The sequence below is a fragment of the Mesorhizobium sp. WSM3873 genome, from assembly GCF_001672445.1.
GTDB lineage: Bacteria > Pseudomonadota > Alphaproteobacteria > Rhizobiales > Rhizobiaceae > Mesorhizobium.
Map to the genome: position 1 here is coordinate 165,474 of NZ_LYTM01000002.1, position 56,830 is coordinate 222,303.

Sequence of the window (56,830 nt, forward strand, 5' to 3'; positions counted from 1 at the left end):
AAGTGCGGTTTGGAAAGCATATCACGATGCGTGCAGGCCCGAGCGTTATTGGGCTTGCGGTTTGCGGCACTATTTCTATTTTCGTTGGTTCTACAACTATCAGACGTTGATTACAGGTCTCTTGGCCCTAACGGGGGCATGGTGGGGAGTGCGCGCTATACATGCGCAGATGAGACAGGAGGTACTAGCTGAGGAATCCCGGCTTGAAAGTCGACGCGCCGCTGCGAGAGCGACCCTGCCGTTGTCACTCAGTCTGCTGTCGGAATACGCCGAAGAATGCACCGTGATCCTTAGAGGGCTGCTGAATAAATGCGTCGACGGCGCGCTTCCGCACTCGGTTAAGTTCAAAGGATTTCCGTCCCTGCCGTCTGAAGCGATACAGGCATTTAAGGAGATGACTGAGGTGTCACTTCCAGGCGATCGAGAGACACTAGCGACTATCCTGACTAAGATTCAGATTCAGAGGTCGAGGATAAGCGCAATTACAGCCGAAAGACGGCCCCCCGATATGATCGTTGCTGCCGCGAATTTGGAGGAATACATTCTCGATGCGGCGGAAATCTACGCGCGTTCGGCTGCATTGTACGAATACGCACGTCGAAAATCTCAGGCGATACCAAGCGCCACGATCTCGGTCGATGCGCAGATAGGTGCCCTAAGCAACTTAGGGGTGTTTGACGAGCTGCGCGACAAATTGGTTGCGACGCTGCGAAGGAGAAATCAGACGAACCGTACCGCCTAGCCTGCTGGACTCAGTGGTAGCCCTAAGCCAACTGAGACACAAAGCTCGGCTTCCCCAATGCGCCGTTTGCGAACGAGGCCGCGCAAAAGAAAATTGCAGCCGAGGGGATTAAAATCCCCACATGCTCCGTAAACAGGGCATGAAACGGTCGATGGCACGCTTTGATATCGTCGGGCAGTTGGGCTCGCTGCGGCGCTACGCACGCTCGCTGACGCGCGACAGCGCCGATGCCGAGGATCTGGTCCACGACGCGCTGGTGCGCGCCTATGAGCGGCGCGGCACCTTTCGTTCGGGCGGCAACCCGCGCGCCTGGCTGCTGGCGATCCTGCACAACATCTTCATCGACCGCATGCGCTCGCGGCGGTCCGAGGCAGCGCGCATCGAGCAGGCAGGCCGTCTCGCCGAGCAAAACATGCCGGCGTCCCAGGACCATTCGGTGCGCCTTTCGCAGGTGCGCGAAGCCTTCCTGTCGCTGCCGGAAGAGCAGCGCGCCGCGCTGCATCTCGTCGCCATCGAAGGGTTGAGCTACGCGGAAGCGGCCGAGGTCAGTGGCGTCCCGCTCGGAACCCTGATGTCGCGCATCGGCCGCGCTCGTGCGGCGCTGCGCGAGATGGAGGAGGGCGCTCCGGCGCGCGGCAAAAATCACCTGAGGATCGTGGGAGGTGAATCATGACCGCCATCGTCGATCCGGTGACCGATGCCGATCTCGACGCCTATGTCGACGATCAGCTCGACGTCGCCCGCCGCATCGAGGTCGAGGCGTTCCTGTCCGCTCGTCCCGAAGTGGCTGCGCGTGTGATGTCGGATCTCAGAACGCGCGACGAGTTGCGCGTGGCGCTGGCCGGGCCAGGCGCAATGGCGCGCCCGGCGACGACCGACGCGGCGCGTCGGCTGGAGAGGGTGCTTGCCAGGGACCGTGCCTTTTCCGTGCTGCAGCGCGCCGCGGCCGCCGCCGTGCTGGTGGCGGCGGGGTGGCTTGCGAACGGCGTCTTCGGGCCGATCGCTGTCAGCAAGGTGGTCGCGTCGACGCAGCCGCCCGCCTATGTCGAGGAAGCGGTGAGCGCGCACCGGACGACGCTGGTGCGTGAGACGATGCCGTCCCAGGCCGAAGCGCCAAATTACAATGCCGACGAGATCCGCGCCGCGACCGCGATCGTCATGCCGTCATTGCCCGACGGCTGGCGGATCCGCGATGTTCAGATCTATCCGTCGCGGTTCGGGCCGAGCGTCGAGATGGCACTCGAAACGAAGGACCTCGGGCTGGTGTCGCTGTTTGCGATCAGGCCAGGCACGTTCGACGTCGTGAAGCCCACCGTCGCGCCCTTGGGCGATATCTCGTCCGCCTATTTCCAGATCGGCGAGGTCGCTTACGCCGTCGTCGGACAAGGCGATGCCGGCGATCTCGACCGGGCCGCCGAAAAGCTCGCCCGCACTCTCTATTGAAACAGCCAATCGAACCGACCAAACCAAGGAGAAACGAAATGAACAGCCCTAATCTTGGATACCGAATGGGCACCGGCGTTCGGGCCGGTGCCGTCTATGACGAGGGCCTGCGCCGGCACATGCTGCGCGTCTACAACTATATGGGCCTCGGGCTCGTCGTGACCGGCCTCGTCGCCCTTGTTGTGGCCTCGACGCCGGCGCTCTACGTCCCGATCTTCTCCACGCCGCTGAAATGGGTGGTGATGCTGGCGCCGCTCGCCTTCGTCATGTTCTTCTCCTTCAAGATGCAGACAATGTCGGCGGCGAGCGCGCAGGCGATGTTCTGGGCCTTCTGCGCGGTCATGGGCCTGTCGCTGGCTTCCGTGTTCCTGGTCTTCACCGGCACCAGCATCGCGCGCACCTTCTTCATCGCCGCCACCATGTTCGGCGCCACCAGCCTCTACGGCTACACGACCAGGCGCGACCTGACGCAGTTCTCGTCCTTCCTGATCATGGGCCTGATCGGCGTGGTGATCGCGAGCCTCGTCAACCTGTTCCTCGGCTCGACCGCGCTGCAGTTCGCCATCTCCGTGATCGGCATCGCCGTCTTCATCGGCCTGACCGCCTGGGACACGCAGACGATCAAGGAGCAGTATGCCGAGAATTTCGACGCGGAATCGCAACAGAAGCTCGCCGTCTTCGGCGCCTTCTCGCTGTATCTCAACTTCATCAACATCTTCCAGCTGCTGCTGAATTTCACCGGCGAACGCGAATAGTCCGTCGCCAACACAGGCGACGAGGTGCTGCCGGCCTCGGTCGGTGCCCACCCGGCCTTCAACTGGCCTTTGCTGCCGGAATTGCCCAAGGAAGCCTACCGGCTGACCTTTGCCGACGATGAACCCGCTCCGATACGGCGCCCGCATCTGGTCCAAGCCCGGCGGCGCGCCGTTCCTCTGCATCGAGCCCTGGCATGGCGTTGCAAACCCGGTCGATTTCGACGGCGAATTCGCCGACAAGCCGGGCGTGATGCTGATCCCGCCAGGCGCCAAGCGCAAGTTGACCTACCGGATCACCATCAGCCGGGATGCGTGAGGCATGGCGTTCGCGATCAAGGCCGAGGTCAAGGATCCGCTGGCCGGGACATTCTCATTCGCGGCGCAGAAAACCATGTATGGCGGCAAGCATATCGCCGAAGGCGACACGATCTTCGTGTTCGCCAGCGAAAACGAAGGCGGGCAGGGGCTCATCGCGCGAGGTGTCGTCATGTCCTCGCAGGCAATTGCGAAACGACCCGATCTTGAACGGCAGACGCCCCGTGTTAGCGTTTCCATCCGTCGCGCCGCCCTGGCGACCAGGCGGTTGGGCCGCGACGAGCTCAAGCGCTTCAAGGATTGGAAGGACGGCCGGCCGGAGACGGAGCTCAATTTCAAATTCTATCGCCAGGCGACGAACAAGATCGTCGGCATCTCGCGTGAGACGGCGGCTTTTCTCGATGGGTTTTTCTAATCGCGGGACAGGCCCGGCGCGCTAGCCGAGCAAGAAACCTCAGCTAATTCAGTCGATTAGTTGTGTTCGCTTGCGGCGAACTTATAGCTTAGCCGTGCCATGACCACGTCGGCCCTGGCCTTGACCTTGTAAGTTTCGGGATTGGCCCCCAGCGAACCGTCGTCGAACACATTGGGGCCCGTGCTGGTCTTGGAGCCGAGATCAATATGAGTGTAGTCCACGCCAAGGCTCAGCTTGTCGGTGAGGGCGTAATCGATGCCGAGACCCAGCGCATAGCCGTTGTGCCAGTCGTTCTGCTCGTATGTGACTAGGGCGTCGTTGTCGCGCGCTTTGAAACCGACCTCGCCTCCGGCGTAGCCGCCCTTCGCATAGACCAAGACACGGTCGAACGCGTAGCCGATCCGGCCGACCACCGTCGCATAATGCTGGATCCTGCCGGTCTCGGTATCGCTATCGGGGAAGTATGGACTGACGATCGTCTTCCTGATCCCCGTTGCGGTCCATGAGGCTTCGCCGCCCAACACGAACTGGTTCCACTGGTACTGAGCGCTGACCTGCACGCCGCCAGCTATGTTGGTGTCGCGGAAATGGAACCCCTCGGTTCCGGCGGGGACCAGATCCGTGAAGAAGCCGCCGTTCGGCTGCGCGACGTCGATGGCTGTGATATCTCCATTGGCGACGCCGATATGCGCGCCGGCATAGAAGCCGCTCCAGTCGTAAGCCGAGCCGGCGACCGGACCGGTCATGTCCGCAGCCGAAGCCCCAGTCGCGCTGAGCCCAGCCAGCGCGGCGATTGCAAGAAAAGTTCTCACTGAATGTTCCTCCGACCCAAATCAGACCCCATTGAGAGCGCGATCATAGCAAGGTATCGCCGGCTAAGCTGTGACGATTATGTCGCACTGCGATAAAATCAAAGGTTGCAGAATGAGACTGTATCAACCTTGATGGCGGCGGCCGCCGAAGACATGCGGCGCCGACGGGCAGGGCGCCAGCCGAAAGGCTGGCGCAGCTTGCATCGACGGCGCAACACGCTTCGTTGTAAACATTCCGGCCACGTGATTTGAAGGAGACGCAACACATGGACCAATTCACCGGCGGCTGCCTGTGTCGCAATGTCCGACTTGTGGCGTCGGGCCGCCCATACAGGGTCTGCATCTGCCATTGTCTCGATTGCCGCAAACATCATGGCGCGCTCTTTTATGCTTCGGCGGTATTCCCTCAGGACGCGGTTACGATCGACGGTGAGACGCGCGACTATGCCGGGCGGTTTTTCTGTCCGCGCTGCGGTTCGTCCGTTTTCGCACGCACCGCGGACGAGATCGAAGTGCATCTCGGGACCCTGGACGCCCCAGACCAGCTAGCCCCGACCTACGAAAGCTGGATCATCCGTCGCGAGTCGTGGCTGCCGCCGTTTCCAGTCAGCAAGCGATACGAGCGCGATCGCGAGGCGACGAGCCGCTTCGAAGAATAGGTCGCGCCATTCCATTCTGGCCGTCAGTCCGGAAGCCCGGCCTTGCGGAACCCGTCAACGAAATGCTCGAGCATCGCGTCGTCGCGGAACGGCTCGGTCCAGACCCAGTGGCTGGTCGTGAAATGCGGGTTGGCGATAAGGAACATCTCGACCTCCGCGCGCGCCTCTTCGAACCGGCCGAGCTGCGCAAGGCTTGCCGCCAGGAAACGGCGTGAGCTGGTCCGATAGGTCTCGTCCCGGCGCAGCGTCTCGATGGCGGCTTCATAGGCGCGGGCCGCATATTGCGCGGCGCCGAGCGTGAGATAGTACCAACTCGGCGGAAACGGGTTCAGCCGGAACGCCTTGCGAATGTGCTCAAGGCCTTCCTCGATCCGCCCGGCTAGGACCTCGATATCGGACAATGTCGCCCAGGCGTCGGCCTCGTTCGGATCGAGCTCGAACGCTCTGGCGAATTCGGCATCCGCCTCGCCGAAGCGATGCTCATAGGCAAGCAGGTTGGCAAGCACCCAGCGGCAGCCGGCGTCGTTGGGGTCGATCGTCACGGCTTTGCGGGCCAGCTCCAAGGCAATGCTCCGGTTGGGGTCGACGGGCTCGCCCCAATGCACCCATCCCATCCAATGGTTCATGGCGAGCCAGCGATAGGCCTCGGCGTATTCCGGATCCAGCGAGACCGCGCGCGTCAGCATCAGATGCGCCTCCCGCGCCGTCTGAGGCGAGTCGTCGATCAGTTTTCGCGCCCGCACGCACAGATCGTAGGCCTCGAGATTCTTGGGCCGATTGCGCGGTGGCTGCGTGCGCAGCCGGCCGAGCAGCGCCTCCACGATCTTGGCCGTTACCTCGTCCTGGACGGCAAAAATATCTTCCAGGCTGCGATCGAAGCGTTCCGCCCACAGGTGTTCACCGCTCACCGCGTCGACAAGCTGCGCGTTGATGCGCACACGCCCCGCGGCGCGCCTTGCGCTCCCCTCAAGCAGGTAACGCACGCCAAGGTCCTCGGCGATCGCGCGCACATCCATCGGCTTTCCCTTGTAGACGAAGACCGAGTTGCGCGCGATGACGAACAGTCCCGCGTTCCTGGACAGGTCGGTGATCAGATCTTCGGTCAACCCGTCCGCGAAGGATTCCTGCTCGGGATCATTGCCGAAATTGACGAAGGGCAGAACGGCAATCGAAGGCTTGCCGGGCAGTGGCAAAGGTTTTCGTTTCGTCTCGCCAAGCTGTTCGATGACCCCCGTGAAGCGATAGCCGACGCGCGGCACCGTAGCGATCCATTCACCGCCGTCGGCGGCGGGGCCGAGCAGCTTTCTGAGCTGCGCGATCTGGACGGTGAGGTTGCCTTCCTCAACGGCCGTGCCCGGCCATGCCGCGTCCATCAGCTCGGCCTTGGCCAGGATTTCGCCGGGACGTTCCACGAGCGCGGCAAGCAGCTTCAGCCCCCGATAGCCGGCGGCCACGGGGACATCGTTCCGAAGCAACATTCCCGCAGCTGAATCAAGCACGTACGGGCCGAAGGCAAAGCGCGATCCCTGCATGCGGCGCATCTATAGAGCAATTCCAGGAAAAGTGTGAGACGGGTAGAGCAGTTCGTCATGTCCGATGAACCGCTCAGGCCGATTTGGAAGTTTTGAGAACTATTTGGATGCGCTTAATTACGGCGCAGCCCGCATCCTGCAGAATCCAACCTCATTCAGGTGGAAGGCCCCAACTCGAAAAGCATGGGGCCGCAAACCATAGGAGGTTGCCATGAACGACACGTTTGCATCGATCCCGCATCTGGCAACGCTGGCCGGGCAGGCATCGCGCCGGCGCTACGGCCTGAAGACCCTGCGAGGCATGATCGCAGCCCGGCGCGAGCAGATACGGTTTCGCTGGGATCTGAAGCGGATATCAGAGGCCAACCCGCATCTGATCGACGATATCGGACTGACGAAAGAGCAGGCCGAGGAAGAGATCGCCAAGCTGCCCTTCTGGCAAAGATAAACGCGGATGTGGCGTCAACGCTGATGCCGGCAGCGCAGTCCCACGGGGTAGGGAGGTCCTGCATGAGCTCGAAGCGACATCGGTCGGTCATAACGGGGAATCTCGTCGGGGCTTCAGGCATCTGAGTTAAACCTGCCGGACGACAGTGCCGATGACATTGACGAGAAGCCGGGCTGCAGTCAGCGCCGACAGGACGTCAAGGTCGGCAGGCGGATAGAATTCGACCAGATCAAATCCTGCGATCCTGGCCCGCTTGCCGAGGCCGGCGATCAGGTCGATCGCCTGGGCATAGGTGAGGCCGCCTGGCGTGCGCGCCGCCACACCCGGCATGATGCTGGGATCGAGGCCGTCGCAGTCGAAGGTCACGACGACGCGCGCGCCGTCCGGAATGTGCCTGAGAGCGGCGTCGACGCCCTGGGCATGAAGCTCGCGGGCAGTCACAAAGCGGCTGCCATAGCGTCGCGCCGCTTCGATTTCAGCCAGGCGTGCGCTGCCGACGCTGCGCAGGCCGACTTGCACGAGGCCGGCGATATGCGGCATCTCGCTCGCCCGGCGCATCGGGCTCGAATAGCCGTAGCGTTCGCCATCGACCTCGTCGCGCCAGTCGATATGCGCGTCGATCTGCAGGATCCAGACCGGCCCGTGACCGGCAAAGCCGGCGAGAAAGGGAATTACCACGGAATCGTCACCACCGAGCAGGATCGGCACGGCCGACGCGGCCAGGACCTCGCGCGTCTTCGCTTCGATCCGCGCCCGGTTTCCCTCATTGTCGTGCATGACCGTCGAGATGTTGCCGGCATCGACGCAGCAGACCGGCTTGCCGTCGAACAATGGACCGCCGAGATCTACATCCCAATGCTCGACCAGCGGCGCATCGTCCTGGCTCGCAGCGCGGATGGCGTCGGCGGCCAGAGCATGGCCGCTGCTGTCCTTTCGCGGATAGGTGCTGCCATGACCGGCACCGTAGATCACCATGCGAGGCACGCGGCCTCCGGCGAGGCAATCGGGAAAGCCAAGAAAGGAAGATGAAGAGGTCATTGTTCAATAGTCCGAATGTGAGCGCTCGCAGCGAGGGGCACGTCGATAGGATCGCTTTATCGCCTCTACGTGATCCATATCAGAAAGTCGCATAAGATAGATTATGGAACTGCCATATCCAGCACGAAGCTGGTTTTGCTACGGTTCTCCTGGGCTTCCCGTCCGCGCTTCAAAGGCGTCAACGCGGTCCTTGATGTGTTCGTGAATCCTTGTAGCCGCCTCCGCCGCGCTGATCGCTGTTACGTCGATCGTCAGGCTGTTCGGGTGCTTCGGGTCAAGGACAGCGACTGTTCGGCTGCGGTGGCGCGCGACTTCCGGATCGATCGACTTGAGACGGTCACGTCGCGTTGGCGACATCACGCGACGTACCAGTTCGGCCTCTTCGCAAAGCAAGCGCACAGGCACGAAGTGAGCGCCTCGTCGATCCGACGCATCTTTCATCTGCTGGTAGGACGCCAGGCTTCTCGCGTCTCCTTGGATGCCGGAGTTCGTGAAGATGAAGTTGGCGGCGGGAGGACAAAGTGTTGCGACGGTGTCCAAGACAGCCTGGCGGACCTTGGCGGTCTGCTCCCAGACGGCATCAGGCAAAGTGCGGCAACCGTCATCGGCAAGCAGTGCCAATATAGGATTGTTGATCCAGTGATTGTCGATGACCTGGCCGGAAAGTGCCGTGCCGAGTTCCCGTGCGATCGTCAGCTTGCCGACGCCAGGGAAACCGAGCAGCAGAACAAACACATTCTGAACCATCAATCAGTTTCCGAAGCACCAAAGAGAATCGGATTGGCGACTAAGCGCCAAAGTGAACAGGCGTCTCTATCGCTCTGATTCACAAGGAATTTCGATCGTCATGCCGTCATAGGCCGGCACCACGTGGTCCGGCGTCTCGGCCATCACGGCGGCATAATCCAGCGGCACATGCATATGCGTCAGCACCGCGTTTTTCGGCGAGAGCTTCTCGATCCAGCCAAGTGCCTCGGCAAGCGACAGATGGCTCGGATGGCTGTTATACTGCAGCGCGTCGATCACCAGCACGTCAAGGTCTTCAAGCCGTCCCGCGGTGGCAGCTGGAAAGTCGCTGATATCGGGGCAATAGGCGATCCCGCCAATGCGGAAACCGAGCGAAATGATGTCGCCATGGATCTGCGGCAGCGGCTCAAGGGTGAGGGGACCCCCCTCGCCTTCGATCACCACCGGCCTGGCATGGTCTATGAGATGCGGCCTGACGATCGGTGGATAGGAACTGCCCGGGGGCGTCTCGAAGCAGTAGCCGAACGCCTGGCGCAGCCGCAGCATGGTCGGCTGGTCGGCATGAATATCGATACGACGGCGTTGCTCGAGCACGAAGCCGCGCAGATCGTCGATGCCGTGAATGTGGTCGGCATGCGGATGGGTATAGACCACCGCGTCGATGTGTTTGACCGAAGCGAGCAGCATCTGGGCGCGGAAATCCGGTCCGGTGTCGATGACGACGGTGGTGCGGCCGCCATTCCCTGCGATCCGCTCGACAAGAGCAGCCGTGCGCATGCGGCGGTTCTTCGGATTGGCCGGATCGCAATTGCCCCAGTCGCCGGTGATGCGCGGCGTACCGGGCGACGAGCCGCAGCCGAGAATGGTGAGGCGCAGCTGGTCGCCCATGTCAGGCCGCCGTCACGTCCGGTCGCGGCATCTTGGTAAACAGCCGGAAGACATTCTCGGTGGTGATGTCGGCGATCTCCGCCTCGCTGACGCCGATGGTCTCGGCCAGCACCTTCGCCGTATTCGCGACATAGGCGGGCTCATTGCGTTTTCCCCGATGCGGGATTGGCGCAAGATAAGGCGCGTCGGTCTCGACCAGCAGCCGTTCGCGCGGCACATCTGCGGCAATCGCGCGCAACTCGGTCGAGTTCTTGAAGGTCAGGATGCCTGAGAAGGAGACATAGCCGCCCAGCGCCACGCCGACTTCCGCCAACCGACGCCCGGACGAAAAACAATGCAGGATGAAGGGGAAAGCGCCCTTCCCTGTCTCCTCCTCGAGAATCGCCGCCATGTCGCCGTCGGCGTCGCGCGAATGGATGACCAGCGGCAGGCCGGTCCGGCGCGCGGCGGCGATGTGAGTGCGGAAGCCTTGCGCCTGTGCCTCGCGCGGCGCGCGGTCGTAGAAATAGTCCAGGCCGGCTTCGCCGATCGCCACCACCTTGGGATGGTTGGAAAGCCGTACCAGCTCCTCTGCGGTCACATCGAGCTCTTCCGCCGCATTGTGCGGATGAGTACCAACTGAGCAATAGACCTCACTAAAAGCTTCAGCAATTTCAAGGATTTGATGAAAACGCTTCACGCGCGTTGAGATCGTCACCATGCGGCCGATCCCGGCTGCGAGAGCGCGGGCGACGATAGCCGCCCGCTCCTCGGCAAAATCCGGAAAATCGAGATGGCAGTGACTGTCGACAAGCATCAGGCTTTGGTGTCCTGCTCGACGTAGCGGGGAAACACGCCCTCAGGCACCGGCAGCGCCGTGCCGGGCACCAGCGCATGGTCTGCGTGGACATGCGCGAAATTGCGCTTGTCCGCCGGCACAGCCAGCAGGTCGAGCAGCCTCGCCGCCGATCCGGGAATGAAGGGCTGGCAAAGCACCGTCACGCGCCGGACAAGCTCGGCCGTCGTCCACAGCACCGTCTCCATGCGCTCCGGATCGGTTTTGCGCAGCGCCCAGGGCTCCTGCGACGCGAAGTAGCGGTCGGCGTCGGCCACCACGCCGAAGATCGCCGCCAGCGCCAGATGGATGCCCTGCTCCGCCATCGCTCTGCGTGCCACCGCAAGCGCCTCCACCGCCTGGTCGAGGATCGCCGCGTCGGCTTCGGTGAGCTCGCCGCGCTTCGGCACCGCGCCGCCGCAGTTCTTGGCAATCATCGACAGCGAGCGCTGCGCCAGATTGCCGAGGCCGTTGGCGAGATCGGCATTGGTGCGGTTGACGATCGCTTCGTGACTGTAGCTGCCGTCCTGCCCGAACGGCACCTCGCGCAGGAAGAAATAGCGTACCTGGTCGAGGCCGTAATGCTCGATCATGGCGAACGGATCGACGACATTGCCGACCGATTTGGACATCTTCTCGCCGCGGTTGAACAGGAAGCCGTGGGCGAAGACGCGCTTCGGCAATTCTATGCCGGCCGACATCAGGAAGGCCGGCCAGTAGACCGCGTGGAAGCGCACGATGTCCTTGCCGATGATATGCGTCGCCGGCCAGTAGTGCCATTGCTCGGATTTGGTGTCGGGATAGCCAGCGGCCGTGATGTAGTTGGTCAATGCGTCGACCCAGACATACATCACATGCTTGTCGTTGCCGGGTACAGGCACGCCCCATTTAAACGTGGTGCGCGAGATCGACAGATCCTTCAAGCCGGACTTGACGAAGCTGATCACTTCGTTGCGGCGCTCCGCTGGACCGATGAAGTCGGGCCGGCTCTCATAAAGTGCCAGCAATTTGTCCTGATAGGCGGAAAGCCGGAAGAAGTAGCTTTCCTCCTCGTTCCATTCAACCGGCGAGCCAAGCGGCTCGCGGCGCACGCCGTCGTCGCCGAGCGTGGTTTCGCTCTCGTCGAAATAGGCTTCCTGGCGGACCGAATACCAGCCGCTGTAGCGATCAAGATAGATGTCGCCATTGGCGGCCATCGCCTTCCAGATCGCTTGGCAGGATGCGTAGTGACGTTGTTCGGTCGTGCGGATGAATTCGTCGTTTGAGCCGCCGACTGTCTCGGTCATCAAGCGGAAGATTGCCGAATTGCGATCGGCGAGCGTTATCGGCGCGATGCCTTCCTTCTCGGCCGTCTGCTGCATCTTGAGGCCATGCTCGTCGGTGCCCGTGAGGAAGAACACATCCTTGCCGTCGAGACGCTGGAAGCGGGCCAGCGCGTCGCTGGCGATGACCGTATAGGCATGGCCGATATGTGGCTTGCCATTCGGATAGAAAATCGGCGTGGTCAGATAGGATTTTTCGCGTGACATGAATGAACCGTCATGAAGGTCTGAATGTGAGTTGTGGCGGTGGATAAACTATCGGCGTGGCGATTGCCATCCCGATGCATGCCGCCCAAAAGTGGTGCCCGGTTTTGGGGCAGCGGCATGCACTAAGAAAACCGTCACATTCGCATCACAGAATTCAGGCGGTCGATCATGATCAGGGCGTGCTGCTTCTTGTCGAGATTGTAGGTCTCTGCCTCAGATATCGTGTTCACGGCCTCGTGCCAAGCGTCGGACAGCGTTTTGGCCCTGGCGAGGTCGCCGGCTAATGCAGCTTCACTCGCGGCGGCCGACAGCAGATCGAGCGCGCGGCGGTTGAAGATATCGAATTGGATCGCCTGGTCGCGGCCGGCAACGGCTTCGGCAAGCCGATGGGCAGCGGCAATGTCCGGCTTTTGCGCCGCCACCAGCGCGTCGAGCGCGCCGGCGATTTCCAGCCCGCCATACTGGGTAAGCAGGATCGCGTTGCGCGCGCTGCCCCCTGCCCGCTCGGCCAAAGCCGCGCGCGCCGACGGGTCGACCGGCGGCGGCGGCTCGATGCCTTCCAGCACAGCCATCAATTCGTCCGGCGCAAGCGGCGTCAGCCGCACCATCTGACACCGCGACCGGATCGTCGGCAATAGGCTGCCCGGCGCATGAACGATGAGGATGAACAGGGTGCGCGCCGGAGGCTCTTCAAGATTCTTGAGCAAGGCATTGGCGGCATTGGTGTTCATGTCGTCGGCCGGATCGACGATGACGACGCGGTAGCTGCCGTCATGCGAGGTCATCGACAGGAAGCGGCTGACCTTGCGTATCTCGTCGACGGTTAGCACCGTCTTGAAGCTTTTGGTCTTGTCGTTGGCCGGACGGGTGAGATGCAGCACCGAAGGATGCGCGCCGGTAGCGATCTGGCGAAACAGCGACGAGGCCGGATCTGGAACGGCTAGCGCTTCGGGCGCAGCCGCAAAATCGGGATGTCTGAGAAGGTGGTGCGCCAGGTGGAAGGCAAGCGTGGCCTTGCCGATGCCGTGCGGCCCGGCGAGGATTAGCGCATGCGGCAGCTTGCCGGCGCGGTAAGCGGTGGCAAGCATGCCCGCCGTCTGCGCGTGGCCGATCAGTCGCGACGTTTCCGACGGCTCGGGAACGCCGTCAAGCGTGTCGTGCTGTTCGGGGGCGATGCGTTCGAAGATCATGCCGGCGCCGTCTGCTTCCTTTGCACCGGCATCCGCTTTTCCAGCACCGCGAACACGGCCGCGGTAACGACGTTTTCCACCGTTTCGGGATCGGCCGACGCATCGATCACAATGCAGCGGTCCGGCTCCGCCTCGGCGATCGCCAGGAAAGCCTCCCGCCGGCGCTGGTGGATGGCCAAAGTCTCCTTCTCGAAGCGATCGGCGCTGTCGCCGGCGCCGCGCCGTGCCGCCGCGCGCTTCAGACCTTCGGCCGGATCGATGTCGAAGATCAGCGTCATGTCGGGGACCATGCCGTTGATGGCGACCGCCTCCAGCGCTTCCATGAAATCCGGATCGAGCCCGCCGGTGACGCCCTGATAGACGCGCGAGGAATCGATGAAACGGTCGCAAAGCACGATCGTGCCGCGCTCGACCGCCGGCCGGATCACCTGCTCGACATGATCGGAGCGTGCGGCGGCGAAGAGGATCGCCTCCATCTTCGGGCCGAAAGGCTCGGCGGCGCCGGACAGAAGCACATGTCTCACCGCCTCGGCGCCCGGAGAGCCGCCTGGCTCGCGTGTCACCAGAACCTCGTATTTCTTGGCGCCCATGCGCCGTGCCAGCCGCTCGATCTGCGTCGACTTGCCGGCTCCTTCGCCGCCTTCGAAGGTGATGAAAAATCCGCTCGCCAATCGTGAATGCCTTCGCCCGTGCTGGCCGCTGTCATAGCTCCCGTCCGGCAAAAGGTCCACGAGCCTGCCCGATCACAAATGTTTCTGACGCAGCCAGCCGACGGCCAGTTCCTTGGCGGCGTCAAGCGCACGCTGCGGCAGCGTCCCGACCTTCACCGCCTCGGCGGCGAAAAGCGGCGTTCGCTGGCTGAGCGTGTCGCCTATCCAAACGCGCAGCTCCCCGACCGGTTGCCCCTGCTCCACCGGCGCCGCCACCGGGCCGTCATAGACAATCCTGGCGGTCAGCTTGTCGCGGTTGGTTATCGGCAGAAAGATGTCCACCGGGCCCTTGGCTTTCAAGGCCACGCCGGATTTGGCGCCGCCGAACACTTCGGCTTCGCCCACGACCTCGTCCTTGGCGAAGATCTCCGTCTTCTGGAAGGAGCGCGACCCCCAGTCTAGCAGCTTGCGCGCCTCCTCGGAGCGTTCCCGGTCGCTCGCCAGACCGCTCAGCGCCGCGATCACCCGAATGCCGTTGTGGCTGACCGTGCCGACAATGCCGAAGCCTGCGGACTCGCTCGCCCCGGCCACGAAGCCGTCGGCATCGATGCCCATGGCCAAAAGCGGATTGCGGTTCCGCTGGGAGATCTTGTTCCAGGTGAAGTCGGGCTGGCCGTAGTAGTGGAAGAACTCGGGATAGTCGCGCCAGATGTGCAGTGCCAGCATCGTGAGCTCCCGCACTGTCGTCTGCTGGCCATCTGCCGGCAGCCCGGTCGAATTGACGAAGGTCGATTTCGAGAGACCAAGCTCGCGGGCACGCTCCGTCATCTGCGCGGCGAAATTCGCCTCCGAGCCTGCCATGCCTTCGGCAAGCACGATGCAGCCGTCATTGGCGGCCTGCACGGTCACGCCCTGGATCAGATCCTCGACACGGACCGCCGATTTGAGCTTGGCAAACATCGTCGAGGTGCCCGACGGCGCGCCGCCGGTGCGCCAGGCGTTTTCGCTGACCACGAAAGTATCGTCGAGCGTGATCCGCTTCGATTTGATGGCGTTGAGGACCACCTCCATCGTCATCAGCTTGGCCATCGAAGCCGGCGGGATCGGCTTGTCGGCATCCTTGGCGAAAAGCACCGTGCCGGTGTCGGCGTCGATCATGAAGGCCTGGGCCGCCTTGGTCTCGAAAAGCTGCGCACCGGCCGGGGCTGCCCAAAGCAGTATCAGCGCCAGGCCTAGTAATCCGGCGAAAGGCTGAAAGATGCGGAACTGCATGAAAAATCGACCCACTTAGCCGTGCTGGCGTCGATAAGCTATCAGGGTTCTTTCCGCTGGATCAACGGCGGGCGCGAAATTGATCAGTTTCGCACAACCAATGCGTCCGGCGCGCCGTGCGACCAGGCCGCCTGCAGCAGGTCGTCGATGCTGCCATGGCCATCCGGATAGACGTTGACCGCGTACCAGTCGTTGCCGTCAAGCTCGGTGCGCTGGATTTCAGTCCTGCCGAACGGCTCGAGCGCCGCCGCCACGCGGTTTGCCTGCGCCGCATTGTCAAAGGAGCCGGCGGCCACATAATCGGAGGCCGGCGCCTGTTCCTGGCCGTTCGACTTCTTCCACGACTGGAGGATGTCGGCCGGCGACATGCCGCTGCCGTCGAGGACGGCAAAGACGTCGGCGTGATTGACGCGCTCACCCGCGTAGGACAGCGACGCCATGGCAAAGGGCGAGTTCGGCGGCAGCCTGAACTGCGGCCGCTCCGGCACGATCGGCCCGAAATCCGGCAGCACGACTTCGCTGGCGCCCTGCGCCTGCCCTGACATCGCCGGTTGCGCGGCAAGCTGCTCCGACAGACCGGACTGCGTGCCAAAAGCCTGCCCAGAACTGGTCAGCTGGCCGGGGAACGGCACGGCCGCTGGAGGTGCATCGCTCATCGACAGGCTGGGCGACGGGCCGTTCATGGCCACCATCACGCCCGTCGGCAGGCCGTCGGACGGATCGGGCCGCCTGCTGCCGGGACGGTAGGAAGCCATCAGATACTGGTCGTCATTGCCGTCGAGAGGCGCCCGGCCGACATATTCGACCTTCACCCTTGCCGTGCCGACCTTGCCATAGTCGAGCATTTGCGCGGCACGTTCCGAGACGTCGATGATGCGGCCCTCATGGTATGGGCCGCGGTCGTTGACGCGCACGATGATCGAACTGCCAGTCTCGAGATTGGTGACGCGGGCATAGCTCGGCAGCGGCATGGTCGGGTGCGCCGCCGTCAGTTGCATCGTGTCATAGACTTCGCCGTTGGCGGTCAGCCGGCCGTGGAAGGCATCGCCATACCAGGAAGCCAGGCCAACCTTGGCATATTTCTTATCCTCCTTGGGATAGTACCACTTGCCGCGCACCTGGTACGGCTTGCCGAGTTGGTCGCGGCCGCCGCCGCGCCGCATGAAGGCAACGCGCGGGCTCGCCTTCACGCCATATTCGGATTCGGCGAAATACTCCTTGGAACGCGGCCGCTTGTCGACCATGCCTTTCGGTTGCGGCGTCGACGTACAGCCGGCAAGCAGCACCGCCGAGAGGGCGCACAGCACGAAGGCAGGAGCGCGACGAAGACGCGGGCGCGCCGAAGTCTGCATGTTTTCGATTGTCCCCTACAGTCTCGCCGCCATCAATCGGAGCCAAGCGCCCCCGAATGCAGCAACACCTTGATCCCCAATATCTTTGTGCACAGGAAATGTTTATTACGATGTTAATCGATTACGGCCGGAACCGGGCGAGATTATGGCGGGGAAAAAACTGCCACCGAGGGTGAGCCTTGCGTGGATGAGCGCCGGATGGAGGGGCAGCTTTTTGGAGGGGGACTTCCATTTCCAACCGGCGCTCACAGCGCTGGAATTGCCCGCGCCAACCAGGAGTTTAGCATGGGCGTCCGCAAGGCCTGCCTAGATCGAAGGGATGAACTCGGTTCATCCATATGAGCAGTGGTTTCACGGATCAGTTGGGAGACGCTTTCGCGCCTAGCCGGAGGCGTTGCCGTCGGACTGGACAAGAAGACGCCCACCACGTTTTCCGTAGCGGGCGCTAGTTCGGGAGGAAGTGAGAGACGCTTGCGGTCTGGGTCGTCCCCTTGCCCGCTAAGGACGGTACGCCTCGTTTGGCTGGATAATAAGCGCGCTAAGGTTGAGCCGCCGCATATTCTGGTTGCGTGACATTTTCGCCACAGACATACATAAAAGTGCCCGGCCAACCGGGCAGCCGGGCAATGCATCGTCTGTCCCGACCGCAGGAAGGCACGTCGCGGTGGTTGACGCAGCCCTGACCGCCGCACTACAGCAATGAAGCGCGAGCCGGTCGCAAATGCCTCTGCGTCAATTTGGCGCCGACCATTGAAAATTGACCGATAGCGACGATCGTAAGTGGTTGAATGACTATGATGGAGGGATGGCCGAGCGGTTTAAGGCACCGGTCTTGAAAACCGGCGTGGGCGCAAGCTCACCGTGGGTTCGAATCCCACTCCCTCCGCCACAGTCCCAACCCCATCGGCATATCATCTCCTGCGCGGCGACCGTTTCGCTGTGGACGGCCATCTGCGCCAATCCTGCTTTGCGTTATTGGTCCGGCGAGCCTTGGGTGCGTCCCGTGCCCATCCGATTGTCCTGCAAGATCCTGCCGAAGGAACGAGATGCCTGTTTTCGCGTTGTGCGCCATGTCTCTCGAAGACCACATCAGTATGGCGCAGCGTCATGTTCGACATGGCGAGCGGCACATCGCGCGTCAGCACGAGCGGATTGCCCGCTTGAGAACGAACAGGCTGCCGACAGTAGATGCGTTGAGGTTCCTGAGCCTGTTGGAAGAGGTGCACGCTTTGCAGCGGGAGCACCTGTCCCGACTGCTGTCGAAATCGGCCGGATCCAAAGCAGTCTCGGAGCTTTCGGCGAAGACGCAGGTGGCAAAGGGCGAGAGAGACGCGATTTCCATTCCGGACCCCATCGTCCGGCTCGCGCTGGAACTGGAACAAGAGCTTAACAACGTCAAATTGAAGTGGCTGACCGCCAAGCCTCCGAAGGGCAAGCTTCACTAGTTGGCTACGGCAGGTTGGCGGCTCTGTGGTGTCCTTTGATGCGCTGAGGCCCCTCTAGGCTACTTTGGCATCATCTTCTTGATATGTACTGGCCATATCAGCATAAGCGTATATTTATCGGCAGCCGGTGCTGTGCCTCGCCCCCGAGTCCACCGGTCAGGCCCGGCGTTTGCTGGCCTACCCCGCCAGCCTGCCGGGCCGCCCGGCGTCAGGCACATGGCGTCGAAGGTTTCTTGTCCGGTGGAGAACACCAGAAGCCGCTCGAATCCAGGAGCGCACCAGACTCATGACCTCACGGTCGGCGGCTTGCGCCCCTCAGCCGCACGTTGCCGGGCGGAGGCGGACACACCGCTGGCGGACAGCCGACACAAAGCGGCGGTACGCCGGCAAAATTCTATTAGCTTTAACTAATTGTAGACCCGCGCTGTCCTATTCTGGGACAGCGCGGGTAGCGCCCACTCCCGCGCCGGCGGCTCCGGCAGGCCCAGCACCCCCCGCCCTCTGTCGGGGCCGCCACCTGACTTTGCTTTATACCAGCAATGGTTGAATCAACCGTTACCACACGTGCCTACCAACGAGCTTTCGTGATCATTAAATTTTGATGGACCGGAATTCACATCTCACCCGAACTGATCTAGTCTTGCAGGTCGAAGAAATCGCGGGTGGCAACCTATGGAAGCGATGTTCGATGACCTTGCGGCTGCTGTCAGGCAGCCCCGAGCAGATATTTATACGGCTGTGCGCGCGTTCGCCCTGGACTTCGCCAGCAAGGTCTTTTTAGGGGTCGCCGTGGGGGTTGGCATCGGTATCGGACTAGCTATCGCGCGCTAAGTCACAAGAAAAATGCCGGCGGCTGCTCAAAGTCCGCGTTGCTCGCCCTTGCTATCCGCTTGCTGTAGTATACCGCGATCGGTGTAGGGTCACCGACTATATTAGCAATAGCCTCCAATCTGACACGAACTTACCATTGGACGTTTTCGGGCGCCGTGGGGAGTTCCAATGCGCATGATTCTTGCTCTGGCCGCGCTCACGGCCTGTTTCTCCGTATGGGATCATCTTGCAAACCACGGAACCTATAGCGCTACCCTGCAGCGAAACATTTTTGGTAAAGTGCTTTCGGGCTAACGGCCTTCCCACGGGGGCCGGTTTCCATCGTCAGGCACGTCGACACAGTTTTTATGTTCGCTTGCTCAGTTAAATGCTCTGCGCCCTTTCGCGTTAATCCAAGCAGCAGTCGGCCCGACAATTCCGCCGGAAGGTCGAAAAATACATCCATAGACCATCCATTGGTCACACGGATCCGGTAAGCAGGTAAACCTCATCGCTGACGGTTCTTCGTTTTAGTATTCCCACGCAAATCTGTTCGGCGGCTGAGCCTGCGAAACCGGGCAGGATTGTGCTCCAGCACTTTGAAAGCACAATACTGCCGCCCGACGAGGAGAAAAAGAGGCTCTACAGTCCCTGCTCTATACGACCCAAGTCTGACAGGTTCTTGACAGTTCTTCGGCAGCGGAGATCGTTTCATCGCGGACCCCGGAACAATGGCAATAGCCCAGTCGCCGAAGCCCGAGATTGGCTTGTGCCGCATGGCTGGCCTGGCCGAGCCGGCACCCATGTCACAAGCGCGTGCGTTTGGTTGATTTCTCAGACAGAATATGCTGCTTGTCGCGCCCATGAAAAAGCTCTGCCTGATGGTTCTGGCGCCTCTGGCGCTGGCCTGGCCGGCCAAGGCGATGGACAACGCACTTCGTGCCGGCCTGCTGAAACTCGATCCGCAGACTCGTCTCGAACAGCGTTGCGACGCCGAGGTGCTCGACCGGATCAGCCACGACGATCGCAAATTCAAGGCCGACCGTGTGGTGGCCTATGCCTTCGCCACGCCCCAGATGAGCGCCGACGCGATCAGGAGCCCCGGCGCCGCCTTTCGCAGCAAGGGTCAATGGTTCCGGCTGAAGTTCAAGTGCCAGACCGCGCCCGACCATATGCAGGTGCTGCAGTTGCTCTACAAGATCGGTGACGAGATCCCGGAAACCGACTGGGCAAAATACAACCTTTACGATTGACCGACTGCCGCGGTCGGCTGCGCGCAAACCGGCCTTTCGAGTGCAAACTCATTTGAACCCAATGGAACCAGACGAGCGGCAACCGCTTGTTTCGTGAGTTCTCTTGACGTGCAGGAACCATGCACGTAGAGCAATTCCAGGAAAAGCGCGCAGCTGTTTTTCCCGCTGGAATTGCGTGAAAACAAAGACTTAGAACGCGATCGCATCTAACGGTGAATCGCTCCGGCGTTAGAACATTCGAAGATCGACATTCCGCAAACAGGAAGGCTCCAGACGATGGATATTTTCAGCGCCGCAAGCCTGACTGCCCTTGTCCAAGTCATCGCGATCGACCTGGTGCTTGCGGGCGACAATGCCATCGTCATTGGACTGGCGGCCGCCGGCCTGCCGACGGAGCAGCGCAAAAAAGCCATTCTGATCGGCGTGGTGGCAGCGACGGTGCTGCGCATCCTGTTCGCGGCGGTTACCGTCAAGCTGCTTGCCATCGTCGGACTGTTGCTCGCCGGTGGCATCCTGCTGTTATGGGTATGCTGGAAGATGTATCGCGAGCTTCGCACCTCCCATGCCGACGAGCACGAGGCGACGGAGGCGCTCGCCAATTCCGATCTCGACAGCGACAAGGCGGTTGCCGGCAAGGCGCCGCGCAAGACGCTTGGCCAGGCGGCGCTGCAGATCGTCGTCGCAGACGTGTCGATGTCGCTGGACAACGTGCTGGCCGTCGCCGGCGCCGCGCGTGATCATTTCTGGGTGCTGATCGTCGGCCTCGTGCTGTCGATCGGCTTGATGGGCCTTGCCGCCAGCTTCATTGCGCGGCTGCTGCACCGTTACCGCTGGATTGCCTATATCGGCCTGCTGATCATCCTCTATGTCGCGCTCGACATGGTCTACAGGGGCGCGATGGAAATCTGGCCGCACGTCAACAACGCGGTGAGCTGACTGCCGCCACCTGACGCGGGCTTTGGCCGGCCGGTGATCTGGCCTCGCATTGCGTTTTGCCGCAACAAGGACCAGCCCATACCAATGCCGCAATTAGTGTGGTATGGCGCCGCCGATCCCGAAAAACCTGGAAAAGCTTATGTCTGCCCCTCGTGTCAGTTTCGTCAGCCTTGGATGCCCGAAGGCGCTCGTCGATTCCGAGCGCATCATCACGCGGCTCCGCGCTGAAGGCTACGAGATCGCCCGCAAGCATGATGGCGCCGACCTCGTTGTCGTCAACACATGCGGCTTTCTCGACTCCGCGCGCGACGAGTCGCTCGACGCGATCGGCTCCGCCCTTTCCGAAAACGGTCGCGTCATCGTCACCGGCTGCCTCGGCGCCGAGCCGGAAGTCATTCGCGAGAAGCATCCCAATGTGCTGGCGATCACCGGCCCGCAGGCCTATGAGAGCGTGATGGCGGCGGTGCATGAGGCGGCTCCCCCCAGTCATGATCCCTACATCGATCTTCTGCCGCCCCAGGGCGTGAAGCTGACGCCGCGGCATTACGCCTATCTGAAGATTTCCGAAGGCTGCAACAATCGCTGCACCTTCTGCATCATCCCGGCGCTGCGCGGCGACCTCGTGTCGCGCCCGGCGGCCGACGTGTTGCGCGAGGCCGAAAAGCTCGCCAAGGCCGGCGTCAAGGAGATCCTCGTCATCTCGCAGGACACCAGCGCCTATGGCATCGACATCAAATACCAGACGAGCATGTTCGGCGACCGCGAGGTGCGAGCGAAGTTCCTCGACCTTGCAGAGGAGCTCGGCAAGCTCGGCATCTGGGTTCGCATGCACTATGTGTACCCCTACCCGCATGTTGCCGACGTCATTCCGCTGATGGCCGAGGGAAAGATCCTTCCCTATCTGGACATCCCCTTCCAGCACGCCTCGCCGCAGGTGCTGAAGAACATGCGCCGTCCCGCTCATGGCGAAAAGACGCTGGAGCGGATCCGCGGTTGGCGCGAGGTCTGCCCGGATCTCGCCATCCGCTCCACCTTCATCGTCGGTTTCCCCGGCGAGACGGAAGACGACTTCCAGATGCTGCTCGACTGGCTGGACGAGGCGAAGATCGATCGCGCCGGCTGCTTCAAATATGAGCCGGTCAAGGGCGCGCGCTCCAACGACCTCGGCCTGGAACAAGTGCCGCATGAGATCAAGGAAGCCCGCTGGCACCGCTTCATGCAGCGCCAGCAGAAGATCTCGGCGACGCAACTGGCCAGGAAGGTCGGCAAGCGGCTGCCGGTGCTGATCGACGAGGCGCATGGCACCTCGGCCAAGGGCCGCACCAAACATGACGCCCCCGAGATCGACGGCTCCGTGCATATCCAGTCGCGCCGGCCGCTGCGCGCCGGCGAGATCGTCACGGTCAAGGTCGAGCGCGCCGACGCCTACGATCTCTACGGCTCGGCCGTTTGACAAGCGGATTGACTGAAAATGAAAGGGCGCCGGTGGGGCGCCCTTTTTGTTTTGATGCCAGGCTGCTGTTTACTGCGGCAGCTTGTCGTCGATGCCCTTGACGTAGAAATTCATGCCGAGCAGCGTGGCGTCGTCGGCGACCTCGCCGTCCTTCAGCCAGGGCGAGCCGTCCTGCTTCGCCACCGGGCCGGTGAAGGGGTTCCAGCCATCGGCGATCTTCTTGGTGGTCGCCTCCGCCATTGCCTTCACGTCGTCAGGCATGTTGGTGAAGGGCGCGAGCTTGACGGCGCCATCCTTGATGCCAAGCCACACATTGTCCGGCTTCCATGTGCCGTCGAGGGCAGCCTGCACGCGGCTGATGTAATACGGGCCCCACTCGTCGGTGAGCGAGGTCAGCTGCGCGTTCGGCGCGAATTTGATCATGTCCGACGACTGGCCGAACCCATGCAGCTTCCGCTCCTCGGCGACCTGCAGGGGGGCGGTCGAGTCGGTGTGCTGGACGATGATGTCGGCGCCCTGGTCGAACAGCGCCTTGGCGGCGTCGGCTTCCTTGCCCGGATCGAACCAGGTATTGACCCACACGATCTTCACCTTGAAGTCCGGATTGATCGACTGCGCGCCGAGCATGAAGGAGTTGATGCCCATCACCACTTCCGGGATCGGGAAGGAGACGATATAGCCGGCAAGACCCTTCTTCGATTCCTTGGCGGCGATCTGGCCGAGCACATAGCGGCCTTCATAGAAGCGCGCGTTGTAAATGCCGAGATTGTCGCCGGTCTTGTAGCCGGTTGCGTGCTCGAACATCACCTTCGGGAACTTCTTGGCGACCTTAACCTCGGCGTCCATGAAGCCGAACGATGTGCCGAAGATGATCTTGCATTTCTCCCGCGCCAGGCGCTCAAAGGCGCGGTCGGCGTCCGGGCCTTCCGAGACGTTCTCGAGATAGGCGGTCTCGACCTTGTCGCCGAGCGCTTTCTCCACCTCGAGGCGACCCTGGTCGTGCTGATAGGAATAGCCGAAGTCGCCTATCGGCCCCGTGTAAACCCAGCAGGCCTTCAGCTTGTCGGCCGCCTCGGCGGTTGCCGCCAGCGACAGGGCCGCGGCCGTGGTCATCAGCGCAATAAGCAGTTTCTTCATCGTGTTACCTCTCTGAGTTAAGCCTTGGAGCTTCCCGTCTTTTTGTTGTCGTCAACGATCCGGAACAAATGGCTGCCCCAACGAAGCCGGCGTGTTCATCATCGTCAGCCGCTTGTTCCGCGAGATTAGAACGAGAACCACGATGGTTGCCAGATAGGGCAGCGAAGAAAGAAACTGCGAGGGCACAGGAATGCCGAAAGCCTGTGCATGAAGCTGGCCGATCCACACCGCGCCGAAGATGTAAGCGCCGGCCAGCACCCGCCAGGGGCGCCAGGACGCAAAGACCACCAGCGCCAGAGCGATCCAACCGCGTCCTGCGCTCATGTTCTCGACCCATTGCGGCGTGTAGACGAGCGACAGGTGGCCGCCGGCAAGCCCGGCGCAAGCGCCGCCGAAGATCACGGCGAGGTAACGGTAGCGGATCACCTTGATGCCAAGCGCATGCGCCGACGTATGGCTGTCGCCGATCGAGCGCAGCGTGAGGCCAGTGCGCGTCCTGAACAGAAACCACATCACGGCGGCGGTGAGCCCGATCGAGACGTAGAACAACGGGTCCTGGCCGAAGATCAGCTTGCCGACGACCGGTATCGAGGTCAGGCCGGGGATGTCGAGGTTCGGCAGCCTGACGCCAGGCTGGCCGACGAAGCTGGTGCCGATCATGCCGGAGAGGCCAAGCCCGAGCAGCGTAAGCGACAGGCCGGTCGCCACCTGGTTGGTCGCCAGCGAAAGCGTCATAACGGCGAAGAGCAGCGAAAACAGCGCGCCGACGACGATTGCGGCAAGCAGCCCGATCCAGGGAGATCCGGTGAGATAGCCCGCGCCAAAGCCGCCGACGGCGCCCATGATCATCATGCCCTCGACGCCGAGGTTGAGCACGCCGGAGCGTTCCACCACCAGCTCGCCGATCGCCGCGATCAAGAGCGGCGTCGCCGCGGTCGCGATGGTCAAAAGAATGTTGACTGTGATGTCCATCAGCGTGCCTCCTCCAGCTTGGGCGCGGCCTCGAGTCGTGGCGCGGCAAAGCCGATCAGACGAATGCGATAATGAATGAGCGTGTCGCAGCCGAGCACGAAGAACAAAAGCATGCCCTGGAACACGCGCGCCACCTTGTCGGAGATGCCGAGCGCGCTCTGCACCGCCTCTCCTCCGAGATAGGTCAGCGCCAGCACCAGGCCTGCCGCGACGATGCCGAGCGGATTGAGCCGCCCGAGGAAGGCGACGATGATTGCGGTGAAGCCGTAGCCGGGCGAGATCACCGGCTGTAGCTGGCCGATGGCGCCTGAGACTTCCGAGATACCGGCAAGGCCAGCTAATGCACCGGACAGCAGGAAAGTAAAGAAGACCATCTTGCTGAGGCCGAAGCCGGCGAAGCGCCCTGCCCTCGGGCTCGAGCCCAGCACGCGGACCTCGAAACCTTTCAGCATGCGGCTCATCATCAGCCAGACCGTGACAGCGGCGACCAGCGCGAAGACGAAGCCCCAATTGGCGCGGCCGGCATCCGGCATCAATTCCGGCAGGACGGCCGAGTCGCCGAACTGGATGGTCTGCGGGAAGCCGTGGCCCTGCGGGTCGCGCCACGGTCCGCGCACCAGCCAGTCGAGGAAAAGCTGCGCCACATAGACCAGCATCAGGCTGGTCAGGATCTCGTTGGTGCTGAAGCGGGTTTTCAGCAGCGCCGGGATGGCCGCATAAAGGGCGCCGCCGACCATGCCGAGCAAGAGCATCAGCGGCAGTACCAGCGGACCTTCGAATTCGGGGAACAGCACCGGGATGATCGAGCCGAAGATGCCGCCCAGAATGAACTGGCCTTCGGCGCCGATGTTCCAGATGTTGGCCTTGTAGCAAACCGACAGGCCGACGGCGATCAGGATCAGCGGCGCCGCCTTGATGGCCAGTTCATGCAGTTGCCAGACCTCGCTGATCGGCTGAACAAAGTAGACCTTGAACGCATTGAGCGGATTGACGCCGAGCAACGCGAACATGATGGCGCCGGCAATCATCGTCAGCGCGAAGGCGATGAAGGGCGAGAGCACCGAAAACAGCGCCGAGCGCTGCGGGCGTTTGACCAGTTCGAGGCGCATCATGCCGTCTCCATCCTGTGTTCGGCGTGGCCGGGCTCGGCCCCGCCCATCAACAGGCCAATCCTCTCGAAGGTGGCTTCGGCGATCGGCAGCGGCGCGGACAATTCGCCGTTGTGCATGACCGCGATCGCGTCCGATAGCTCGAACAATTCGTCGAGGTCCTGGCTGATGACCAGAACCGCCGAGCCGCTGCGGGCAAGCTCGATCAGCGCCTGGCGGATATGGGCGGCGGCACCGGCGTCGACGCCCCAGGTCGGCTGGTTGACGACCATCACGCTCGGCTTGCGGTCGAGCTCGCGGCCGACGATGAACTTCTGCAGATTGCCGCCGGACAGCGCCGCGGCCTCCGGATCGGGAGCGCTCTTGCGCACGTCCATCGCGGCAATGATGCGCTGGGCGGCACTGTAGACGGAACCGTTCCTGACCATGCCGCCGGAGCCGACGAAGGACTTGCCGTCGGTGGCATGGCGCGACAGCAAAAGGTTCTCCGAAAGCTTCATCCGCGGCGCCGCGCCGTGACCGAGCCGTTCCTCCGGCACAAAGGCGGCGCCCATCAGCCGCCGGCCGGTGATCGACACGCCGCCCGCATCCTTGCCGCGGATGCGCACGGAACCGGGATCCTGCTGCAGCACCTCGCCGGAGACGGATTCGAAAAACTCGCCCTGGCCGTTGCCTGCGACACCGGCGATGCCGATCACCTCGCCGGCGCGTACCGAAAGATTGATGTTCTTGAGCGGAATGGCGAACGGCGTCGCGGGCTTGCGGGTAAGCCCGCGGATCTCCAGCAATGCCGGCGCGGTCTCGATGCCCTTGGCCGGCGCGCGCACCACTGCCTTGACCTCATTGCCGACCATCATGCGGGCTAGCGACGCGGCCGTCTCCTGGCGCGGGTTGCAGTGGCCGACGACCTTGCCGTGGCGCAGCACCGTGGCGCGATCGCAGATGCGTTTGACCTCTTCCAGCCGGTGCGAGATGTAAAGGATCGACTTGCCTTCGGCGCGAAGCCGCTCCAGCGTTTCGAACAGCTTGTCGGCTTCCTGAGGCGTCAGCACCGAAGTCGGCTCGTCGAGGATGATGAGTTGGGGCGTCTGTAAGAGGCAACGGATGATCTCGATGCGCTGGCGCTCGCCGACGGAAAGATCGCCGACCAGCGATTCCGGATCGAGCGGCAGGCCGTAGCTGTAGGAGAGCGCCCGCGCCTTCGCGGCAATCGCGCTGATCGGCGAGCCGTCGTTCAGCGAAAGCGCGATGTTCTCGGCCGCCGTCAGCGCTTCGAACAGCGAGAAATGCTGGAAGACCATGCCGATGCCAAGCTTCTTGGCGAGGCCGGGGCTGGTGATCCTGACGGCTTGGCCGTTCCAGAAAATTTCACCCGAATTCGGTTCCAGCGAGCCGAACAGCATCTTCACCAGCGTCGACTTGCCGGCGCCGTTCTCGCCGAGCAGGGCGTGGATCTCGCCCTTCGCGATGTTGAGGTCGATATGGTTGCACGCCGTCAGCGTGCCGAAAATCTTCGTAAGGCCACGAACCTCCAGCAGGTTCGCCCTGTCATGATTTGCACTCACAGTGCCTCCCATCCAGTTACCCGGATATGTTCTGTGTTCCCGCTGGTATCGTATGCGCGGCCGGCTTCGGTCGGAAAGCGGCACGCAACTTGAAAGAGCTTCAAGAATTCCAGCGGAAACTCAAGGGGTAAGATAGGCCTGTTCAGGGCAAGAGGAAAACCAGTAAGCTTTTCGGGGAACCATTGCCTCGAGGCGCGGCAAGGCGCTGAAAAACAAGGCAGCCGGCTTAGGGGATGAGGATGGTGGTGCCCGTCGTCTTGCGGCCCTCGAGATCGGACTGCGCTTGTGCCGCGTCCTTCAGCGCGTAGCGCTGGTTGATCTTGATCTCGACGGCGCCGCTCAGCACTACCTCGAACAGCGCTTGCGCCGAGGCCACAAGGTGCTCGCGTTTGGCGTTGTAGACGAAGAGCGTCGGGCGGGTCGCATAGAGCGAGCCTTTCTGCGCCAGAAGCGACATCGGGAAAGGCGGGATCGGCCCGGACGACTGGCCGAAGCTGACAAACATGCCAAGCGGCCTCAGGCAGTCGAGCGAAGCGGGAAAAGTGTCGTTGCCGACGGAATCATAGACGACGTCGCACTTTTTGCCGCCGGTGATGGCGGCGACGCCGGCGACGAAATCCTGCTCCTTGTAATTGATGACATGGTCGAAGCCATGCGCCTTGGCGAGCTCGACCTTGTCTGCGGAGCTCGCCGTGCCGATCACCGTCGCGCCGAGATGCTTTGCCCATTGGCCCAGGATCAGGCCGACACCGCCGGCCGCGGCATGGTAGAGGATCGTGTCGCCCGCCTTCACCTTATAGGTGCGGCGCAGCAGATATTCGGCCGTCATGCCTTTCAGCATCATGGCCGCCGCCTGCTCGTCGCTGATGCCGTCCGGCACCTTGACCACGCGGTCGGCGGCGATCACGCGTTCTTCCGAATAGGCGCCGACATTGACGGCATAGGCGATGCGATCACCGGCCCTCAGCCAGTCGACGCCGACGCCAACGGCCAGCACCACACCCGCCGCTTCGCCGCCCGGAATCAGCGGAAACCCGCCCGGCGGCGGGTAGAGGCCCGAGCGATGGTAGACGTCGATGAAGTTGAGGCCGATCGCGGTATGCCTGATCAGAATCTGCCCGGCGCCCGGCTGGCCGGGATCCGAATCCTCATAGGTCAGGACCTCGGGGCCGCCATGGGCGTGAATGCGGATCGCTTTGGACATTGCTCAACTTTCTCGGAAAAGGACGGAAGCTGGATATCGAGTCAGGATTTCCTGGCGCCAAGATTGGGAAACATCTGCATGATGCCCCCGATGCAGGCGAGATAGAGCCCGGTAACCGTAATGCCGGCCTTGGTGAAGATGCTGACCTGCTCGCTCAGAACCCCGATCTTGTCATAGAACGAGGCAAGTGCGGCCTGTGCCAATGCAAGCGCGCCGAAGGCGCACCATAACAGCGTCATGCCGAGATTGATCGGCCTGAGCCGCACCACCCGTACCGGGTGGATGAAGTTGATCGGCAGGAAGGTGAGAATACCGGCGACCACGACCACGGCGAAGGAAACCCACTGCCCCGGCTCGATGACAAAGAGCGTGAACACCACCATGTTCCAGACGACCGGGAACCCCTTGAAGAAGTTCTCCTTCGTCTTCATGCCGGTGTCGGCGTAGTAGATCGCGCTGGAGACTACGATGATCGCCGCCGACAGGAACGACAGGTTCTCGCCCATCAAGCCGCGCTGGTAGAGCGCGAAGGCCGGAATAAGCACGTAGGTCACGTAGTCGATGATGTTGTCGAGCAGCTCGCCCGACCATGTCGGCAGGATCTCCTTGACTTCGAGTTTCCTGGCGATCGGGCCGTCGATGCCGTCGACGAAGAGCGCCAGCCCCAGCCACCAGAACATTGCCGTCCAGCGTCCCTCGCTCGCCGCCACCAGCGAGAGGAAGGCGAGGAACGAGCCGGACGCAGTCAGCAGGTGCACGGAGAACGCCCGCGCCTGCGGCCACGTCACTTTCTTCTTCGGCCGCGGAATCCGCTCCGCGATTTTCTTGGCCGCATTCCGGGCCGCTGTGTTCTTGCTCACGGGCCTCGCCAATCCAGCTTACATATCTCGGCCGAACGGCCGGCGAAATTCCAATTGCGGCCGAAGGCGCGCATCTTGCTCTTGTCGGACTTCGCCACGATGATTTCCGGTGCGATCCAGTATTCGGAATTGGTAATGACGGTGTCTTTATCGCGGTCCTTGCCGGGTATCGGCGTCACCGCGCCGTCGATAATCCGCGGTATCTGGAAAACGCGCGTCCTGTCACGCGTCTCATAGGTGATCGGCACCTGTTCCACACCAAGGAAGTTTCCAACCAGAATCGACAGCAGCGAAGTGGTCCCGCCCGCCTTGCCGGTGAAGATTTTTGTCAGGGCTTTCACGGCATAGATGGAGGCGCGCTTGTCGATGAACAGGCCGGCGCTCCAGTTGCCGCGGCTCATATAGCCCGGGATTTCCATGACCAGACCAAGATTAAGGCCGGAAAGATCGACCTCGCCGAAATGGCCGGCGTCGATGCGGAACCCGGCCCACGTCTGGCAATAGCCTTCGGTCGGCGGATGGCTGCCGAGCGACAGAACGCAGGGGCAGAAAACCGTGCAATTGCAGGAGAGTACCAGCTCTCCCTTCATCGCCCAGCTCTGATCGGCCATCGAATTCTCCCTCACGCGGAAACTAATAGCAGGGCGGCGGCCCACACAAGCAGTATCGCACCGGAAACCTGGCTGGCCACCCTGCCCGCGGTCTGTTTTTCGATCAAAGCGAACAGGCTGATCAGCGCCATCCAGAAGATGTTCATCGCGCCCACGGCGAACATGACCAGCATCAGCGCCGAGCAACAGCCGAGACACCAGACGCCCTGCTCCACTCCCAGGCGAAAGACACGCCCCGGCTCCGCGCTCCAGTTGGCAAACAGGATCGAGAACGGGTTGTGGCATCTCTTGAGGCACGCCTGCTTCAAGCCGCTGAACTGATAGAGGCCGGCGATCGCCAAGGCGACGGCCCCGGCAATCCCGACGACGGGATCGAGCACCTGTCCCGCGGCGGCAAAGCCATAGACCGTGAGCGTCAGCGCGGCGAAGGCCACTGATGCGGCAAGCCAGGTCGCGAGGTATCCCATCACCAGAACCAGCGGATGGACGACGGGCTCGCCCTTGATCCGGGCGGTATCGGCAATCTCGCAATAGGTGCGGATCATCGGCGCCGCCGAGGGCAGCATCGTCGCCACCGCCATTATGAACCACATCAGGACGAGCGCCGACGCCGCCAACGAGCCTGAAAGCGGCGCCGGCGCAAGGCACAAAGCGAAGAAACGGTCGAGGAAATCCGGCAGCGGCAATGGCGGCAGGTTCTTCAGCAGCGCATCGCCCGGAGCGCCGCCGGCAACGCGGCTTTCGGCGCCGCGAATAGCCATGGCAGCGAGGATCCACCAGGCAAGCACGACGCCCGCACCGATAGTGAGCATCACGGCAAGGCGGGGGCTGCGCGCCAGTCCCGCCGTGGCGCGGCCGGCGCGGTCGAGATGGCGGAAATCGTGCTCCTGGGCGCTCATGCCAATCGAATGGGCCGAATCGCCGCGTTGATCAAGTCCGCCGATCTGCCCTATACCGCATGCAGGCCGACGGGCCGCCATCAACATGGAAGCCTGGCGTGGAGCAGAGTGACAAAGCCCGAATATTGATCGCCGGCAGCGGCCCGGCCGGCCTGATCGCGGCACTCGGCTTTGCCGAGGCAGGCTTTGCCGTGACGTTGGCTGGCCCCGAGGCCGCCGGCGGCGATGGCCGCACCACCGCCCTTATGAACCCTGCTCTCAAGGTGCTCGACCGCCTGGGCGTGCTGGCCGAACTCAGACCGCAGGCGGCGCCGCTGAAAATGATGCGCATCGTCGACGCAACACGCCGGCTGATCCGCAGCCCGACCGTCACCTTCCGCGCCAGCGAAATCGGCGAGGAGCAGTTCGGGCTCAACCTGCCGAACAAAATCCTGATCCCGGTGCTTGCCAAGAAGGTCGCCGCAAATCCCGGCATCGAGTGGCGAAAGTCGATGGTCGATGCCTGGCGGCTCGACGCCGACCACGCGCATGCGAGCCTCGCCGATGGCAGTGAGGTCTCGGCATCGCTGGCGGTTGCCGCCGACGGGCGCCTGTCGCCGGCGCGCGAGGCCGCCGGTATCAAAGCCTCCGCCCGACCCTATCCTCAGTCGGCGCTCGTTCTCAATTTCAGCCATCGCAGCGAGCATGGCTTCATCTCGACCGAATTCCATACCGAGACCGGGCCGTTCACGCAGGTGCCGCTGCCGGGCAAGCGCTCCAGTCTCGTCTGGGTGGTGAAGCCGGAAACGGCACAGGAACTGGCCGCGCTCGACGATGCCACGCTGTCTGTTCGGGTCGAAGAGCAAATGCAGTCCATGCTCGGCCGGGTCTCGGTCGAGCCCGGCCGCCAAGTCTACCCGCTTTCGGCGGCCTCGCCCGGTCGGTTCGCGCAAAACCGTGTGGCGCTTGTCGGCGAGGCTGCTCATGTCTTCCCGCCGATCGGGGCACAAGGCCTCAATCTCGGCATCAGGGATATCGACGATCTAATTGGAATCGCCAGCGAAAATCGCGACGATCCCGGGTCGAGGCTGAGCCTTGCCGCCTACGACACGCGGCGCCGTCCGGACATCTTGGCGCGCAGCAGTGCGGTGAACTTGCTCAACATGTCACTGCTGTCCGACATGCTCCCGGCGCAGCTTGCGCGCAGCGCCGGCCTCAACGTGCTGGGCAGCTTCGCGCCGCTGCGCGCCTTCTTCATGCGCGAAGGCCTGCGGCCGGGAAGCGGTTTTCGGGCGCTCGCCGGCGGCTTCAGGAAACAGGCCGCGCGCTGAGGCACATTTGCAAACTACCGCTTTCGGCCGAGGATTGCGCCCGCTGATAGGTAGCTTGGTGGGCCAGGGCGTCGGTAAAGCATTGCATTGGAGCAACGTCTGCGCCAAATCGTACCAAGCCGAAAGTCGGGGTCGATTTTTGAGCGCGTGACGTGTAGATTCAAGACCTTAGGCGCCCTGTGCGCGCAAGCCGCTGCGGCGCCTCGGGACCGAAGTGGTGAGTGCGATGAAGACGGCCAAATTCGCGATCGGACAAGTTGTTCGCCACCGGCTGTTTCCGTTCCGTGGCGTGATCTTCGACGTCGATCCGCAATTCGCCAACACCGAAGAATGGTATGAAGCGATCCCGGCGGACATGCGTCCAAGCAAGGACCAGCCTTTCTATCACCTTCTCGCCGAGAACTCCGAGACAGAGTACATCGCTTATGTATCGGAGCAGAACCTGCTCGAGGATCGGTCGGGCGAGCCGGTGCGGCACCCGCAGATCGGCGAGATGTTCGACAAGCTGCCCGACGGGCGCTACGAGCCGAAAGGTCACTCGAAACACTGACGGCTGGACAAGCGACAACAAAAAAGCGGGGCGCCTGCCCCGCTTTTTGCATGCTGGAGAAACGCTCCAACAATCAGTTGGCGGTCTTCGCCTTGTCCTGCTCTTCCTTAAGCTTCTTGGCGAAGTCCTGGTTGTTCTTGGCGACGAAGTCCTGCAGCTTCTTTTGGCGGTCCTCGATGTCCGACTGCTGCAGCGGCGGGCCGTCATAGGCGCCGCTGAAGCCCGTCAGCGCAACCTTTATCGGGTTCGGCTGGTTCTGGAAATTGACCGAGGTGAGCGTGATCTGCTGGCCCTTCTTGAAAGACGCGACAAGCTGGTCGGTCAGCGGCACTTCGGCCACGCAGCGATCCGGGAAGCAGATCACATAGTCGAGCTTCTGCGCCTTGCCGGAATCGATCTGCAGGCCGATGCCCGGAGGAACGAGACGGCCGGTCGGCACCGTCACCTGGAACACCTTACGGTTCACTTTGCCCTTGAGCTCGATCAGGCTGACGCCGGTGACGAGTTGGCCATTGCCGGCGGTGACGATGTTCTGCACGTTGCAGATATCGACGTCTTCCTGCTTGGTGCAGGCCTTGAACCAGCCCTGCGGAATCTGCGGCGGCTGCTGGGCGGAAGCGGTGAAAAGCCCGGCGCCCAGAACGCCGACCACGCCTGCGGCCAGCACCGAAAGGCGATACGCGTTGCTCGTCATATGGTGCACTTTCCTCTCAAATGATCCCGGGGACCGGCTTCTTCCTGCCGTGTGGTCCCGCTACCTGTTGCCCAAATGAGGCAACAGCATGACTTCGGAGCGCGTGTTACACTGCCAGCGACGCCGAATCCAGCCCGGTTTCCGCGTTTTCTTGCCGCTTCTCCTGCCCTGGACGAACCTCCATCGGCGATGCGCCGACTGAACCAAGCGACCGGCGTGCGCCGATTCAATCGGGGAGCGAAATGCTCTAGGGTGCATGTCGAATCATCAAGCTGCCCGGCAAGGAGACGGTCATGGACCGCGTTCTCGTTCGGCTGATCGCCGCGACCTCGTTTCTGGCCCTCTCGCTGCTTCCGGCTTTGTCGAAACCGAAGCACGGCATCGCCATGCATGGCGAGCCGGCGCTGCCTGCGGACTATACGCATTTCGACTACGTCAATCCCGATGCGCCGAAGGGCGGCAGCGTCACCTATTGCGTCGTCGGCAGTTTCGACAATCTCAACCCCTTCATCCTGAAGAGCCTGCGCACCACCGCGCGCGGCATGATCGACACGGTCTACGGCAACCTGGTCTTCGAGCCGTTGATGCAGCGCAACTACAACGAGCCCTTCAGCCTCTACGGCCTGCTCGCCGACAGCGCCGACATGGACCCGGGTCGCAAGAGCATCGAGTTCCACCTCAATCCCAAGGCCAAATGGTCGGACGGCCAGCCTGTGACGCCGGAGGACGTGCTGTTCACCTACGATGTCTTCAAGGACAAGGGCCGCCCGCCTTACAGCGATCGCATGAGCATGATCGCCAGGCTGGAGAAGACCGGCGACCACAGCGTGAAGTTCACCTTCAACGAAAAGGCCAATCGCGAATTTCCGCTGATCGTCGCGCTGACGCCGATCATCCCCAAGCACGCCTTCGACAAGGAGACTTTCGACAAGACCACGCTGAAGCCGCTGACCGGCAGCGGCCCCTATACCGTGGACAAGGTGCAGCCTGGACAGCGCATCGTGTTCAAGCGCAATCCCAATTATTGGGGCAAGGACATCCCATCGAAGCGCGGCTTCGACAATTTCGACCAGATCACCATCGAGTATTTCCTCAACGCCAACGCCAAGACGGAAGCGTTCAAGAAAGGCATCTGTGCCCTCGACGACGAGACCGATCCGGTCAAGCGCGACCGCGATATCGACTTCCCGGCCTTTCGCAAGGGTGATGTGAAGCAGGAATATTTCGACACCGGTATTCCGCCGGTGGTGACGGGCTTCCTGTTCAACACCAGGCTGCCGAAGTTTTCCAATCCGGTCGTGCGGCGTGCGCTCGGCATGCTCTACGACTTCGAATGGGCCAACAAAAACCTGTTCGCCGGCAAGTTCAATCGAACCATGAGCTTCTGGCAGAACTCGGAATTGTCCGCGCTCGGCCATCCCGCCGACGAGCGGGAGAAGGCGCTGCTTGCCCCCTACCCCGGCCGCGTCCCTGCCGAGGTGATGGACGGAACCTGGCGGCCGCCGGTCACCGACGGCTCCGGCCAGGACCGCAAGGTGCTGCGAGCGGCTTTCGAGCTCCTGAAAAGCGCTGGCTATCACGTAGAGGACGGCCGGATGCGCGACCCTGAAGGCAATCCCTTTGGCTTCGAGATCATGACGTCATCGCAGGACGAGGAGCGGCTTGCGGCTCTCTATCAGCGCACGCTGGAGAAGATCGGCATCGATGTAACCATCCGCGGCCTCGACGGCGATCAAATCCAGTCGCGCAAGCAGCGCTTCGACTTCGAGGTACTGATCGGCACAAGCGGTTTCAACAATTCGCTCTCGCCCGGCAGCGAGCAGATGGGACGCTGGGGATCCGTCGCCGCCAAGCAGGAGGGTTCATTCAACCTGGCCGGCGTCGCCGATCCCGCGGTCGACGCGGCGATCAACGCGATGCTGAATGCGCGCACGAAGGAAGACTATGTCGCCGCGGTGCGCGTTCTCGATCGGCTGCTGATATCGGGCAACTACATGGTGCCCATGCAATACAACACGCAGCAGTGGCTGGCTTACTGGAGCTACCTGGAACATCCGCAAAAGACGCCCATATTCGGCTATCAGCTGCCGACATGGTGGCGAAAGCCCAACTGACGCGATCCCCCGCCTGACACCGACCAAGCAAGGAGACGAGCATGAGCGCGGAGAACTCGATCACCATCGATGTGGTGTCGGATGTCGTCTGTCCCTGGTGCTTCATCGGCCAGAAGCGGCTGGACAGGGCGATCGCCGCTGCCGGCGATATCGACGTGCACGTGCGCTGGCGGCCGTTCCAGCTCGATCCGACCATTCCGCAAGGCGGCATGGATCGCCGCGAATACATGCTGGGCAAATTCGGCAGCGAGGAACGCATCCAGCAGATCCATGCGCGCATTGAGCCGCTCGGCGAGGCGGAAGGGATCCATTTCGCCTTCGGCGCCATCAAGGTCGCTCCCAACACGCTGGACGCCCACCGCGTTATCCGTTGGGCGGGGCCTGCCGGCGAGGACGTGCAGAACCGGCTGGTGCGACGCCTCTTCCAGCTGAATTTCGAGGAAGGCGCCAATCTCGGCGACCATGCCGTCCTAACCGACGCCGCCCGCGAAGCCGGCATGGACGGTTCCGTGGTCGAGACGCTGCTGCCCACGGATGCCGATGTCGAGGCGGTGCGCAACGAAATCGCCACCGCCTCGCGCATGGGCATCACCGGCGTGCCCTGTTTCCTGCTCGAAGCCAAATATGCCGTTATGGGCGCGCAGGACGCCGACACGCTGGCCGATGCTATCCGCCAGGTCGCTGCGGCCAAGGCGCGCGGTGAGCTCGAAACGGCGGGCTAAACCAAGTTCGCATCACCCCTCCGCCCAGCGGACGCGGAAGTCTGCTGAGAGAGATCCCCGCGGTCTACGGCGTTGATTCGAGGTAGCCCGAGGTCTCCTGACGGCCACTTTCGAGCCCTTCAACCCGTGGACCAGCCGAGCATCGGGCTGAATATCCCTTCACAAAACCGTGTTTTCGGCTTCCCCTGGGGAAAGTCCTTTCCAGCCGAAACTCTGTTCCCAAACGGCTGAAACAAAACATGAATTCCCCGCCGATGGATATCAGCCGGCAAAGCTTTTCTGTTGCCTTCATGCCACGGCCGGTAACCCTGTTCCCATTCGGAGGAAGAAAATTAATGGAAAATGATCAATTGGTGTTACCATGTGTAACAAAACAGGAAAGGTTCGGGCGGGATCGTGATTCGGGTCGGTAGACCGCGACGTACAGTACCGGAGCAAACATCCAGCGAGGCGGCAAGGCCCTCGCCCCTGACGCCGGTATCGTCGATGCGCACATTCTGGGGGCTGATGCGAGCCTACTGGTTCTCCGACCGGTGGAAGGAAGCCTGGACCCTCACCCTCGTCATCGCGCTGCTGACAGCGCTCTCCAGCAAGGCTGGCGTGTGGTTTGCCATGGCATCGGGCGAGCTGGTGAATTCGATCGCCTTCTTCCACGACGCCGCCAATATCAATCCGCTCCAGACGCTTCTTACCAATGCCGGCATATTGGTGCTGTTGGTCGTGCTCAAGGACGCCGGCTTCACCGGAGTGCGAAATCTCGTTTCCGCAACCTTGCATCGCAAATGGCGGGGCTGGCTGAACAGCCAATTCAACCGAGCGCTGCTCGACGGCAACCATACCCATTTCCATGCCCAGCATGGCTCGGTTGCCGGCGGTATCGTCGCTCCCGACAACATCGACCAGCGCATCCAGGAATCGATCAAGGACATGACGGGCGGCGCCATCGGCCTTGCCATGGGCGTGCTGGGCGTGGCGACCTCGCTTTATTTCGTCGGCGAGAATTTGATCGGGGCCTCGGTGGAGGTCAAAGGGCTGGAGTTCCTCGGCAGCTACGGCAGTGCCGTGCTGGCCTTTCTGGCGGTCGCGACCTACGTGCCGCTCAACACCTGGATTGCGGTGAAGCTCGGCGGCCTGCTCGAACGTCTCAACATCCGCATGCAACAGGCCGAGGGCAGCTATCGCAGCGAATTGACGACCTTCCTGCGCCGCAGCTTCCACGTCGCCGCCTCTCACGGCGAGGATGTGCAGAAAACGATGCACGACAAGCTCTATGTCGACATCGACAAGACCTGGGGGCGGCTGAACGTCGTCAACACCAGCTACATGTCGTTCGAGCTGATCTACAATTTCATCGGCGCCCGCATCGTTTCCTACGGACCCGGTCTCGTGCCCTTCATTCACAACGGCTTCGATCTCAAGGGCTACATAACCGGCTCCGAAATGGTCGCGCAGCTGATCAGCCAGTGTTCGTGGTTCATCCATGTCATGCCCGCGATCGCCACGCTTAGGGCCAACAGCCAGCGTGTGACCGAGCTCGCCAGCGCCATCGAGAACGTCCAGCAGCCGCAGGAGTTCTACCGCCAGACCGGCCGCTCCGACTTCAGCTATGCCACGCAAAATCCCGTCTTCGGCCTGACCATCCAGAAGCTGGAGCTCGCGCATCAGGGCGAGGACGCAACGCCCTTCCTGAGCGCCGCCAACCTGCGCTTCCGCCGCGGCGAGTGGACATTCCTCAAAGGCGAGTCCGGCTGCGGCAAGACCTCGCTGATCAAGGCAATCAATGGTCTGTGGCCCTATGGCCGCGGCACCATCGTGTTCCCGGAAGGGGTGACGAGCTTCTATGCCGCCCAGGAGGTCAAGCTGCAGCAGGTCTCGCTGAAGCAGCTCGTCTGTCTGCCGGGTTCGGAAAACGATCACACCGACGTGCTGGTGGCGGCCGCGCTGCACAAGGCCGGGCTCGGCGAATTCATCGGCCACCTGGCCGATGAGAGCCGCGAAGGCAAGCTCTGGGATCAGGTCCTGTCAGGCGGGCAGAAGCAGAAGCTGGTGGTAGCCCGCATCATCCTGCAGCAGCCGGGACTGCTCTTCCTCGACGAAGCGACCGGCGCTCTCGACCCCGAAGGCAAGATCGCCTTCCACGAAGCGATCAAGGTCAATTGCCCCGATGTAACCGTGATCAGCGTGATGCACGAGGCCGTTCCGCCGCGGTCGCTTTCCGGAGAGGAATTCTATCATAGCGTCGTGGCGATCTCCGATGGCGTCGCGACCAAGAAGCCGCTCGCTCCCGCTCTGCCGCGCGAGCTCACGACGATCCTCGCGCAGCCCCGGCCGGCCGAGGACAAATGGTTGCGCTTCCGGCGGCTCAAGCAGAAATAGCAATCAGCCCAGCCCTGGTCCGTTCGCCTCGGCAGCGGCCACTGTCGATCACAGTCTCGCGATCCGGCAATGCTTCGCTCATTTTCAGCGCTCGTCGCGATTGACTCGGCAAAACGCGCTCCTATGTTGCGCCCGCTCGCAGGTTTCCAACCTGCGGCACGCGTCCTTCGGACGCGGTCGCTGTAGAATCTTAGAATTGCGCATGCGCCTTTCCGAAAATCGAAGCCGATTTTCGGGGGGTCATGCGCTACCCCGCGAGCAGAAAGGTCAAACCCGCCATGCCTGGCGACAGTCACAGTCGAACGCAACCGCCGTCCGCCTTGACGTGACCTGACGGCTCACGTCCTGCCGGACGGCAAGGAGTGAGCCATGAATGAATTCGCATCCGTATTGGACGACGAAGCGGTCGCCGTTGCCCGTGTTCTTGCCAACGACCACGTCGCGGACGTCGTCGAAGCCCTCAACCGCGAACCTCGCGAGGCGGCCATCGAGCTGCTCTGCGCGGTGCCGTTCGAGCGGTTGGTCGAAATCTTCGACCAGCCGGAGCTCGAAAGCGCGCCGGAACTCGCCGCAGCCCTGCCGCGCGCGAAAGCAGGCAAGCTGCTCACCGCCATGTCGGTCGACCGCGCAGCCGACATCCTGCGCGAGCTCGATGAGCCTGCGCGCTCGGAACTGCTTGGCGCGCTTGCCCCACCGCTGCGCGCGACACTGCTTTCGATTCTCGGTTATCCCGAGGGCAGCGCCGCCTCGATCATGACGACCGAGTTCGTCAGCGTGCCTTCGGACTGGACCGTCGGCCGCACGCTCGACTACATCCGCAAAGTCGAGCGCACGCGCGAGACCGTCTATGCGATCTACATCACCGACAAGGACACGCAGCTCCTGCTGCGGGCGACGGGCTTGCGCCGGCTGATCACCGGCGAGCCTCAGGACTCGATCCTGTCGGTGGCGCTGGATCGCATGCCGGTCACGGTCACGCCGCTGACCGATCGCGAAACGCTGGCGCAGACGATCTCCAAATACGATCTGCTCGCCCTGCCGGTTGTGGATCACGGCAAGATCCTCGGCATCGTCACCATCGACGACATCATCGACACCATCGTCGAGGAAACGACCGAAGACGTTCATCGTTTCGGCGGCATGGAGGCGCTGGACGAGCCCTATATGAAGATGGGCTTCCTCGCCATGATCCAGAAGCGGGCCGGCTGGCTCTGCGCGCTGTTCCTCAGCGAGATGCTCACGGCGAACGCCATGCAGAGCTACGAGGGCGAGTTGGAGAAGGCGATCGTGCTCACCCTCTTCATCCCGCTGATCATGAGCTCGGGCGGCAACTCCGGCTCGCAGGCGACCTCGCTCGTCATCCGCGCGCTGGCGCTGCGCGAGATCGGCCTTCGCGACTGGTGGCGTGTCGCCTTGCGCGAGCTGCCGACCGGTTTGGTGCTCGGCTCGATCCTCGGCATAGTCGGCATCTGCCGCATCGCGCTCTGGCAGTATTTCGGCTTCTACGACTATGGCCCGCATTGGATGCTGATCGCGGCAACGGTGGGTGCGGCGCTGGTCGGCATCGTCACCTTCGGCTCGCTGTCGGGTTCGATGCTGCCTTTCGCGCTGAAGCGCATCGGCTTCGATCCGGCAAGTGCCTCGGCGCCGTTCGTCGCCACGCTCGTCGACGTCACCGGGCTGGTGATCTATTTCTCGGTGGCTCTGGTGATCCTGCGCGGCACGCTCCTCTAGCCAAGAAGCTTCGCGCCGCCGGCATGGCCGGCGGCGCCTTCCCGACTGGCTTCAAACGCGCTCGCCGTTCTTCACGCGATAGGTCGGCTTGTACATGGTGACCAGCTCCTCCGCCGCTGTCGGGTGGACGGCCATGGTGCGGTCGAAATCGTCCTTGGTCAGCCCCGCCTTCAGCGGAATGCCGAGCAGCTGCGCCATCTCGCCGGCGTCCGGTCCCAGGATATGGGCGCCGAGCACTTTCCGCGACGCGCCGTCGACCACCAGCTTCATCAGCATCTTTTCGTCACGGCCCGACAGCGTGTGCCGCATGGGACGGAAAGACGCGCGATAGATCTCGATGTCGGGGAAGCGCTTGACCGCCTCGTCCTCGGATAGGCCAACGGTGCCGATCTCGGGCTGCGAAAACACGGCCGTCGGAATGGTATCATGGTCTGGCGCTGTCGGATTGCCTTTGAAGGCTGTCTCGATGAAACACATCGCTTCGTGGATGGCCACCGGCGTCAGTTGCACGCGGTGGGTGACGTCGCCGATCGCCCAGATATTGTCGATGCTGGTGCGGGAAAATTCATCGACGATGATCGCGCCGGTCTTGCCGAGCTCCACGCCGATGCCTTCGAGTCCCATATTCTCCGTGTTCGGGATGCGGCCGATCGCCAGCATGACCTGGTCGACGGTCAGCGTCTGGCCACTGGAGAGCAGCACGTCCAGTCTGCCCTCAGCGGTCTTGCGCACCCATTCCGAGATCGAACGGCAGAGGATCCTGATCCCCTTCTTCTCCATTGTCTCGTGCAGCGAGCGGCGAAGATCCATATCGAAGCGCGAAAGAATTTCTTGGCCACGGTAGACCAGCGTGGTGTCGACGCCCAGTCCATGAAAGATGTTGGCAAATTCGACGGCGATATAGCCGCCGCCCTCGATCATGATCGCCTTCGGCAATTCCTTGAGATCGAAGGCCTCGTTGGAGAAGATGCAGTATTCGTGGCCGGAAAGCGCCGGGTGCGGAGCCGGACGACCGCCCGTGGCGATCAGGATCTGGGCGGCGCTGATGGTGCGGTCTTCGGCAGTGAGATAGACGGAATGCGGATCGACCAGCACGGCGCGCGAATGGAAGGCCTCGCCGCCCGCACCTTCGACATTCCTCTTGTAGATCGCCTCCAGCCTGGCGATCTCCTTGTCCTTGTTGGCGACCAGCGTCGGCCAGTCGAAGCTTGCCTCGGGGACCATCCAGCCATAGCCGGCGGCATCGGCGAAATGTTCGGGGAATTGCGAGGCATAGACATAGAGTTTCTTCGGCACGCAGCCGCGGATGACGCAAGTACCGCCATAGCGATACTCCTCGGCAATGGCGACGCGCTTGCCGAGCGAGGCAGCCACACGGGCCGCCCTCACCCCGCCGGAGCCGCCGCCGATGACGAAGAGATCATAGTCGTACCCGGCCATCGAAAGGACTCCTGCGCAATGGAAGTGTGTCACAGGTAGGCGGACAGCAGGCAAAAGAAAAGCCCGGAAACCCGGGCTCTTCTGGTCCAGTCGGCCATCGGCCGCTTGAAACGGATCAGTTCTGCGAATTGTCGGCAGGAGCCGAGTTGTCGGCAGGAGCCTGGTCGTCTGCAGGCGCCGAACTATCGGCTGGTGCGGAGCCGTCGGCAGGAGCGGTCGCATCCTTCGCAGGCTTGGCCGGAGCCGCGGCCTTTGCGGCGGCGGCGAGCGTTTCGCCGACCTGCTGGGCGAGGTCGCGGGCGACCCCGTTCTGCCAAATGTCTGCCGCCTTCACCAGGTCGCGCGTGACCGCCGGGCCGCTGTCGAGCAGCTTCTTGCCGGCTTCCGAGCTGTAGAAAGTGGCGATATCGTTGAGGTCCTTTTCGGAAAACACCTTGGCGTAGGCGAGCGCCGCCTCCTTCTCCAGGTCGGCGCGGCGCGCCGCCAAGCCCATCGCCTTTTCGGTGACCGTCTTGCCGATCAGTTCCTGCATGTCGGGATTCTTCTGGATCAGCTGGTTCTCAAGCGCTGCCGCCGCCTGCGGCAGGATATTGTCGAACGGGTCGGTGGCGTGGATAGCCGCAACTGCGGCCCGTGCGGCCTTCAGATGCGATTCGCTGATATCCTGCGAAAACGCCGGCGAGGACAGCGCAAGTACCGCTGAGGCCGCCAGAATGGTCGAAAGGCGGCGAACCCGTTTATGCAACATCATGGTCGATAGAACTCCCTGGTTTTCGGGCGGCATGGACGGTTTGGATGCCGTCGCCGCCGGCGATGACGGCGGTTGATGCCAGCCCGATGAATAGACCGTGCTCGACGACGCCTGGAATGGCGAAGAGAGCATTCGAAAGCGCTCTTGTATCCGGAATGCGGCCAAAAGATGCATCGAGGATAAAGTGGCCGCCGTCTGTAACAAATGGCTGCTCCCCCGTCATCCTCAATGTCACCGGGCCGGCAAGGCCGAGGCTTGCCGCCGCCGCGCCGACCGCGATCTCGGTGGCGCGCAGGCCGAACTTGTTGACCTCGATCGGCAGCGGGAAACGGCCGAGCGTCTCGACCATCTTGGACTGGTCGGCAATCACGATCATGCGCTGCGACGCCGCCGCGACGATCTTCTCGCGCAGCAGCGCCCCGCCGCCGCCCTTGATCAACGTCAGCGCGGGATCGATCTCGTCGGCGCCGTCGATGGTGAGGTCGAGCTCCGGCGTTTCCTCGAGCGTCGACAGCGGCACGCCAAGCTCGCGGCAGAGTGCCGCGGTGCGCTCGGATGTGGGCACGCCGATGACGCTGAGGCCGGTCGCGACCTTTTCGGCGAGCAGCCGGACGAACTCGTCGGCGGTCGTGCCCGTGCCGATGCCGAGCCGCATGCCGCTGCTGACATGGGCGAGCGCCGCACGCGCGGCCTCGACCTTCATCTGCCTTGCGTCCATGCCGCTCCTGTCCCCGATTTCCATGGTTTGGCGCGCCTCCTAGCATTTTTGCCTGTCCCGTCAAAGGCTCTGCCTGTGGACCGATGGAGGCGGCTTGCTTGACCACCGCCCAGCTTGTATCGGCTGCGGAACCTCAATTATTCAGGACTGGCCATGACCCGACCGATCATCGTGTTCGACCTCGACGGGACGCTCATCGACACTGCGCCGGATCTGCTCGACAGCCTCAACCACAGCCTGGCGGCCGCGGAGCTTGCCGCGGTCGACCAAGCCGGCTTCAAGCGCTACGTCGGCCATGGCGGCCGCGTGATGATCGAACGCGCGCATGCGGCGCAAAACAAGGCGCTGATGGCGGAAGAGCACGACCGGCTGCTGAAGCTTTTCCTGGACCACTACACGATCAACATTCCAGGCAAGTCCCGCCCCTATCCCGGCGTGGTCGCGGCTCTCGACCACTTCCAGGCCGCCGGTTATCTGATGGCGGTTTGCACCAACAAGTATGAAGCGAATTCGGCGACGCTGATCGGCGCGCTCGGTCTCGACAAATACTTTGCCGCGATCTGCGGCCAGGACACTTTTGCCTTCCGCAAACCCGATCCGCGCCATCTGACCGAAACCATCAAACTGGCTGGCGGCGATCCGCACAATGCCCTAATGGTCGGCGATTCGCAGACCGACATCGACACCGCCAAGGCGGCCGGCATTCCGGTGGTGGCGGTCGATTTCGGCTATACGGATCGTCATGTGCGCGAGTTCGAACCGACGCTGGTGATCTCGCATTTCGACACGCTGACGCCGGAATTGGCCCAGCGTCTGATCGCGGCGGCGCGCTGAGCGCCTGCCCAGATCGAACCGGCAGGAACCTGAAATCGGTCCGCAGGATAACGTCGGCACATTGCCTTGACTTAGCGCACCCGCCTCCCTTATATCGCGGCTCGCTTCGGCCTTCGGGCAACGAGCGGGCGATTAGCTCAGCGGGAGAGCACACCCTTCACACGGGTGGGGTCGCAGGTTCAATCCCTGCATCGCCCACCATCCAACTTCCCGAAAGTTGGATGATCCGGCCGCGATGAACCTCTTCAATTTCGTGCAGTGGGGCAGCTCGCGTCCGGGAGGCCGCTTAGATCAGGCCTCGGCGCACATTCAAATGCGTTACTCCCGTCACCAGAATGGCGCCGGTCATGAAGTAGAGCGTGGCTATGATGTTGCCCTGATGGAAATGCAGCCCGGCAAACAGCAGGGCCATAACCACGGCAAGAAATGCGATTACACGCGAGAAGTTATCGGGCATGGGGCAGCGAACCTATGCAAATAGGATGGATAGCCGCCCTCAATCAGCCGCGTGCTCCATAGATCGGTTTTCGATTTTCCGCAATTGCCTTTTGAAGCACTGCCGCAGTGTGGTGCCTGCTGCGGGCGGTGTCGACAGCCGGGCCGCTGCCCTTCTTGCCGACATTGCATTCGAAGGCGCTGAGTTCGATCGGGGTCGTCGGCCTGGTCCATGCAGGGCGGCGGCAAGCCGCTGCTGGACAATGGCGACGCTTCTGTGATCGCCTTCACATACGCCGCGGAGGCATCGCGCACACATATTGCACCGGTGGTACTGGCTTCTGCTTCAATGCATGGGCTCCAACGGCCTCCGGGCCTGAAAGCTCGGCAGGGAGTTTCGATCACCTAGCCATTTTCAGATTTGCTGTTCGCGCGCGTCGGTCGCCTCCCGCCACGCGCGCGAACGGCGTTTCGTAGTTCGGTTCGCGTCCGCCAGCGCGCTCCGGTTCCCGATGCAAGGGACAGTTGCCGGCCAGTTTGATGCCGGCAGCGCACGTCTGGCGCCCGATCTACAAAGGCCGTCGCGTGTTGCCGCAATCGCACGAAAGGAGACAGGCCTTGATCGAGCATGCACTTGTCATACAATTTCCGCTCAACGAGAGGCGGAACCGCATCATGTCCACAGCCAGCGCAGACGACAGGAGCACCCTGCCGCGTCTGGCGCGGATCGATCCGCGCCAGTTCGATTTGCTGTTCGGCGGCTGCAAGGTCGAACGTTATGCCGCCGGTCAGCACCTGTTCGTCCAGGAGGACGCATCCGACCGCATCTACGGCGTGATGAGCGGCACGGTCGAGATTTCGCTCTATTCACCGGGCGGGCAGAAGCTGGTGGCCAATATCGAGCTGTCGCGCAGCCTGATCGGCGAGATCGGCGCGCTCGACGGACGCCCGCGCACGGCAACCGCCATCTGCCTCACCGCATGTGAGCTGGTTTCCCTCAGTCGCGCGCAACTCTTTGATCGCATTGAAAAAAACCCACCGCTGGCGCGCGCCATGATCGAGCTGTTGTGCACGCGGCTGCGCTGGGTCAGCGGCGAACTCGGCGACCAGGCCTTCTTCGGCATCGAGGCCCGGCTGGCGAAACGGCTGGTGTTCCTCAGCGGCGTCATGGCCGACCCCGCCGGCTGGATCCCGATTTCGCAATCGGAACTCGGCGAATTCCTCGGCGCGACGCGCGAGTCGGTCAACAAGACGCTCAACGACTGGCGCAACCGGCACATGATCGACATCAAACGCGGCGGGCTGCGCATCACCAATGCCGCCGCGCTGAACCACATCGCCGATTCGCAGGACGACGACTGAACGATTGTGATCCGAATCAGAGCCGCGAAATCAGGTAGCGCAGCGCGGACCGGCTCGGCATGAAGAAGTAGCCGCCGCCTTTCGTGGTGACGAATTGCGGCATGTCCCTGAGCACCGTCACCTTTTCCCAGGACGGAATCGAGAACCGGCCGCCGCCGTCGCGCGCGCCGATCGTCGGATCCTTTTCGCCGACAAGGCCTTGGAACGAGCTCGACGAGACCCAGGTCTGCTGAATGAACTCGTATTGGCGTTCGATGTCGGCGTTGAGGCACATGAAGAGAAGCCCCTTCTCGATCTTCCCGCTGCGGTCCTTCTTCTCATAGGTGCGGCCGACGCGCAGGATGCGGTGGCGCTTGCCGATCCTGATCTGCGTCTCACGATCCTCGCCAAGCGAGTCGCGCGGATTGGAACGGCGTATATGGGAGCCGATCGGACAGCGATGCCCCTGCGGGTCCTCGGCGCCGAACGCGAAGTCGTTGTCGACGCCACGACCCGGACGGCCATCGGGGTTGCGCACCAGCGAACTGCCGTCCTGCCAGCGGCCGAGCATCTTGGCCGCGACCCAGCGCGGCGTGATGGCGTTGTCGCCGGTCTCGCGCGCGGTCCGCGCGGCGGCGTGCTTGCAGTAGTCATCGAACAACTCGACATGCTGCTCGAACTGGCGAACGACCAGGAACGAGCCGTTGCGGCCGAAATCGCGCGGCGGCGGAGGCTGACCGGGGATCTGCCGGTTGCGCCGCACCTGAGACAGGATGCCGGTCCGATCCTGCGCTGCCCGCACGGAGGGCGAGGCTGGGTAGAACCCATGCTCGTCGCGATAGCCGAACAGGAACTCGCCCGGCGCGACCAGGTGCATCGGCGCGGCACCCTTGTTGGCGCGCGACGTACCCCTGACGATCGGCTGCGAGACGCCGTCGGCAAAGCCGAAATGCTCGTAGGCGCGGGCGCGCTCCGGCTTGCCGTCGTTGCCGGCATGTTGCGTTATCCCACCGTCCTTCTTTGGCTCGCGGTTCACGACAAGCGGCAATTCGGCAACGATCTTCATCCCCGCGCCTGTCGTCTTTCGCTTCGCGGCCGCAACCTCCCCCTTCAGTACCGCCGGCTCCGCGGCGTAGCAGATGATGACTGCGTCGACCGGCGCCGTGGCCGAACCCCACTGCCATTTGTCAGGCGCATCGGGGCCGGTGTCGTCGAGGATGCGGCTGCGCTCTGGATTGCCCATGCCGTGGCGAAAGGCAGCTGGGAATGTGTCCAGCGGATCGTCGTCGACGCCGCCCTTCAGCCCAAGACGGCGCAAACCGTCGGGACCGAAGGCCACCGTCATGGCGCGTCCGGCCGGCACGCCGTCGCCGAAACTGGTCTTGTCGATGACGAAGTCCAGCCACGCTCTGCGTTGCATGGCCGGCAGTTCTTCCGGCACCCGGATCGCCAGCATATGCGCGTGGCCAAGCGCGCCGAACGGGCCGAAGAAAATGGATTGGATCTCGCCGGCTTCCAGTTCTTCCACGGGCGAAGGCGCCGGTTCACGGCCGACGGTTGCAGCCGGCCTTGCCTGCGGCCGCTGCAGCGAGCCGAACAGGCTCACCCAGTTGCGGGCCTCGCTGCCGGTGGCGGAAGCAATGCCGCGCCGGATCTTCGAGTTGATACGGATGCGCGCGGTGTTGAGATGCGGATAGGCAGAGTACCAGAACAGCGTCGGCACCTGCTGACGCCGCGCCCAGCGCTTGAAGCGGTCCCCGTCGCGCGCGCCGTCGAGGAAGAGCCAACGCGTGCGCGGGTAGCCTTCCGTGTTGCTCCATACGCCGGTCAGGCCCTCTGAGGCCTTGGCGATGAAGTCCTCGAGATAGCTTTCCCAGCTGCCGCCATAGTTGGAGAAGAACATCAGCTTGTCGGTGCCCGGCAGCAGCACCCAGCGGGCGAAGTGAATGGTGTTTATGGTGGCGAGGAACCCCGGCTTGAACACTTTCTGCGCCGATATCGAGATCAGGTAGAAGGAAAGCCTCAGCGCCAGTCGCCGCAAGGTGCCGGCCCTCATCGTCGATATCGCGGTGAGATGGTTTTGCGCGCAGTGGTCCTCATTGGCGAGGATTCTGTCCAGCGCGCCGAGATCGACCGGCGTGTTCTGCGGCCGGTCCTTGTCCTCGAGGCGCCGCAGGCTGAGGAAGCACAAGCCGATGAACAGCAGGGCTATCGCGAGCAGCCCCAGCACCGCCAGCAGAAGCGCGGTGCCGGCAATTGCGACGTTGGTGAAGGTGACACCGTGCGGATTGCCGAACACGAGCACATAGGTCATGCGCCAGCAGGCAAGTATGACGATCGCGACGGTGGCGAGCACAGCCGGCGCAAGCAGCGTCGTCGTCAAGGCTCGCCACCAGCGGCCCGGAGGCCGCTCCAGCAGGCTCTCAGCCGGCTCGAAGGCCCAGCCGAACTGTCCTAGCGACTGGGCATGCCGGCGCGCCTCGGTGAGCACAGCAGGGGCGTTGCCAGTACCCGCGCGCGGCTTTTCGACGATCTCGCGCACGCTGTCGGCGAGCTCTGCCTCGGCCAGGATGCGGCGCACCGAATGGCCAGGCGTTCCGGAAAAAACCAGCCCTGCCGTGCTGCCGAAGGACGGCGAGATCTCGATGTGATGCTTCTTCAGGAAGTCCTGCAGCGAAGAGTCGTCGGGCAGACCGCACACGGCCCTTAAGATCGGCCGCAGGCGGTGGCCTATGGCCTGCGTGATGGCACCGATGACATCGTCGGTGCTGCCGTCGCCAGAGATTTCGAGTACGAGCGCGCCCGTCTCGAGGTCCGATTTCTCGTCCCTGCCGGTGGCGGCGACAGCCAGGCTGGCGAAGTGGACCGTGCCGACATTGTCGAGCGCATTGCCCACCTCGTCGATCGCCGGGTTGCCAAGTGCGCCGACCTTGTCGCGCACGGCACCCAGCGGCACCGCACGCCTGATCGGGCAAACCACGGTGACCATCGACTGGTCGACCGTGCGGCAAAGCGGCGAGCGCTCGAAATCGACCTTGAGGCTGGCCGGATAGGCGCCGACATTGACCATCTTGCCGGCTCTGCCGCGCGCGCGGCGGAGCTTGGGCTTGCTGAACAGGGCGCGAACGCATTCGCCGATCTGAATGCGGGCGATCTCGGCCCCGATGCACAGATGAATGCCGTGGCCGAACACCATGTAATCGCGATGAGGCCGCGAGGTGTCGAATTCGTTTGGCCTTTGCACGATTTCGGGATCGAACATGGCGGAAAGGGTCGCCGGCATGACGACCGTTCCAGCCTTCACAAGGCACTCTCGCCGGGTGCCCTGGCCGATGACCGCGTCACGGGCGGTGTAGCGCCACGGGCCGACCCAGATCGGCTTGAAGCGCATGGCTTCCAGGATCGCCCTATCGAGTTTGCCGGTATCGCCCGCTGCAATGGCTGCGTCGACAGCCTGCCTTGCGTCTGACCGCGACAGGATGACGTCCAGGCAATTGCCGCCGGCAAGCACATTGGTCGGAACGAAGCCGGCAATCATACCGAGCATGATCGAATGGATGTCGGGCTGCGATAGGCGCCCTTGATCCATGAGCGCGACAAGGCGCGCCAGCGGCCGTTCGTCCTTCCCTCCTCTGTCCCTGACCGCGGCAATCGAGCGGTCGATGACCTTGATCAGACGATCGCCGCCGACGATCGCGAGCTGACGTGTCGTTGGGCTCGCTGTCGGATCGGAAAAGAACAGCGCGCTGAGCGCGATCGACCAGTCGGCGAATTCGGTTTCATCGTCGATCTCGAGGCCGAAATAGTCGCGACAGATGCGTACCGGAACGATCTTCATCAGCCCGCCGACGGCGTCGAAGCCGGGGCTGGCCCGGGTCATGATGTCGCGCGAATGACGCTCGGCGATCGGCCTGACGGCGGCTTCGACTTCCGCCGGCGGAAAGGCGCTCAGCACGGCCGATTTCATTTGCCGGTAGGCGGCCCCGTCCTGCATGCCGAGGATGAAGTTCGATCCCCTGGCCAGTTCTGCCATTTCCGGCCCGTACGGTGTCTCGAACTCGTCGCCGCGCTCCAAAATGTCGCGCACATCGACGCCTTTGGTGACAAGCAGGAAATTGCCGAAGGCCAGGTTCGGCCAGAAGCGGCGCAGCAGCGCCAGCAGCCAGCGCGGGTCGTTGAAAAGGAAGCCGGCGATACGGGACGCAAGCCCCTTGGCGCGGAGCCGGTCGATATCGAAGGGCGGCATTTCGGCGACAGGGCGCTGGCTCTTCTGGGCAGCGCGGACAGCAGCGAAATACTTCAACTTGATCATGCGCGTTCGAGCCCCCCGGCTGTCCACGTCACTGCGATGCCGGCTATTGTCTGGCCTAGGTTTGGTTCGGTCCGGCGTATGTGATTTTTTTCACAATCATCGGTGTTCGGTTCCAGCGATCATGCGATGGACTTGGCCTGGCCGAAATTCGCGATCAGGAAGTTGTTCTTCGCAGGATCGACGAACGGTATCCAGCGAATCCGCTGCTCGGAAAAATCGGGATGCCTGGTTGCCAGAATGGCGCGTTCGCGTTCGGCCTCCTCAAGACGGCCGCTTCGCATCAAGGCGCCGATTTTGAGGAACCTGGCGTAGAAATAGCCCGGCGAAAGGTTGAGCGAGCGATCGGCAACCGCAATTGCCGCCGGCCAGTCCTCGACCAAACAGTATGCGGCAGCCAGCTCGCCCAGATTGTGAAAGCGGTAGAGGTCGAACGGGCTCAGCCGCTCGGTATCCAGGAAGAACGGGATCGCGCCGGCGGCATCGCCAAGCAGCAGCCGCGCGCTGCCCATTGCCGAGCGGGCGAAGGCAAAGCTCGGATTGATGTGGATCGCCTCGGCCAGATGCTCCGCCGCCGATGCCGGCTGGCCGCGCATGATGTCGGCCGCCCCGAGATAGGCGTGCGGCCGCGCGTCGAGGCTGTCCATCAAGAGCGACTTGCGCGCAAATTCTTCGACCTTGGCCAGGTCGTCGCTGTCGCCGAAGCGCAGCCATGCCCGCCAGAAATACCACCATGCCAGCTCGTTCAGCACGGCGCTGGAATTCGGATCTTCCTGGTAAGCCTTCTCGAAGAATTCGAGCGCGATCTCGGTGTCTTTGCGCGTGCGCCTGTTCATGTGCCAGCGGCCCCGCCGCACCAGCTGCCAGGTCTCGAGGCTTTCCCACGGCACCTGGAAGGTGCGCACCTGCTCGGCTCGGTCGACCTCCTTGTCGAGGATCGAAACGATCTCGCTGCCGATCTGGTCGCGCAGGCTGAAGATGTCGATGAGGTCGCGGTCGAAGCGCTGCGACCAGACCAGGCGCCCGTTTGACGTGTCGGTCAGCGAGGCGTTGAGGCGTATCTGGCCGCTGTGGCGCGCCAGCGTGCCGCCGACGATGTAGCGCGCGCCAAGCGCATTGCCGATGAGCCTGGTTCCGAGCTGGTCGTCGCGAAACTGGAAGCTGGAGCCCTTCGCGATCACCGAGAGCCAGCGGGTGTTGGACAGGCCGTAGATGATGTCTTCCGCAATGCCGTCGGCCATGTAGCCGACGTCAGGCTCGCCTCCGTTGCTGCCGTGAAACGGCAGCACCGCGATTGCCGGCGGGCCCTTCGATGCGAGTCTGTCATGGACGGGAGCGGTAGGGATGACGGCCAGGGGCGCAGCCATCGCCGCGCCGTTGCCGCCGCGTCCGGCGATCAGCACACGTACAGGCAGGGCGATGTTCTTGAGCATGAACTCGCCAAGATCGGTGAAAACCGCCGCCGTCTTGTCCTTTACGTGGTGCCAGGTCGTCTCTGAGATAGCTAGACCGTCATGCGGAGCGAATTCCTGGAGGCGCGCGGCAATGTTGACGTCGTCGCCATAGAGGCGGCCTTCGCGGACGATGACGTCTCCGGTGTTGATCCCGGCCCGGAACGGCATGCGCATCTCATCCGCGGCCGAGGCATTGAGCGCCATGATCCGGTCCTGGAAATCGAACGCCGCGCGCAAGGCTTCGATTGGATTGCCGAATTCGGCCATGATGCTGTCGCCGGCAACGCCAAACGTGCGGCCGCCAAAGGCGCCGCAACTGTCGGTGATGATATCGCGCCTTTCCTCGAAGGCCGCGACGGCGCGCTCGTCGTCGATGCCCATCAGCCGCGAAAAACCAACGGCGTCGATAGAAATGATTGTCGCAAGCTGACGGGTATAGTTCCGTTCAGCCATGGTTGAGCCCCCGGTCCCTGTTTTCGGTCCAGAACAGGCGACTTCCGCTCCAAAAAACACTTCGCCGTTTGCCGATGGAAGATCCCCGGCAGGCTCGGCGCGCCGTTGCCACCCTGTTGGTCCGGGACTCTAACAGGGTCTGGCCAAAAGCTCTACCACGAACAGCTAATGGAAGGCGGTTTCGGCGCAAGCCATGGTTAGTCGTTCGTTACCTGAAGTCCGATGTTGCAGAACCCTCCTTACTTGTTGGATTCACGCCGTTTTACTTATTTAAGCTTTCGCGAATAGAGGTCGCGCCGGCCGTGACGGACCAACTGTGGAGCAAGGCGTTGCCCGCCGTTGGCGGAACCAACGGGCCAGGATTCGAGTTGTCAGCGCGTTCATGCCACCACGAGAGATTGAGGGCAGTCATGCGCGGTGTTCTTTTGGCAAGCGGTATCGCGTTTTTCCTTGTCGGCGGGTCGGCTTTCGCGGCCGAAGCGCAAGCGCTGCCGCCGCAAAATGCCAAGAAGCTCTCGGAAATCCTGACCAAGGTCGAGAAGCGGAGCGACTTCCAATATATCAAGGAGGTCGGCTGGAGCAGCGACGGCTATACCGTTACCTATTACACGACCGACAAGGCCAAGGTCGAAATCACCTACGATCCGGTCACCGGCGAACCGAAGTAACGCCTGATACGGCCGCCCGCAGCTGGGCCGGCGCCTCCCTATCCGAGACTTGCGTCGATGCACTTTTGATGGCTGACTGCGCGCCATGATTGCGGGCACGGGGGTGCATGGTAATGGTTGGCTACGTTCTAAAGCGCATCCTGATGGTGCTCGCCGGCTATCTGATCGCGGTGCTCGTCGGATTGGTCGCGTTGGTCGCGATCTATGCAGCGCTGAGCTCGCTGCCCAACGCCCCAAGCTATTTCGAGCTGATGCAGTTCACGCCTGTCGCCGTGCTGGTCGTGCCGCCGCTTGGCATGTTCGTCTATTTCCTGACCATCGTGGCGACCGGCATGCAGACTCTGATCTTTGCGCTTATCGCCGAGGTCTTCTCGTTGCGGAGCTTCTGGCTGCATATGCTGTTCGGCGGCGTGGTTGCGGCCGCCGGTTTCATGCTGCTCTCGCCGGACGCGCCGCACGATCCGGAACGCTGGGCCGACCTTGGCATCATCGTCGCGGCCGGGCTGGTGGCCGGTTTCGTTTATTGGCTCATTGCCGGACGTGACGCCGGTTTCAGGAGCCCGCTCATCGAGCGCTTAGGTTGACGGTGCGCGCACCGCTTCGGTCGCATCCAGCGCCTGCATCAGCTTCGAATCGCGATCGTAGACGTCGTCGAAATATTCGACCTTGCCGGACATGTCCGGCCAAGCGGTGAAATAGGCGACATAGACCGGGATGACGCGCGTGACATTCTCGGTCGAATGACCGTGCTTCAGCTTCTCGGCGATGTCGTCGACCGACGTGCCGAGCACAGCGGCCGCCATGCCGCGCGGATCCTGCAGGCGGATGCAGCCATGGCTCAGCGCGCGCATGTCGCGCCCGAAGAACGACTTCTGCGGCGTGTCGTGCATGTAGATGGCGTGCTTGTTGGGGAAGAGGATCTTCAACTCGCCAAGCGCATTGGCCTCGCTCGGCTGCTGGCGCACGCTGAACGGGATTTTGGCACCGTAGGCGCCCCAGTCCACCGCCGCAGAGGGAACTCGCCTGCCGCTGGAATCCGTCACCTCATAGCCGGCGCGGTCCAGATAGCCCGGATCGCTGCGCAGCCTCGGCAGCATCTCGTTGACGATGATCGACTGCGGCACGCCCCAATAGGGGTGGAAGTCGACCTGCTTGATCTGGTTGTAGAAAAATGCGGTCTGGTTGGTGACCTTGCCGATGACCACGCGGGTCTTCAGCTTCTCCTCGCCATTGTCGATGTAGCTTGCGGTGAAGGCCGGCTGGTTGATGAAGACGCGCGGGCTGCCAAGATCGGAGGGGAGCCAGCGCAGCTCTTCAAGCGCCGCCATGACCTTCTCGACCTTGTCGGCCTTGGACGTTCCGGCGAGCGAGGCGACGGTGCGCGGGCCGATGACGCCGTCGCCCTTCATGCCGGCCCGCTTCTGCACCGCCTTGATCACCGGCACCAGGTCAGGATCGTAAAGCTCGCTCTTGCCGAGCCGGGCGAGGGTCTCGCCAAAGTCACCGCCCATCTCGTCATCGAGGTTGCGCGCGATCAACGTCAAAAGCTTGGGCAGTTCCGGGCTGCTTTCACCGGGCTTAAGAAGCAGCTTCGGATCGACGACGATGTCGTTCTCCTCGCTTGCCTGAAGAGACTCCAACTCGACGCGCAGCGCCTGATATTCAGGGTTCTGCGGGTGCCGCGATTCGAGATAGGTGCGCACCTCTTGCGTGTGCGCCAGCGTCTTCAGCACGCCTTCGAGGTCGAGCGGCTTGGCCGGAAAATCGTAATAGCCGGTCATGCGGTTCGGATCGACTCGGCCGCTCTGGGCGTCATGGGCGTAGCGCAGCACGCGCGCCGATAGCGCCATCTCGAAGCGAACCAGTTCCTTGGTCCGCGCTTCGGGCAAGTCGACATTCGTGGCCGCCGCCGGAACATCGACGGAGTAATCGGCAGGCGTCAGGCCGTAGCTCGCCGCTTCGCCAAGCACCCGCACGGCATCCTGCGCCCTGCTGTTGGGTGCATCCCCTGTCACCCAGATGAAATCCGGATTGGCCGAATAGTAGGCGATGAGCGCCTTGGCGATATCGGGCTCGGCAAAGAGTTCATAATCGCTCAGGCCTGCCAGCGCATCGCGGAACGCGCTTCCGCTCACGGAGGGCACAAAGGCAGCATCTTGCGCAGTCGCGGGCGGCGGGGCGGGCAGCAGCGACTTGAAGTCGACGCGCACAAGCTTGTCGGCCCTGTAGGTATTGTAGGTCGGGCTGCTGATCCTGACGCTACCGCCTGTGCCAGGCTGCACCTTGCGCGGCTTTGGCGGCGGCGGAAATTCTCCTTGGGAATTGTGCCGGATGCCGCCGCCGAACAGCATGTCGAACAGCCCCTGCGCGCTCGCCGGCTGCTGGCCGAAGGCAAGTGCCGCCGCGATCGCGATCGGCATGACGGCCTTTTTGTTCCCGAGGATTTTCATGCTTCACCCGCACCGGTTGCAACCGGTTTCCCGTTCCGCGCCGCTAGACGGTCCCGCCCTCCGCATGGCGGATGTAATGCGCGACTGTACCGATTCATACTGATTCCGTTAAGCTTCCATAAATTTTCGCGACCGTGTTGCAGAACAGTTTCACATCCGTGTGAGACACAATGCGGCAGGGCGGCTCCCGGTTTCAGAGGCCTCGGTAACAATCAGGCGTTGGCGCCATGCGGCCTGGGCCACCATGACCGGCCTTCCTGCCTGACAAACATCGGCCCGTGACAAACAGCGGTCTTTGTGATCGAAATTCCGGCGGGCGCGAGCCATGGCCTGGAGGATGCGCAGTGAAGAAGGGATATCGCGAACTTCTTGACGAGGCGAATGCCGAGATCGAGGTGGTTTCGCCTGAGGAAGCGGCCGGGCTGCTGGAGGATGACGGCACCATCTTCGTCGATTTGCGCGACCCCCGCGAGGTCGAGCGCGACGGCAAAATTCCCGGCGCCAAGCATGTAACGCGCGGTATGCTCGAATTCTGGATCGACCCCGAAAGCCCTTATCACAAGCCGTTCTTCGCCTCCGGCAAGACCTTCGTCTTCTTCTGCGCCGGCGGCTGGCGTTCGGCGCTGGCGACCAAGACGGCGCAGGACATGGGTCTCGCGCCGGTCAAACACATCCTTGGCGGCTACACAGCCTGGAAGGCTGCCGGCCTGCCGGTCGAGCCAGGGCAGAAGAAGAAGGCCGACTGAGCCATTCGCAACTACGGACGGAAGACGGCAGCAGGCCCCTCCCGCGTTAATTTTCAATGCAGCGCCGGTTGCCGTTCCTCGGCGACGAAGCCCACGGCGCGCGCGACCACATCCTTGTCGGCAAGGATGCGGCGGTGACCAAGCCCTTCGGCCCAATGCAGGCTCACATGATCGCCGGCTCCCGCATACCGTTTTGCGTGATCGGCATGGACTTCGCGGTCGTCCGGCGCATGGATGATCAGCGTCGGCACCGGAGCCTCGGCGAGCTGGCGGTCGCCCGTGAAATCGCTGAGCGGCCGTCCCGACAAATGCTTCACCCGATCCGCCATGGCGACCCGAGAGCGCGGCCCGACATTGAGCCGGTGGCTGAAATCGTCGAAGATCGCCGGCAGCGAGCTCGGCGCCGCGATCAGAACCAGTTTGTCGGCCGCAAGCGGCGGCATGCCTTTCACCGAAGCGGCAACCGCATTGGCCGCGACAGCGCCGCCGAAGGAATGGCCGACGGCGGCGGCAAACGGGCCGAACCATTCGCCGACGACTCGCACCGCGTCGACCGCGGTCACCATGTTGAGATGTCGGCCGAGCGAATGGCCGTGGCCCGGCAGGTCAAGCGAGACCACCTTGTAGCCGGCGTCGCGAAACCCATCGATCAGAGTTCGCATATATTCGGTGCGCGAGCGCCAGCCATGGATGACGAGCACGGTACCGCGGGAGCCCCTGCCCGGCCCCGGCCGGAACTCATGCACCGCAACGCAATCCGCCTTCGTCTTCAGCCGGTGATGGCGCGCCTCGGCCATGAAGCCCGTAGCGCGCTCGACCGCGCGGCGCTCGCCATCGCTCAAGGCCTTGACGTTTGGCGTGCGGCAGAACAATTCG

51 protein-coding genes, 2 tRNA genes and 1 pseudogene (2 of these 54 only partly in view) are annotated in these 56,830 nt (G+C 62.8%); 26 read left to right on the forward strand and 28 right to left on the reverse strand.

Going from position 1 to position 56,830, the window contains the following annotated elements:
* The 6 genes and pseudogenes from A9K71_RS02340 to A9K71_RS02365 form a co-directional block, all read left to right on the forward strand.
* Positions 1–742, forward strand: the 3' portion of a protein-coding gene (locus A9K71_RS02340; RefSeq protein ID WP_156752568.1) for a hypothetical protein. 107 nt of this gene lie to the left of the window's left edge; the window shows 742 of its 849 coding nt (coding positions 108–849); the start codon falls outside the window, past its left edge; its stop codon occupies positions 740–742.
* 151 nt (positions 743–893) lie between these two features.
* Positions 894–1,415 (forward strand): sigma-70 family RNA polymerase sigma factor, encoded by a 522-nt coding sequence (locus A9K71_RS02345; protein ID WP_245299507.1) that lies wholly within the window; start codon positions 894–896, stop codon positions 1,413–1,415.
* Complete coding sequence (locus A9K71_RS02350) at positions 1,412–2,185, forward strand: anti-sigma factor (protein WP_066989738.1); 774 nt, start codon at positions 1,412–1,414, stop codon at positions 2,183–2,185. The genes A9K71_RS02345 and A9K71_RS02350 overlap by 4 nt, the downstream gene beginning before the upstream one ends.
* A 38-nt stretch (positions 2,186–2,223) precedes the next feature.
* The gene (locus tag A9K71_RS02355) at positions 2,224–2,940 is read left to right on the forward strand and encodes a Bax inhibitor-1/YccA family protein (RefSeq protein ID WP_066989741.1); all 717 of its coding nucleotides are present in this window, start codon (positions 2,224–2,226) and stop codon (positions 2,938–2,940) included.
* 3 nt (positions 2,941–2,943) lie between these two features.
* A pseudogene (locus tag A9K71_RS29745) lies at positions 2,944–3,256 on the forward strand (aldose 1-epimerase family protein); the annotation flags it as partial.
* 3 nt (positions 3,257–3,259) lie between these two features.
* On the forward strand, positions 3,260–3,670 hold the full coding sequence (locus tag A9K71_RS02365) for a hypothetical protein (RefSeq protein ID WP_066989746.1): 411 nt from the start codon (positions 3,260–3,262) through the stop codon (positions 3,668–3,670).
* A gap of 56 nt (positions 3,671–3,726) precedes the next feature.
* Here A9K71_RS02365 and A9K71_RS02370 read toward each other — a convergent pair whose 3' ends face one another.
* Positions 3,727–4,482: an outer membrane beta-barrel protein gene (locus tag A9K71_RS02370; RefSeq protein WP_066989749.1), complete on the reverse strand. Its 756-nt coding sequence runs from the start codon at positions 4,480–4,482 to the stop codon at positions 3,727–3,729.
* 266 nt (positions 4,483–4,748) lie between these two features.
* On the opposite strand from A9K71_RS02370, the gene A9K71_RS02375 reads away from it, so the two are divergent.
* Positions 4,749–5,141: a GFA family protein gene (locus A9K71_RS02375; protein WP_066989752.1), complete on the forward strand. Its 393-nt coding sequence runs from the start codon at positions 4,749–4,751 to the stop codon at positions 5,139–5,141.
* A 23-nt stretch (positions 5,142–5,164) separates the two neighbouring features.
* On the opposite strand, the gene A9K71_RS02380 is transcribed toward A9K71_RS02375, so the two are convergent.
* Positions 5,165–6,682 (reverse strand): winged helix-turn-helix domain-containing protein, encoded by a 1,518-nt coding sequence (locus A9K71_RS02380; protein ID WP_245299508.1) that lies wholly within the window; start codon positions 6,680–6,682, stop codon positions 5,165–5,167.
* Positions 6,683–6,884: 202 nt separating this feature from the next.
* On the opposite strand from A9K71_RS02380, the gene A9K71_RS02385 reads away from it, so the two are divergent.
* Complete coding sequence (locus tag A9K71_RS02385) at positions 6,885–7,121, forward strand: hypothetical protein (RefSeq protein ID WP_066989754.1); 237 nt, start codon at positions 6,885–6,887, stop codon at positions 7,119–7,121.
* Between the two features lie 126 nt (positions 7,122–7,247).
* Here the strand turns inward: A9K71_RS02385 and A9K71_RS02390 are convergent, their stop codons facing one another.
* The 9 genes from A9K71_RS02390 to A9K71_RS02430 all read right to left on the reverse strand — a co-directional run bounded on the left by A9K71_RS02390 (position 7,248) and on the right by A9K71_RS02430 (position 16,601).
* On the reverse strand, positions 7,248–8,159 hold the full coding sequence (locus A9K71_RS02390) for an agmatinase (RefSeq protein ID WP_066989757.1): 912 nt from the start codon (positions 8,157–8,159) through the stop codon (positions 7,248–7,250).
* 138 nt (positions 8,160–8,297) lie between these two features.
* Positions 8,298–8,906: a chloramphenicol phosphotransferase gene (locus A9K71_RS02395; RefSeq protein ID WP_066989760.1), complete on the reverse strand. Its 609-nt coding sequence runs from the start codon at positions 8,904–8,906 to the stop codon at positions 8,298–8,300.
* 66 nt (positions 8,907–8,972) lie between these two features.
* Positions 8,973–9,794: an MBL fold metallo-hydrolase gene (locus A9K71_RS02400; protein ID WP_066989763.1), complete on the reverse strand. Its 822-nt coding sequence runs from the start codon at positions 9,792–9,794 to the stop codon at positions 8,973–8,975.
* Between the two features lies 1 nt (position 9,795).
* Complete coding sequence (locus A9K71_RS02405) at positions 9,796–10,590, reverse strand: TatD family hydrolase (protein WP_066989765.1); 795 nt, start codon at positions 10,588–10,590, stop codon at positions 9,796–9,798.
* Positions 10,590–12,137 carry a methionine--tRNA ligase gene (metG, locus tag A9K71_RS02410; protein ID WP_066989767.1) on the reverse strand — a complete coding sequence of 516 codons (1,548 nt, stop codon included), beginning with the start codon at positions 12,135–12,137 and terminating at the stop codon, positions 10,590–10,592. The genes A9K71_RS02405 and metG overlap by 1 nt, the downstream gene beginning before the upstream one ends.
* A 134-nt stretch (positions 12,138–12,271) precedes the next feature.
* Positions 12,272–13,327: a DNA polymerase III subunit delta' gene (locus A9K71_RS02415; protein WP_066989769.1), complete on the reverse strand. Its 1,056-nt coding sequence runs from the start codon at positions 13,325–13,327 to the stop codon at positions 12,272–12,274.
* Entirely contained in the window at positions 13,324–13,998 is a 675-nt protein-coding gene (gene tmk / locus A9K71_RS02420) for a dTMP kinase (protein WP_066989773.1), read from the reverse strand. Before tmk ends, A9K71_RS02415 begins: the two co-directional genes overlap by 4 nt.
* 72 nt (positions 13,999–14,070) lie before the next feature.
* Positions 14,071–15,249, reverse strand: coding sequence for a D-alanyl-D-alanine carboxypeptidase family protein (locus tag A9K71_RS02425; protein WP_066989777.1), 1,179 nt, complete (start codon positions 15,247–15,249; stop codon positions 14,071–14,073).
* An 83-nt stretch (positions 15,250–15,332) separates the two neighbouring features.
* Positions 15,333–16,601, reverse strand: a complete 1,269-nt coding sequence (locus tag A9K71_RS02430) for a septal ring lytic transglycosylase RlpA family protein (protein ID WP_066989780.1) — start codon at positions 16,599–16,601, stop codon at positions 15,333–15,335.
* Between the two features lie 799 nt (positions 16,602–17,400).
* Here A9K71_RS02430 and A9K71_RS02435 point away from each other — a divergent pair.
* The 6 genes from A9K71_RS02435 to rimO all read left to right on the forward strand — a co-directional run bounded on the left by A9K71_RS02435 (position 17,401) and on the right by rimO (position 22,498).
* Positions 17,401–17,490 (forward strand) — tRNA-Ser (locus A9K71_RS02435).
* A gap of 157 nt (positions 17,491–17,647) precedes the next feature.
* The gene (locus tag A9K71_RS02440; RefSeq protein ID WP_066989784.1) at positions 17,648–18,046 is read left to right on the forward strand and encodes a hypothetical protein; all 399 of its coding nucleotides are present in this window, start codon (positions 17,648–17,650) and stop codon (positions 18,044–18,046) included.
* A 672-nt stretch (positions 18,047–18,718) separates the two neighbouring features.
* A complete protein-coding gene (locus A9K71_RS31105; protein ID WP_156752569.1) occupies positions 18,719–18,877 on the forward strand; it encodes a hypothetical protein in 159 nt (52 codons plus the stop codon).
* A gap of 824 nt (positions 18,878–19,701) precedes the next feature.
* Positions 19,702–20,109, forward strand: a complete 408-nt coding sequence (locus A9K71_RS02445; RefSeq protein WP_066989790.1) for a DUF930 domain-containing protein — start codon at positions 19,702–19,704, stop codon at positions 20,107–20,109.
* Between the two features lie 276 nt (positions 20,110–20,385).
* Positions 20,386–21,045, forward strand: a complete 660-nt coding sequence (locus A9K71_RS02450) for a TerC family protein (protein WP_066989793.1) — start codon at positions 20,386–20,388, stop codon at positions 21,043–21,045.
* A gap of 139 nt (positions 21,046–21,184) precedes the next feature.
* A complete protein-coding gene (gene rimO / locus A9K71_RS02455) occupies positions 21,185–22,498 on the forward strand; it encodes a 30S ribosomal protein S12 methylthiotransferase RimO (protein ID WP_066989930.1) in 1,314 nt (437 codons plus the stop codon).
* A gap of 69 nt (positions 22,499–22,567) precedes the next feature.
* Here the strand turns inward: rimO and A9K71_RS02460 are convergent, their stop codons facing one another.
* The 8 genes from A9K71_RS02460 to A9K71_RS02495 form a co-directional block, all read right to left on the reverse strand.
* Positions 22,568–23,635: a BMP family ABC transporter substrate-binding protein gene (locus A9K71_RS02460; RefSeq protein WP_066989795.1), complete on the reverse strand. Its 1,068-nt coding sequence runs from the start codon at positions 23,633–23,635 to the stop codon at positions 22,568–22,570.
* A gap of 51 nt (positions 23,636–23,686) precedes the next feature.
* Positions 23,687–24,607: an ABC transporter permease gene (locus tag A9K71_RS02465; protein ID WP_066989797.1), complete on the reverse strand. Its 921-nt coding sequence runs from the start codon at positions 24,605–24,607 to the stop codon at positions 23,687–23,689.
* Complete coding sequence (locus A9K71_RS02470; protein WP_066989800.1) at positions 24,607–25,719, reverse strand: ABC transporter permease; 1,113 nt, start codon at positions 25,717–25,719, stop codon at positions 24,607–24,609. Before A9K71_RS02470 ends, A9K71_RS02465 begins: the two co-directional genes overlap by 1 nt.
* Positions 25,716–27,293 (reverse strand): ABC transporter ATP-binding protein, encoded by a 1,578-nt coding sequence (locus tag A9K71_RS02475; RefSeq protein ID WP_066989803.1) that lies wholly within the window; start codon positions 27,291–27,293, stop codon positions 25,716–25,718. Before A9K71_RS02475 ends, A9K71_RS02470 begins: the two co-directional genes overlap by 4 nt.
* 214 nt (positions 27,294–27,507) lie before the next feature.
* Positions 27,508–28,485 carry a quinone oxidoreductase gene (locus A9K71_RS02480; protein WP_066989806.1) on the reverse strand — a complete coding sequence of 326 codons (978 nt, stop codon included), beginning with the start codon at positions 28,483–28,485 and terminating at the stop codon, positions 27,508–27,510.
* 41 nt (positions 28,486–28,526) lie between these two features.
* On the reverse strand, positions 28,527–29,345 hold the full coding sequence (gene pcsA, locus A9K71_RS02485; protein ID WP_066989933.1) for a phosphatidylcholine synthase: 819 nt from the start codon (positions 29,343–29,345) through the stop codon (positions 28,527–28,529).
* The gene (locus tag A9K71_RS02490; RefSeq protein WP_066989810.1) at positions 29,342–29,956 is read right to left on the reverse strand and encodes a DUF1326 domain-containing protein; all 615 of its coding nucleotides are present in this window, start codon (positions 29,954–29,956) and stop codon (positions 29,342–29,344) included. The genes pcsA and A9K71_RS02490 overlap by 4 nt, the downstream gene beginning before the upstream one ends.
* An 11-nt stretch (positions 29,957–29,967) precedes the next feature.
* Positions 29,968–30,855, reverse strand: coding sequence for a DUF2182 domain-containing protein (locus A9K71_RS02495; protein ID WP_066989813.1), 888 nt, complete (start codon positions 30,853–30,855; stop codon positions 29,968–29,970).
* Positions 30,856–30,953: 98 nt separating this feature from the next.
* On the opposite strand from A9K71_RS02495, the gene A9K71_RS02500 reads away from it, so the two are divergent.
* Positions 30,954–32,165 (forward strand): UbiH/UbiF family hydroxylase, encoded by a 1,212-nt coding sequence (locus A9K71_RS02500; protein ID WP_066989936.1) that lies wholly within the window; start codon positions 30,954–30,956, stop codon positions 32,163–32,165.
* Positions 32,166–32,391: 226 nt separating this feature from the next.
* The gene (gene hspQ, locus A9K71_RS02505) at positions 32,392–32,715 is read left to right on the forward strand and encodes a heat shock protein HspQ (RefSeq protein WP_066989816.1); all 324 of its coding nucleotides are present in this window, start codon (positions 32,392–32,394) and stop codon (positions 32,713–32,715) included.
* A 73-nt stretch (positions 32,716–32,788) separates the two neighbouring features.
* Here the strand turns inward: hspQ and A9K71_RS02510 are convergent, their stop codons facing one another.
* Positions 32,789–33,418 (reverse strand): invasion associated locus B family protein, encoded by a 630-nt coding sequence (locus tag A9K71_RS02510; protein WP_095777677.1) that lies wholly within the window; start codon positions 33,416–33,418, stop codon positions 32,789–32,791.
* 284 nt (positions 33,419–33,702) lie between these two features.
* On the opposite strand from A9K71_RS02510, the gene A9K71_RS02515 reads away from it, so the two are divergent.
* The 4 genes from A9K71_RS02515 (at position 33,703) to mgtE (ending at position 40,355) form a co-directional block, all read left to right on the forward strand.
* Entirely contained in the window at positions 33,703–35,523 is a 1,821-nt protein-coding gene (locus A9K71_RS02515) for an extracellular solute-binding protein (RefSeq protein WP_066989823.1), read from the forward strand.
* A 41-nt stretch (positions 35,524–35,564) separates the two neighbouring features.
* Positions 35,565–36,245, forward strand: coding sequence for a DsbA family protein (locus tag A9K71_RS02520; protein ID WP_066989826.1), 681 nt, complete (start codon positions 35,565–35,567; stop codon positions 36,243–36,245).
* A 486-nt stretch (positions 36,246–36,731) separates the two neighbouring features.
* Positions 36,732–38,621, forward strand: a complete 1,890-nt coding sequence (locus A9K71_RS02525; RefSeq protein ID WP_066989828.1) for an ABC transporter ATP-binding protein/permease — start codon at positions 36,732–36,734, stop codon at positions 38,619–38,621.
* Between the two features lie 369 nt (positions 38,622–38,990).
* A complete protein-coding gene (mgtE, locus tag A9K71_RS02530; protein ID WP_066989832.1) occupies positions 38,991–40,355 on the forward strand; it encodes a magnesium transporter in 1,365 nt (454 codons plus the stop codon).
* Positions 40,356–40,406: 51 nt separating this feature from the next.
* Here mgtE and gor read toward each other — a convergent pair whose 3' ends face one another.
* The 3 genes from gor to rpiA all read right to left on the reverse strand — a co-directional run bounded on the left by gor (position 40,407) and on the right by rpiA (position 43,264).
* Positions 40,407–41,795, reverse strand: coding sequence for a glutathione-disulfide reductase (gene gor / locus A9K71_RS02535; protein ID WP_066989834.1), 1,389 nt, complete (start codon positions 41,793–41,795; stop codon positions 40,407–40,409).
* A 115-nt stretch (positions 41,796–41,910) separates the two neighbouring features.
* Complete coding sequence (locus A9K71_RS02540) at positions 41,911–42,546, reverse strand: DUF2059 domain-containing protein (protein WP_066989837.1); 636 nt, start codon at positions 42,544–42,546, stop codon at positions 41,911–41,913.
* Positions 42,533–43,264: a ribose-5-phosphate isomerase RpiA gene (gene rpiA / locus A9K71_RS02545; RefSeq protein WP_066989839.1), complete on the reverse strand. Its 732-nt coding sequence runs from the start codon at positions 43,262–43,264 to the stop codon at positions 42,533–42,535. Before rpiA ends, A9K71_RS02540 begins: the two co-directional genes overlap by 14 nt.
* 153 nt (positions 43,265–43,417) lie before the next feature.
* Here rpiA and A9K71_RS02550 point away from each other — a divergent pair, with 153 nt between their 5' ends.
* Both A9K71_RS02550 and A9K71_RS02555 read left to right on the forward strand, forming a co-directional pair.
* Positions 43,418–44,098 (forward strand): phosphoglycolate phosphatase, encoded by a 681-nt coding sequence (locus A9K71_RS02550; RefSeq protein WP_066989841.1) that lies wholly within the window; start codon positions 43,418–43,420, stop codon positions 44,096–44,098.
* 126 nt (positions 44,099–44,224) lie between these two features.
* Positions 44,225–44,299 (forward strand) — tRNA-Val (locus tag A9K71_RS02555).
* A gap of 85 nt (positions 44,300–44,384) precedes the next feature.
* Here the strand turns inward: A9K71_RS02555 and A9K71_RS31870 are convergent.
* A complete protein-coding gene (locus A9K71_RS31870; RefSeq protein ID WP_164746760.1) occupies positions 44,385–44,555 on the reverse strand; it encodes a hypothetical protein in 171 nt (56 codons plus the stop codon).
* 653 nt (positions 44,556–45,208) lie between these two features.
* Between A9K71_RS31870 and A9K71_RS02560 the strand changes: the two genes are divergently transcribed.
* On the forward strand, positions 45,209–45,895 hold the full coding sequence (locus A9K71_RS02560; RefSeq protein WP_066989939.1) for a Crp/Fnr family transcriptional regulator: 687 nt from the start codon (positions 45,209–45,211) through the stop codon (positions 45,893–45,895).
* Between the two features lie 16 nt (positions 45,896–45,911).
* Here A9K71_RS02560 and A9K71_RS02565 read toward each other — a convergent pair whose 3' ends face one another.
* Both A9K71_RS02565 and A9K71_RS02570 read right to left on the reverse strand, forming a co-directional pair.
* Positions 45,912–50,186 (reverse strand): cytochrome P450, encoded by a 4,275-nt coding sequence (locus tag A9K71_RS02565; RefSeq protein WP_066989843.1) that lies wholly within the window; start codon positions 50,184–50,186, stop codon positions 45,912–45,914.
* 119 nt (positions 50,187–50,305) lie between these two features.
* Entirely contained in the window at positions 50,306–52,090 is a 1,785-nt protein-coding gene (locus A9K71_RS02570; RefSeq protein ID WP_066989845.1) for an adenylate/guanylate cyclase domain-containing protein, read from the reverse strand.
* A gap of 410 nt (positions 52,091–52,500) precedes the next feature.
* Between A9K71_RS02570 and A9K71_RS02575 the strand changes: the two genes are divergently transcribed.
* Complete coding sequence (locus A9K71_RS02575; RefSeq protein WP_066989847.1) at positions 52,501–52,758, forward strand: PepSY domain-containing protein; 258 nt, start codon at positions 52,501–52,503, stop codon at positions 52,756–52,758.
* A 113-nt stretch (positions 52,759–52,871) separates the two neighbouring features.
* A complete protein-coding gene (locus A9K71_RS02580; protein WP_156752570.1) occupies positions 52,872–53,342 on the forward strand; it encodes a hypothetical protein in 471 nt (156 codons plus the stop codon).
* Here A9K71_RS02580 and A9K71_RS02585 read toward each other — a convergent pair.
* On the reverse strand, positions 53,334–55,208 hold the full coding sequence (locus A9K71_RS02585; protein WP_066989851.1) for a murein L,D-transpeptidase: 1,875 nt from the start codon (positions 55,206–55,208) through the stop codon (positions 53,334–53,336). The two genes, A9K71_RS02580 and A9K71_RS02585, sit on opposite strands and share 9 nt — an antisense overlap.
* 344 nt (positions 55,209–55,552) lie before the next feature.
* On the opposite strand from A9K71_RS02585, the gene A9K71_RS02590 reads away from it, so the two are divergent.
* Positions 55,553–55,954: a rhodanese-like domain-containing protein gene (locus A9K71_RS02590; RefSeq protein ID WP_066989852.1), complete on the forward strand. Its 402-nt coding sequence runs from the start codon at positions 55,553–55,555 to the stop codon at positions 55,952–55,954.
* Positions 55,955–56,007: 53 nt separating this feature from the next.
* Here A9K71_RS02590 and A9K71_RS02595 read toward each other — a convergent pair whose 3' ends face one another.
* Positions 56,008–56,830, reverse strand: the 3' portion of a protein-coding gene (locus A9K71_RS02595) for an alpha/beta hydrolase (RefSeq protein ID WP_066989854.1). It continues 86 nt past the right edge of the window; only the last 823 of its 909 coding nucleotides appear in the window; its start codon lies beyond the right edge, outside the window — the gene reads right to left on this strand; its stop codon occupies positions 56,008–56,010.

Bases quoted from the DNA above. Each gene is read 5' to 3' on its own strand.
- A9K71_RS02515 (WP_066989823.1), top strand. From the start codon at position 33,703: ATGGACCGCGTTCTCGTTCGGCTGATCGCCGCGACCTCGTTTCTGGCC.
- A9K71_RS02520 (WP_066989826.1), top strand. From the start codon at position 35,565: ATGAGCGCGGAGAACTCGATCACCATCGATGTGGTGTCGGATGTCGTC.
- A9K71_RS02425 (WP_066989777.1), bottom strand. From the start codon at position 15,249: ATGCAGTTCCGCATCTTTCAGCCTTTCGCCGGATTACTAGGCCTGGCG.
- A9K71_RS02385 (WP_066989754.1), top strand. From the start codon at position 6,885: ATGAACGACACGTTTGCATCGATCCCGCATCTGGCAACGCTGGCCGGG.
- rimO (WP_066989930.1), top strand. From the start codon at position 21,185: ATGTCTGCCCCTCGTGTCAGTTTCGTCAGCCTTGGATGCCCGAAGGCG.
- A9K71_RS02390 (WP_066989757.1), bottom strand. From the start codon at position 8,159: ATGACCTCTTCATCTTCCTTTCTTGGCTTTCCCGATTGCCTCGCCGGA.
- A9K71_RS02400 (WP_066989763.1), bottom strand. From the start codon at position 9,794: ATGGGCGACCAGCTGCGCCTCACCATTCTCGGCTGCGGCTCGTCGCCC.
- A9K71_RS02380 (WP_245299508.1), bottom strand. From the start codon at position 6,682: ATGCGCCGCATGCAGGGATCGCGCTTTGCCTTCGGCCCGTACGTGCTT.
- A9K71_RS02490 (WP_066989810.1), bottom strand. From the start codon at position 29,956: ATGGCCGATCAGAGCTGGGCGATGAAGGGAGAGCTGGTACTCTCCTGC.
- A9K71_RS02585 (WP_066989851.1), bottom strand. From the start codon at position 55,208: ATGAAAATCCTCGGGAACAAAAAGGCCGTCATGCCGATCGCGATCGCG.
- A9K71_RS02495 (WP_066989813.1), bottom strand. From the start codon at position 30,855: ATGAGCGCCCAGGAGCACGATTTCCGCCATCTCGACCGCGCCGGCCGC.
- hspQ (WP_066989816.1), top strand. From the start codon at position 32,392: ATGAAGACGGCCAAATTCGCGATCGGACAAGTTGTTCGCCACCGGCTG.
- A9K71_RS02350 (WP_066989738.1), top strand. From the start codon at position 1,412: ATGACCGCCATCGTCGATCCGGTGACCGATGCCGATCTCGACGCCTAT.
- A9K71_RS02570 (WP_066989845.1), bottom strand. From the start codon at position 52,090: ATGGCTGAACGGAACTATACCCGTCAGCTTGCGACAATCATTTCTATC.
- A9K71_RS02345 (WP_245299507.1), top strand. From the start codon at position 894: ATGGCACGCTTTGATATCGTCGGGCAGTTGGGCTCGCTGCGGCGCTAC.
- metG (WP_066989767.1), bottom strand. From the start codon at position 12,137: ATGTCACGCGAAAAATCCTATCTGACCACGCCGATTTTCTATCCGAAT.
- A9K71_RS02365 (WP_066989746.1), top strand. From the start codon at position 3,260: ATGGCGTTCGCGATCAAGGCCGAGGTCAAGGATCCGCTGGCCGGGACA.
- A9K71_RS02375 (WP_066989752.1), top strand. From the start codon at position 4,749: ATGGACCAATTCACCGGCGGCTGCCTGTGTCGCAATGTCCGACTTGTG.
- mgtE (WP_066989832.1), top strand. From the start codon at position 38,991: ATGAATGAATTCGCATCCGTATTGGACGACGAAGCGGTCGCCGTTGCC.
- A9K71_RS02560 (WP_066989939.1), top strand. From the start codon at position 45,209: ATGTCCACAGCCAGCGCAGACGACAGGAGCACCCTGCCGCGTCTGGCG.
- A9K71_RS02395 (WP_066989760.1), bottom strand. From the start codon at position 8,906: ATGGTTCAGAATGTGTTTGTTCTGCTGCTCGGTTTCCCTGGCGTCGGC.
- A9K71_RS02575 (WP_066989847.1), top strand. From the start codon at position 52,501: ATGCGCGGTGTTCTTTTGGCAAGCGGTATCGCGTTTTTCCTTGTCGGC.
- A9K71_RS31105 (WP_156752569.1), top strand. From the start codon at position 18,719: ATGGAAGCGATGTTCGATGACCTTGCGGCTGCTGTCAGGCAGCCCCGA.
- A9K71_RS02540 (WP_066989837.1), bottom strand. From the start codon at position 42,546: ATGATGTTGCATAAACGGGTTCGCCGCCTTTCGACCATTCTGGCGGCC.
- A9K71_RS02440 (WP_066989784.1), top strand. From the start codon at position 17,648: ATGCCTGTTTTCGCGTTGTGCGCCATGTCTCTCGAAGACCACATCAGT.
- A9K71_RS02525 (WP_066989828.1), top strand. From the start codon at position 36,732: ATGCGCACATTCTGGGGGCTGATGCGAGCCTACTGGTTCTCCGACCGG.
- A9K71_RS02430 (WP_066989780.1), bottom strand. From the start codon at position 16,601: ATGCAGACTTCGGCGCGCCCGCGTCTTCGTCGCGCTCCTGCCTTCGTG.
- A9K71_RS02460 (WP_066989795.1), bottom strand. From the start codon at position 23,635: ATGAAGAAACTGCTTATTGCGCTGATGACCACGGCCGCGGCCCTGTCG.
- rpiA (WP_066989839.1), bottom strand. From the start codon at position 43,264: ATGGACGCAAGGCAGATGAAGGTCGAGGCCGCGCGTGCGGCGCTCGCC.
- A9K71_RS02550 (WP_066989841.1), top strand. From the start codon at position 43,418: ATGACCCGACCGATCATCGTGTTCGACCTCGACGGGACGCTCATCGAC.
- A9K71_RS02465 (WP_066989797.1), bottom strand. From the start codon at position 24,607: ATGGACATCACAGTCAACATTCTTTTGACCATCGCGACCGCGGCGACG.
- A9K71_RS02565 (WP_066989843.1), bottom strand. From the start codon at position 50,186: ATGATCAAGTTGAAGTATTTCGCTGCTGTCCGCGCTGCCCAGAAGAGC.
- A9K71_RS02405 (WP_066989765.1), bottom strand. From the start codon at position 10,590: ATGCTTGTCGACAGTCACTGCCATCTCGATTTTCCGGATTTTGCCGAG.
- A9K71_RS02415 (WP_066989769.1), bottom strand. From the start codon at position 13,327: ATGATCTTCGAACGCATCGCCCCCGAACAGCACGACACGCTTGACGGC.
- A9K71_RS02580 (WP_156752570.1), top strand. From the start codon at position 52,872: ATGGTTGGCTACGTTCTAAAGCGCATCCTGATGGTGCTCGCCGGCTAT.
- A9K71_RS02450 (WP_066989793.1), top strand. From the start codon at position 20,386: ATGGATATTTTCAGCGCCGCAAGCCTGACTGCCCTTGTCCAAGTCATC.
- A9K71_RS02445 (WP_066989790.1), top strand. From the start codon at position 19,702: ATGCTGCTTGTCGCGCCCATGAAAAAGCTCTGCCTGATGGTTCTGGCG.
- A9K71_RS02475 (WP_066989803.1), bottom strand. From the start codon at position 27,293: ATGGGAGGCACTGTGAGTGCAAATCATGACAGGGCGAACCTGCTGGAG.
- A9K71_RS31870 (WP_164746760.1), bottom strand. From the start codon at position 44,555: ATGCCCGATAACTTCTCGCGTGTAATCGCATTTCTTGCCGTGGTTATG.
- A9K71_RS02480 (WP_066989806.1), bottom strand. From the start codon at position 28,485: ATGTCCAAAGCGATCCGCATTCACGCCCATGGCGGCCCCGAGGTCCTG.
- A9K71_RS02470 (WP_066989800.1), bottom strand. From the start codon at position 25,719: ATGATGCGCCTCGAACTGGTCAAACGCCCGCAGCGCTCGGCGCTGTTT.
- gor (WP_066989834.1), bottom strand. From the start codon at position 41,795: ATGGCCGGGTACGACTATGATCTCTTCGTCATCGGCGGCGGCTCCGGC.
- A9K71_RS02355 (WP_066989741.1), top strand. From the start codon at position 2,224: ATGAACAGCCCTAATCTTGGATACCGAATGGGCACCGGCGTTCGGGCC.